Consider the following 57,671-nt stretch of genomic DNA (forward strand, 5'->3'; position numbering starts at 1 on the left):
CGCGGGAAGCGGTAGTCATCCATGGTGAGGAGCACTTCGCAGACGGGCTCAAAGACTTCAGCTGCTATGGCCATCCCATCCGAAACCCCTTGACGCGCCGCGTGGAGGGTGTGCTGGACATCTCGTCTTTCTCGGCGGACGCGAGCCCGTTGTTGCGTCCGCTACTCGAGCACGCCGTCAAGGACATCCAGCGCCGGCTACAGGAGCGCAGTCGAACCTCCGACTCGCGGATAATGGCGGCGTTCCGGGAAGCAGCGCTGCGCAGCCGCTCTGCCCTCGTTGCATTCGGGGACGACATGACGGTCTCGAATCGAACCGCCCAGGACCTTTTGACCTCGTCCGATGTCGCACACCTCCGGATTCTGGTGGAGGAGCTGCGAGGATCTGTCAGCGCGCAGACCGAGTTGCGCTTGGTCTCGGGTCAAACCGCCCGGGTGTATGCCGACGTCCTGGACCCCAGATGCTCGGCCGCCTTGTTGCGGATCGAGCCTCAGAGGAGCAAGCACGTCACCACTCCCCTGCGGTTGCCTGGCTCGCCATACAATGGGCCGACACTCGTCGCGGGACCGCCCGGCTCGGGCAGAACAACACGGGCGCGGCAGATCGCGACCAACACTCCTGTCACTGTTCTCAATGCAGCCGCAGCCCTGTTGAACGGCGATCAGGAGTGGGCACTGCAGTTCCGCCAAGCGATGTTGTCACCGGCCGGCACCGTGATCATCGACGGAATCGAGTTGCTCTCCGACGTGCTACTCGACATCCTGGTGCAACAGGTCGAACTGGACCGCGGCCCCGAGCTCGTGATGATCTCGGGGCCACGAAACCTCCTGCCAGTCCGCCCAGCCGCGGTCGCAGCCCTGGCAACCAGCTGCGAGGAGACGCTTCCGCTGTTCGCACGCCGCGACCAGATCCTGACCTTGGCCCACCAGATGCTCGCTGATATGGGGACCAATCTCTTCCTTACCCCAGCTGCGGAGGCAGCGCTGGCAAGGCACAATTGGCCGGGAAACCTGCGGGAACTGCGCGGGGCCCTGGAGCATGCCAGGGGAGGTCGGCAAGTAGGAGCGATCGCTGTAGCGGACCTGCCTGCCACCGTTACGTCAGGACGGACGGCTTCGGCACCGCAGCGCCCCTTGCATCAGGCGGAGCGGGACGTCATCTTCCACGTCCTACGCACCTGCGACGGCAACAAAGCTCAAGCCGCCAAGGAACTCGGCATCTCCCGAACGACGCTGTATGCGAAGATGCGTATGTACCGCATCAACGAGTTCTGATCTGAATTTCACCCCATGTGTGTCGTCGGCTTACGCCGTCGCTCTCCTGATCCCTGAGGACGACGTCATTCGCCACGAGCACCACGCTCTCACCGGCCGCCCTGATATGCACTGATGCACGACCGGCCCCGACCATGGGGGCAGTCTCGATTCACCTCATTGCCCCACCAGTGGATTTGAGCCCCATTGAGCCCCCAGTTCGGAACGGACATCCAACCGGCGAGTCTTGCGATGGTCGCCAAACGCAAGGCGAGCCCGCTCACGAACGATGGCCACTGAGAACTGCCGCTTGACGTACCGAAATTGACGCCCGATCCAAACCGGCAAGGCGACGCCCAGATCGCCGCCTGGATCGCCGAGCGGAGCCGGCCCGCACACAGTTGACACCGGAATGATCACAGAGGACACATAGAGGTTCTCGGCCAGCAGGCGCCGATAGAAGTCGGTGACAGTTGGTGTATGGCGCTGAACTGCCCGACGCGATCGCAATTGCGGCAGTAGGACTCATCTTGCGGAGGCGCGCGGATCAATGGGGCAAGTCGGCGCGTGCCCTGATGTCGACTCGCGCCGGCACTACGGCACTACCTCGCAGGAACCAGCTGAAAAGTGCAGCACGGAGGCATATTTCGCAGGATTGGGGTTCCTGGACGTCACTGGAATGTAATCCGGGCGGGCGCCACTTACCCAACCAGTCTGTTTGACCGAGGCGACGTCGAGACCAAGCGCTGTGTGGCGGGTTTCCGGTATAGGGCGAAGTTACCAGAATGGCGTCGGGTTGCGGTCTGTCGCGTTGCGATTCAACCGAACGCAACCAAACCCACCCTGCGTGCGCGAGGCATACCTGCCCATTGTCGGGAGCGCGTGAATACTGACCCCCACGTGGCATAGCGTGAAGTGATCAGAATTGGCGTGCCGTTTATACCCATCTCGATCAACTGCTGCAGCCGGATTGCTCGACGGTGGTCCCAGGTCCGCGCGTTGTGTGAGCGAGATCTGAATGCAAGCGCGCCATGGTTGTTTCAAGCCGACGGCGATTTCTTCTTCGGTGGTGCCGCGAAGTCCCGCACGGTTGTCCCCGTCGCCGACACTCTCGGTCGGACTGTCTCCGGGGCCGGCAAGCGGGAGTAGGTCGGTGCACTCGCCGCGCACGAGAAGCGGTCGGCAAGCATGAAGAGCAAATTAGCTCGTTAATCAATTATTTTTCTATTTATGGTGTTGGGTATCGTGTAGTAGCGGTCCCGGTTGATCGACACTGAGCGCTTGGGGGTCAGCGAAGCACTTGCGGGTGCAGCTATGCAACTGCGCCCACAGGCAACCGCTGCGACTGGATGTCGGGTCGCGTGGGGGCTAGGTTGTGTCTCGAAGTGAGTGATGGGGTGGCACCGCGCAGCGGTGCCGCCCCATCAGCATGTTTGATGAAAGTTGTTGGCCGCGTTGGCGTATAGGCGAGGTCTCCGGTAGGTGGTTTAGCGACCAAGCAAAACCGGAGACCAACCGGAGACCTCGTTGACCAGCGTAGCGGTGGCGGGGCGAGCGGACCTGACCGATGCCCAATGGGCCCGGTTAGAGCCGTTGCTGCCCTGCGGGAAGAAGGCGGGACGCCCGCCGAAGTGGACGAAACGGCAGCTCATCGACGGGATCCGGTGGCGGTGCCGGGCCGGGGTGCCGTGGCGTGACGTTCCAGCCGAATACGGGTCGTGGCAAGCGGTGTATGCGTTGTTCCGCCGCTGGCAGCGGGCCGGGTCGTGGGCCGCGATCGTCACGTCACTGCAAGTTCTGGCCGACGCGGCCGGGGTGATCGACTGGCAGGTCAGCGTCGACTCGACGACCGCCCGGGCGCACCCGCATGCCGCCGGTGCCCGCCATGACAGTGGCGGGCAGGGGTGAACCGCCGGCCGGGCCGAGTGAGTACGAGCCCGCCGATCATGGGTTGGGGCGTTCGCGTGGCGGGTGGACCAGCAAGTTGCATCTGGCGTGTGACCGGGACTGCCGGGTGCTGTCGGTGCTGGTCACCGCAGGGCAGGCCGGTGACAGTCCACAGTTCACCGCGGTGCTCGATAGCATTTCGGTGCCGAGACTCGGTGGTGGGCGGGCGCGGGCGCGACCAGATCGGGTGCTGGCCGACAAGGCGTATTCCAGTCGCGCCAACCGGGAATGGTTGCGGCGACACGGGATCAAAGCAACGATCCCGGTCCCGGCCGACCAGGCCGCGCATCGGCGCCGTCGTGGCAGTGCCGGCGGGCGGCCACCGGCGTTCGACCCGGTCCTCTACCGGGACCGCAACGCCGTCGAGCGGGGCATCAACCAGCTCAAACAGCATCGGGCAGTGGCTACCCGGTTCGACAAACTCGCTGTCCGCTACCAGGCCACGATCCATATCGCTGTCATCAATCAGTGGCTCCGACACAGTTGAGGGCGGGCCACAGGCCCGCCCTCAACACTTCGAGACAGAACCTAGGCGTCCCCTCGGCCTCGATGCGCTCGAACCGCTCGCCCATTCGAGCCGAGAGGGCGGTGGCGAGCGAGAGCGGTCGTACTATGACCATGAAGTCGTCGATCCGGCCATCTCGTCGATATGCAGGAAGTCACAGCCGGTGACGTGCTTGCCCCTCCACCTTGGCCCCGACGATCAGGGCATGATCGCGACCGTCGGCCTCGTCGATGCGCCGCGCAGAATAGCTGCGACGATGACCTTGCCAGCATAGGACTTGAAGGCACTGGGCTGGCAAACCCCCCGTTCTCGGCCAGCAATGCCTCGATCGCTGTTTCAGTCGCTAACCTCCATGGCCGTTCGACACGGAGCCAAAACCCTACCCATGTAGTCAATTATTTGTATACATTTCTAGTGAAATCAGCGCATCTTACAGTGCATGCCTAGCCTTCATCTGCAAAATAGTTGAATAGTCTCTTGAACTGGTAGATTTGGGTGATGGCGCTACGAAACGCGGTGCTGGCCGCACTGCTAGAGGGTGAGGCATCCGGCTACGACCTAGCCAAGGGCTTCGATGCATCGGTTGCCAACTTCTGGATGGCCACACCACAGCAGCTGTACAAGGAGCTCGAGCGGATGGCGGCAGAAGGCCTGATCGAGACCCGGATCGTGCAGCAGGAGCGCCGACCGAACAAACGCCTGCACTCGATCACCCCGGCTGGGCGGGCGGCGTTGCGTGAGTTCATCGCCGAACCCGCTAAGCCCACGGCGATCCGTGACGAGATGATGGTCAAGGTCCAGAGCATGGAGGCCGAGGATGCGCCGCAGGTGCGGGCGGTGGTGGCCGAGCAGCTTGAGTGGTCGACGGCGAAGCTGAACCGCCACGAACGCTTGCGCACACGTTTGCTGAACGGCCGCAGCGAGCAGGCGTTTCTCGAGGAGGCCGAGCGGGTTGGCACGTATCTGACGTTGCTGCGCGGGATCGCCTTCGAACAGGAGAACATTCGTTGGGCCGAGTTCACGCTATCGGTCATCGATCGGCGCGCATCCGCGCCCGCCTAGGTCTCACCGTGCGGCTGTCTTCGCCTGTGCGCACTCGGCGCCGCACTGGTGGGTCGCAGCGTCGTCGCCGGGGCGGCTCGGGGTGGCGGCATTGCCAGGATCCATTGGCCGGCAGGGTGTCGATGGTTGTGATGAGTGCCGTGAATAGGTGCGCGTCGCCCGCTGGACCGAACGTGCGATGCACTACGTCGATGCCGACCCGGTCGATCGGCGCCGAACCCTGGTCTATCCCACCGATCGCCTGCTCGACGCGTTTTCTCGGCGCACCTCCGGCCAGGTGGACTCCACCACACCTTGCTTGCCGTACTCGGTGACCTCGAGTCCGCTGTCCGCGCCAGCGAACTGCTGAGCGAGTTGGACGCCGAATCAACCGAAATAGCGGGCACGAGCGCGCCGAGTAGGCGCGCCTGGCCGGGCGTGACTTCCCACCGAGGTGGACCACCTACTCGGGACCCGTTGCATGGCGACCCGCCTGACGCTAGCATTCTCCATTAATCAACAAATTGACTAATGGAGTATCTGATGGTTTCACTGTATCCGCGGCTGCTGGAACCTCTCGACCTGGGCTTCACGACGCTGCGCAACCGTGTCGTGATGGGGTCGATGCACGTCGGCCTGGAAGAAGCGCCGGACGGGTTCGAGCGGATGGCGGCGTTCTACGCCGAACGCGCGCGTGGCGGCGTGGGTCTGATCGTCACCGGGGGCATTGCGCCGAACGAAGCCGGTCGCGCCGCCATCAGCGGCGCCAAGATGACCACCGTCGAGGAAGCCGCGCAGCATCGGGTGGTCACCGACGCCGTGCACGCCGCCGGCGGCAAGATCGCGATGCAGATCCTGCATGTCGGGCGCTACGCCCACCACCCCGGACTCGTTGCACCCAGCCCGATCCAGGCTCCGATCAGCGCGCATGTACCGCGCGAACTCACCGACGCCGAGGTCGAGCAAACCATCGCCGACTATGTCCGGTGCGCGTTGCTGGCCAAGCGCGCCGGCTACGACGGTGTCGAGGTGATGGGCTCGGAGGGTTACCTCATCAACGAGTTCATCGCCAGCTGCACCAACCACCGCAGCGATCGGTGGGGCGGATCCTATGAGAATCGGATGCGATTCCCGGTGGAGATCGTGCGTCGCATGCGCGAAGCGGTGGGCCAGGACTTCATCATCGTCTACCGGCTATCGATGCTGGACCTCGTCCCCGACGGCTCCACGTTCGACGAGGTCGTCACCCTCGCAAAAGAAATCGATGCCGCCGGCGCGTCCATCATCAATACCGGGATCGGATGGCACGAAGCCCGGATTCCGACCATCGCCACCTCGGTGCCTCGGGGTGCGTATGCCTGGGTCACCAAGAAGCTGATGGGCGCCGTCTCAGTGCCGCTGGTCGCCAGCAACCGCATCAACACCCCCGACAAGGCCGAGGAACTGCTCGCCGAGGGCTACGCCGACATGGTCTCTCTGGCCCGCCCATTCCTGGCCGATTCGAACTTCGTTGCCAAGACCGCCGCTGGCACGCCCGAAGCGATCAACACCTGCATCGGGTGCAATCAGGCATGCCTGGACCACACCTTTACGTTCAAGATCACCTCGTGCCTGGTCAATCCACGCGCCTGCCACGAGACCGAACTGGTACTGGGGCCGACACGTCAGGCCAAGTCTGTGGCTGTCGTCGGTGCAGGTCCGGCAGGGCTCGCGTGTGCAGTGGCAGCCGCCGAATGTGGCCACCGGGTAACGCTTTTCGACGCGGCCGAACGCATCGGCGGCCAATTGAACGTCGCCCGCGAGGTCCCCGGCAAACAGGAGTTCGACGAGACACTGCGCTACTTTCGCAACCGGCTCGACACCACCGGAGTCGAAGTCCGGCTCGGCACCAGCGTGACCGCCGACGATCTCACCGACACCTTCGACGAGATCGTGCTGGCCACCGGCACCCTCCCTCGCCTTCCTGAATTGGCCGGTGCCGATCATCCGAAGGTCCTGGGATACCTGGACGTTCTGCGCGACAAGGCCCCCGTCGGCGAGCGTGTGGCGATTCTCGGTGCCGGCGGCATCGGATTCGACGTCGCCGAATTCCTCACCGACCCAGACGATCATGCCACTGAGGACATCGCCACCTTCCTCGCCGGCTGGGGCGTGGACATCGAACAGCGGGGCCCCGGTGGACTGACCGTGCCGACACGTCGCCCATCACGCCGTACGGTGACCCTGCTGCAACGCAAGACGAGCAAAGTCGGTGCCGGGCTGGGCAAGACTACCGGTTGGATCCACCGCACCGAACTCAAACACCGAGGTGTGGCCATGATCGCCGGCGCCAGCTACGACCGCATCGACGACGAGGGACTGCACTACCGTGTCGAGGGCGAGAAGCACGTGCTCGCTGTGGACAACGTAATCCTGTGCACCGGACAGGAATCCGAGCGCGCCCTCCATGACCAGCTCGTTGCCCGGGGACTTACTCCACACCTGATCGGCGGTGCCGATGTTGCGGCCGAACTGGACGCCAAGCGCGCCATCGACCAGGGCACCCGCGTGGCCTCAACGCTGTGAAGGCTTGGGCGACAGACCGACTGATGCATCTCGACTCGAAGGAGACCGCCACGCATGCCGCCGCAAACCTCCGGTCGAGATGAATCCTGGTGAAACCGAGTCCGTCTGATCGACGGTCGTCTCGCCACGGTCACTGCGGGCCATGGCACAGCTGATCAGTACCTACGTCAAAATGCTGTTCCAGGTCCGCCGGTGCCAGGGGTGCCAGCGGTCATGGTGAGGTCGCGCATGACCGCTGAACAGCGCGGTGAGCAGATGCTGGCGGCCGCGATCGGTGCGTTTGCCGAATACGGCTACGCCGGTACGGGAACGGACGAGATCGCGCGCCGCGCTGGTATTTCTCAGGCCTACGTCATCCGGCTGTGTGGCACCAAACAGCGGCTCTTCCTTGCCGCGCTGGAGCGTGCCTACGACAGTATCGAAGAGACGCTGCGTACCGGCGCTGCCACGGGTACGACATCCCAGCAGCGGCTCGCCGCCATGGGGCAGCGGTATCATGACCTGCTCGCGCACACCGTGCTGCCCCGCATCTTTTTGCAGGGCATCGCCGCTGCCGCCGATCCGGCTATCGGCGAGGCGGTCCGACGGCGCTCCGCGGACATATACGCCCTCATCCGTGAATTGACCGGCGCCTCTGTCCTCGAATCCCGCTGTTTCATCGCGGCCGGTATCCTGTTGTCGAGTTTGTCCTGCATGGGCGTCGCGGGTCCAGATGGCGTGACGGTTGCGTGGGCGGCAGAGATCTTGGACAGTTCTTGACCGTCTCCGCCCAAGGCGGTCCGCCTGGAAGGCTCTCTGGAAACCCTTGGGGGTATAGAGTTTTCCGACGGTAGAGTGTTTTGTGCGGATGGTGGAAGTCCGGGCCGCGGCGCTGTCGCCGAGCCTGGCATTTGCCGGGTCGCCCCTTGCATGGGAGTCGTCCGGTGCCCGCCACAACGCGGAGGGGCCAGTCCTCGTGGCACGGGATTCCGACTTCGATCTGACGCATTCCGGCCCGGTCGTGGTTGTGGTGCTGGGGCATGGCCCAGTCAGACACGCGTGGGGCAGGTCGGACGGCTCCTGCATGCCGGTCTCGAGTGATCTGCTCCTGCCGTAACCACCCGTTCCACAGCCGTAACGCATCGGTGCGAATTCCTAGGACAACTATGGCCGCGCGAACCGCAGCGAACATTCCCACCGATCGAGCGCAGGCCGATCACCGGATTGCCTGTCTCCGAGAGAAGTTCGGACCTCGACTATGGTCTGGCTGGCAACCTGTGTCATCACAGTGGCCTTTCCCCTTCGGGCAGCGACACCTCAGGTCGCGCTCCACCCCACCGGCCGCGCTCGATCCATCCGGAATCGGTGTCCGATGACTTCTACCTGGCTGTGACCGTCGACGCCACGCAAGGCAGCTTGGTCGCGCGCTTAGAATTCAGCTCAGGTTATTAACGGCGATATCGAGGGTTCCTCGCCTGTCTTGCAACTGATCTCGCTCTACGCGACCGCCATTGTCCTGGACGATCCGAGTGAACTTGTATCTGACCGATGCTTGGTTGCGGCTCAACACCGAAGGGTGATCGATCATGAACCGCTGGATCCAACCCGCCGGCCTCTCTGTTGGCCTCGCCGCACTCGGCATCACACTTCTGATCAACGATTGCAGTCCCATCTGGGCGGTGTTCTACGCACTCGGCTGGGCTGCTTGACAGTGATCCTGCTATTCGTGCAGCAGCGACGAAACCAGCAGTGAGCAACCATCGAACGGCCGGCCATCACCGAATGTGCAGCGGCCGAACGACACCCGTCGATGCGAGAAGGGCGAACCCAGAGCAACGATTCGCAATCCGAAACTGAGTGCGTCGACCCGTGGCTTCGGGAGCGCAGCTCGGAATCCGACGCTGAACGTGCCCAGAAGCTCGATATCGCGGCTGGTCTGCGGGAAACTCTTGAGGGCCCTGCTAATTCAGCGGTCATCTCCACCGCCGACCCCGACCAGGCCGGAGGACCAGAGCCAATGATCGACGACGGTGAGTTCTACCAAGAGCGCGTGTTCCGGGAGCATGCCGAGGGTTCGAGATCGTGTCGAACGTGTCCTCGGCCGCCTGGCCGCCGGCCCGTCTGCTGAGGACGTTGCCGCTGGAATGGCCCAGCTCGAAAGGTTCCTGGAAGTCCAGATAGCCGAGGACGATTCAGCGTTGGTGGACCACGCGGCCTGCAAGGCGGGGTGCGGGCCCGAAGTTCTGACCTCGCGCACCACTCCGATGCAGGATCGCTCTGGTCTGGAATTGGCGCTCATGCTGCTGGCCGGATGATTCTAGCCCTCCTTGATCGCCAGGGTGGTCTCTCCTGAGGGACGGCATCCACGATCGTTAAGCGGCCAGGACGTGGCCAAAGTCGCACTCCGAGTCCAGTGGCGCGAGCAGCACATCGGAGCTCCCACGGCTGCTGGCTGGCTGCCAACGGCTGCGTGGCCGCGGTCTCTGGGCCGACCGGCCGAAGGGACTCGCGGCGACCCGCCGCGCGATGCGGAACGCAACACAATGCATTCCGGGCGGCTGGCCGATCCCGACGTTCCGATATCGATGACCTGACCGTGGCAACGACGGCCTAATCGCCAGGGCCACAGTAGGACAAGAGGCGGGTCACCCCGCGCTGTAATCTCACCTTGAACCCGGGGTGGTCGCGGGCATCACCCGCCTCCTCGAACAAGTCATTCACGGAAGGGCTGTCCATGGCAAAGAAGGTCACCGTAACTCTCGTAGACGACTACGACAACGAATCGAGGGCCGACCAGACCGTCTACTTCTCGATCGACGGAAGCGACTTCGAGATCGACCTGTCGAACGAGAACGCCGGGCGGCTGCGGGAGACCCTGCAACCGTGGACTGACAAGGCCCGCAAGGTCGGTCGTTCCAAGCGCACCAACAAAGCTCCCGCAGCTGGGCGTAACCAGCCGACCGTGGACCGTGAGGAGAGCACGGCTATCCGCCAATGGGCGCGCGCTCAGGGGTACCAGGTTTCTACGCGCGGTCGCATCCCGGCCGAGATCGTTGACGCTTACCAGCGCTCCAAGAACTAGATCAGCGATTCCCAAGCGAATAGTAGTGCCGAACTGGCAGCGTGCCTTCCGCGGATTACATCGAGAGCGCGGGTTAGAGGGTTAGAGCGTTGCGCGGGTGCGGGTGCAAAGGTCGCTGGTCGAGATGGCCCAAATTGGCCGTCGAAGTTCGACGGCCCAGATTCGCCTCTGACGCTGAGGCGACATCGGTGGTCCATGATCGTCCGGTGACCCCGCAATCCACCCTCCGCTCCCGCCGTTGACCGACCCAGATCACCATCCAGTGACTGTTCAGACCGGCTGGCCTGCACGACGTCTCGGAGCTGCTGTGCCGCAACCGCGGGGCAGCAGCCGAGAGACTGAAGCTGCCGCCGAAATGGCCTCGGCCTATCCTCGAAGGTCGTTTCTTGTTCGGCTGGAGCAGGATCGATCTCTTTTCCCGGGGTCCGTGACGACTCGCGCCGCTGATCGCCAATTCGGCGAACCGAGAAAGGGGTTCATGAGACATACCCCTCGGCTCGCTGGTCGGTAACCAGACGGCCGGCTGACACCAACTCTTGAAACGCGGTTTGCGGCGGCAGGTGTCCGCTCGGCACTGCCGGTGCAACCGCATCACCGTGTGAGCGTTGTCCGGTGTCAGTGGCGCAGCGGGAGGTTGCTCACAGTGGCCGATGAGCTGCCAAGGATCCGCTACTCGGAATATGGCGGTGGGCTCGTCCAGAAGTGGGCGCGCCGCGCCGATAGTGCGTGGAGGGGCGGGTCAGTGCCAGCGCAACGATGTAGGCGCTCATTAGGACGAGGTAGACAGCAATCAGAAGGTCCATGGCATTTCTCCGTAGGGCAGAAGTCAGAAGGTTCGGTCGCCACTGGCTTTGCTTGCAGTACCTGGTTACCTAGTGCCGTGTCGGGGAGGGTTCCTTCTGTAGTCGGCCCTGGTGGTCATGGCCCGAGAAAGAGTCCTTCGCACGGCAACCGTGGCAGCAGCAGAAAGTCTTCGATCGAGCCGGGAAGTAATTCGATTGTGCACCAATGATTTCGTCTCCAATCCTGGATCAAATTGCGTGCCGCCGCTGCGGCGGCCTTGAAGTCAAAGACCGTGCCGCCCAGCCAGATCCGCAGGTGCACATCTCCGCAGGGCGGAAACCATGACCCATCTCTCATGGCCGCGCCCGAAACCATGTCGACCTTTCAGGACTAGGCACAAGGGGAGTCAGCTCCTGGCTGTGTTGCCGAACGACTGGGTGTGGCCGGCTGGAATGTGGTGACCGGGTCGGGGGTGGCGTCGCTGTCATCGGATGGGGCTTGCGTGGGTGCAGACGTGCATAGACTGTCCGCGAAGAAAGCCCACCAGCGTGAGTCCTGCTTCTTGAGCGAGTTCTATTGCGAGGGATGTGGGAGCCGAGACCGCGGCCAGAATCGGCACCCCAGCCATTACGGCCTTCTGCGTCAATTCGAATGAAACACGGCCGCTGACTAGCATGACGTCGCCACGCAACGGCCACGCGTGCACGCATCGTGTCGATGCTGACGGTGACGCCTGCGACAGCCAATTCCCGCACCACAGGCAGGACCCGGCGTAGCTCCTCTCCCGCGGAGACGCGCGCTGCGTGCGGCCGGGTCGATTCACCACCGACATCGACGATGTCAGCCCCATCTGCGGCCAAACGAAGGCCGCGGGCGATCAGCGCCCCAACCTGAGCATTCGGAACGCCGTCAGAGAACGAATCGGGCGTGACATTCAGGATGCCCATCACCAAACTCCGGCTGGCTGCGGGCAATCCCGCGATTGCGGGGACCTCCAGACGTTCTCGACTCCGAGGCAGATCTTCTTTTAGATGCATTAGTTGTTGCACGGCTATCACCCGAGGTCACTGTGGTTACTTTCGCGCGAAGACGAAAATGTTCGAGCGAAGGCGTTTCGGCAACAGGATTCGGCATCTTCGGGCGATGCCCGTCGATCTCATTTTGCTCTACGCCGTGTTGTAGCGGTCGGCGGTCCAGACATTCTCGGTGTGGTTGACGAGCCCGGCGCCGTCGATCGTTTCGTACTGGCCACGCTATGATCGGACGCTGGATGACTCGCCCTCTCCAGACGAGAGGATTTCGCCCCCAGGGGGGTGGGCCGAATGCTCGGGAGAGATCGAGAAGGCCGGCACAGTGCAGGTTTCTCGTGCCCTGACAAGTACTTTCGGTTTTGCGACACATCTGAGGCTGTGCTCAGGCAGAGGCACTCATGCGAGGCGCTCGATGACCATTGCCATGCCTTGACCGCCGCCAACGCACATGGTTTCCAGTCCCACACTCTTGTCCATGGCCTGCAGGCCGTTGAGTAGGGTGGCGGCAATTCGAGCGCCTGTCATGCCAAACGGGTGGCCGAGAGCGATTGCGCCACCGTGCACGTTCAGCTTGTCGCCGAACGGATCGATGCCCAAGTCCTGTGCGGACGGGATGACCTGGGCGGCGAATGCCTCGTTGATTTCGACCAGATCGACGTCGTCGATCGTCATTCCGGCGCGCTCCAACGCACGCCGGGATGCTTCGACCGGGCCGAGCCCCATGATTTCGGGTGAGAGCGCGGTCACCCCAGTCGATATGATCCGCGCCAACGGTGTGATGCCGAGCGCGCGGGCTTTCACATCGGACATAATGATCAAGGCTGCGGCGCCATCGTTGAGCGGGCAGCAGTTTCCGGCAGTGACCAAGCCGTTTGGCCGAAAAGCCGGCTTGAGCCCAGATAGAGCCTCAAGCGTGACACCCGGCCGCGGGCAGTCGTCAGCGCTGACCGTCGTTCCGTCGGCCAACGTGACCGGTGTGATCTCGCGGGCGAAAAACCCGTCAGCGATTGCCTTCTCGGCGAGGTTCTGGGAACGAGCAGCGAACCGGTCCATCTCGTCGCGGCTCACCCCTCGTAACCGCGCCACATTCTCCGCGGTCTGCCCCATGGCGATGTAGACATCCGGCAGGAGACCCTTCTCGCGGGGGTCCACCCAGTAATCAGCCCCCTGCTCTGCATGGGTAATTGTCCGGGTCTGCGCTTGATCAAAGAGCGGGTTCTGGGTTTCGGGTAGGGAGTCGGAGCTTCCTCTGTCGAACCGAGAGACGGTTTCGACCCCCGCTGAGACGAATACATCGCCTTCACCAGCCTTGATGGCGTGCAGCGCCATCCGGGTGGTTTGCACCGAAGACGAGCAGTACCGGTTGATCGTCGTGCCTGGGACGGTGTCCAAACCGAGCAGGGTGGCGATCACTCGCGCCAGGTTGTTGCCCTGTTCACCGCCGGGCAGACCACAGCCCAGCAGGATGTCGTCGATGTCGACTGGATCCAGTTCCGGAACGCGGCTCAGCGCAGCACGAACGACCTGGCAGGCGAGGTCGTCGGGGCGTGCCGAGATGAGCGTCCCTTTCCGTGCGCGTCCAATAGGTGAGCGTGCCGCGGAAACGATGACTGCTTCAGGCATGTGACCTCCACATGAGGGTGTGAATGGGTGGTAATGGGTAGTCAGCGCACTTCAGCCACGATCTGGGCGTTGTCCTGCCGTTGGCGGTCGGGCGTCTGATGGGGAGCACTGGTACATGACCGGTGTTGCGCGGGGCGGTGTGGCACAGGCCTACCGGTCGTCGAGCTCGTTCGCGAGGACGAAGCCAGCGGCCTGGTCCTGAAATTCGGTCGACGAGGGCGTGGATGTGTGGTCGAGCCCTTCTACGATGATCGTGCGTGCGGACGGTATTGCCCGCGCCAGAGGATCGGCACCGTCCGCGATCCGGTCGTTGCTTCCGACTACCAGCAGAACTTCGGAGCGAATCGTGGCCAGCGCATCCCGACTGACCAGGCGCGGTGGCCTGCGGACCACAGCTGCCATAGCCAGCGGATCGTTTCCGGAGGCAAGCGCCTCCGCCACGACCGATCGCAGCGCATCGGGCGCATCCGGGCCCAAACCCTGAATCAGAGCTCGCGATACGGCCTCGCCGGCCTCCGGGCGGAACAGATTTGCGCCGACACCGCCGATCACGAGCCGCCGGAATCGACGAGGATGCTGGACAGCCAGTTGCAGAAGCAGTTTGCCGCCCAGCGAGAACCCGACGCCGTCAAGCACAATGTCTGGCGGAAGCGCCTCGTCAATCTGGTCGGTGAGGAACTCATAGTCCGCGGGGCTGTGGGACGCCGGCCGTATGCCATGGCCGGGCAGGTCGAGTTCCAGTACCTCGCGGCCTGCACCCTTCAGTACCTTCTCCAAGCGCGACCCACGCCAAGTAGTGGCGTACGACCCGCCCCAACCGTGCAGCAGCACGATTGGGGCGGGTCCGGCAAGCCTCGAGGTCATCGATTTCCTCTGCCCCGCAACATGACCGAGTCGTTGCCCGGCGCTACGAACACGGCTGTGAGTCGGCGGCTTTCGATCAGCCACCCGCCAGCGGTGAGGACGAAACGGTCTTCGACGTCGCAGATGGCCGAGGGCGAGGTCACCTCGAGGGGAGCGACGCCGTTGGCAGCGAACAGGGAGAGCACATAGGTTGCTGAGGCACGATCGGTATTCGTGGTCGCGGTGACCAAGTTCGACACCAAGTGCCGCGACAGCCGGGGTCCATTGGCCTGCCGTTTCGCGTACCCTTCGGCGATTTCGCTTCGACCACGCATCGTGAGTGCGGGCATCACGCAGACTCCGTCCTCAACGAACTGAAGTTCGCTTCCGACTCCGAGTTCTCGATCGACGTTCCACCAGCTTCGGTGTACGGCCTCGACGATGGCGGCTCTGCTATGCAGCGTCGTGTGTCCTGAATTGGTCACGGCTTCACCAAGGGAGCTTACGAGCCGATCGTCATGAAGGTCTCGGGCATGTTGTATGCCCAGCCGTTCATGATCTCCGGGAACTTTTCGGGACTGGTCTCGGCCATGTAGTACTCGTGGTCCTCGAACTCGTTCATGCCGGCGCTGAACTCGTTGCGATTACCGGTCGGGTCGAACGCGTAGGCAAAGCAGTTCGTTCCGAATCCGTGAGTGTCACGAGGGATTCCGCCCATGTGGCGGCCGGGACCGAATTCCCAGCGATTGCCTGTCTCGACCAGCCGATCGCTGAGACGGAAGTAGTGGTTGCCGTCTTCTACAGCGAACGCGATGTGGTGCAGGCGGTCCGAGGAACGCTGGGCCTGCATGTAGGCGATGTCGTGGTCGAGCTTGGTCGCACGCAACCAGGACGCCGCCCACTTGCCGGCCATCGTCAGCGCAAGAGACTGCTTGAAGCCCAGGACCATCTTCATGAAGTCCGACACCTCCCTCGGGTCAGCCTCGCCGAGTAGGTTGATGTGGTCGATGTCGGTCGGCCGGAAGCCGCCGTCTGACTTCGTGTTGGTTTTGCCCGCGACTCGGTTGCCGTATCCCACAACGAATTCCATCCGGTGTCCGCTGGGCAGGTCGAAGCCGAGAATCTCCCCGTGACCCGGGCGGTCAGGCTCCTTGTAGCGCTCGAACTCGACGCTGTTGGCCTTCAGGCGCGACACGACCTCATCGATGTCGTCGCCGTGATCGACGCCGAAGGCGAAGCTGACGACGCTCTGGCCGCCGTTGATGAGGGTGAGGTCGGCTTCTTCGCCGGAGCAGGCCAGCAATGCTCGCTCGGAGTTTCGGTCCAAGACAGTGAGGCCGAGGACGCCTTCGTACCATTCCAGGGCTTGTCCAAGGTCGTTGACCCTCACGGCGGCGTGATCGATCCGATTGATTGCCATTGCTCCTCCTCGAGCATTCTTTCTGTGTCATCCGCTGGCAATCGCCCGCGGATGGGGTCGGTGGTATTTGGTCAGCGCGCTACGAGCGTCGTCATCAGTTCGGTACCGGCCGCGCGGAGCAACGAAGCATCATTGGCCAGGAGAACGAAGTCGTAGCGGTGAGCGAGTTCACGAGCTGCCGCGGTATCGGCGCCGATCGCGGTACCGAGCGGGATTCCGAGACGTTTGGCGGTCGACTCCGCCAAGTTCACGAGTTCGTGAAACGGTGCGGAGTCCGGTGCCAGGCCGGTAGCGATCGCCAAGTCGACCGGCCCGATAAACAGCCCGCCGATGCCAGCCGTAGTTCCAATTGCGCACGCTTCATCGATCGCTGCGCGGCTTTCGAGCTGGAGGGCGACGAAGGCTTCGGTCCCAGCCGCGTGGTAGGTTTCGACGTCGGCGCCCCAAGCACCGGCTCGGACCGTCGGTCCGAAACCACGAGATCCCTGAGGTGGGAATCGAGCCGCCGAGATCACCGCTGCGGCTTCCGCCGCGCTGTCGACATGCGGCACAATCACTCCCGCGGCACCCGAATCGAGCACCCGCGAGATCGTCGAGGCCTGATGATCCGGCACCCGCACCAGCGGGGGCATGCGATGACCCCGCGCGGCTCCGATCAGCTCGTGGACGGTCTCCGGTCCCAGTGGAGCGTGCTCCATGTCGATGACGACGAAATCGAAACCCGCCAGCGCGAGCAGCTCCACGCTGACAGTAGTCGGCATCTTCACCCAGGTACCGAACAAAGTTCGATTCGACCGACGCAATAGGTCGGCGAAACTGTCATTCACCGCAGCTCCCATCGGAAGGTGGCGGATACTCTGCGGCGTTGATGACCCAGCCCGGTTGTGCGGAGAAGTCGACGCGCGGCGGGCAGAAGATATCGATGAGTTGATTGCCCGCTTGGCTCATCGACTGGCTGGTGTGAATCGACGGTGGCGGAATGATCGCCACTGACGGGCTCGCCGTGCGCACATGCTCGTCCTCGCGCCATGTCGCGAGATCGGACATCCACGGCGAACGGATATGATGGGTGTACTCACCTCGCACCGCCAACGAGCATTGCTCGAAATCGGCGTGCGCGTGAGGAGACAGTTTGGCGGGATCACGGGGCGCCAAATCGGGGTCGAAAACGTTCACCATGAATGTGCTGCACCGAAAAATCCTGGCGAAACGCCCTTCTTTGTAGGGATAGTCCGCGATCCGGTAGGCGCGCAGCCGATATCCGTCGGCAGGTTCCGGCCAAGGGATGAACGGCGTGACGTTGGCATGTGGCTCTTCGTATTCGGCATAATTTCGGCACTTCACGAGCAAGTCTGTGGATGCGGCCGAGAACAAACGCACCACATGCGTCTCCTGCTCGACCTCAACCGCGCTGTCTCCGGGTGGCACCACCACCAGCGTCGCGGCATTCACCTCAGTCCAATCGGACTTTGTGGTCACACGGGCCTTGGCCGGTTCTGTCGGGAACAGCGCAACGTATTCGTCCGGCTGGCCGTGACGGGTCAGCATGTCACCGGGCTGGGCAACGGTGTAGGCGAGCGCGAAGTTCTGACCGCGAACCCACCACGTTCGGCTACCGTGTTCGGCCACTTCGGGCTCGAGGAGCGTGAAATCGAAGTACTGGGGCGCTGCGCAAGGCTCCCCGGCGATTGCAGGCGTGGTCGTCAGGCGCGAGCGCAGGTCGTCTTTCCCATAGGGCACGTCGGTATTCCTTGATCTCAAAAGCGGATAGGTTCAGCGGGCACAGTGATGCGACCCGTCCGCAGGTGCTTGGTGCGAACCTCGGGTCACCGGCGGCGGCGATGAAGCTCCGCGGCTGTGACGGTGTTCTGCAGGAGTGAGGCGATCGTCATCGGTCCTACTCCGCCGGGCACGGGTGTCACGAAGCCGGCCACTTGTCGTGCGGCATCGAAATCGACATCTCCGCACAGGCCGTCGTCGGTACGATGAATTCCGACGTCGATGACCGCAGCGCCTGGCTTGATGTGCTGGGCTCCGACCAGTCGCGGAACTCCAGCCGCGACAACCAGGATGTCGGCCGTTCGCGTCACCGAGGCGAGATCTGTGGTGTAGCGATGACACACAGTGACCGTCGCGTCTCGCGCGAGCAATAGTTGCGCCTGAGGCCGCCCCACGAGATCCGATCGTCCGACCACTACAGCGCGCGTGCCTTTGATGTCGACCCCTACCCAGTCGAGAAGCCGAATCACACCCGACGGCGTGCATGGCTGCAGGCCGGGCCGGTTCAGTGCCAATCGACCGGCGCTGACCTCGGTCAGCCCGTCGACATCCTTGTCAGGATCGATTCGGGCGATCACGGCAGCAGTGTCGAGATGGGCGGGCAATGGCAGCTGGACCAGGATGCCGTCGACCTCGGCGTCGGAGTTGAGTTCGTCGACTACCCGCTCCAGTTCGCCCTGGGTGACGTCACTGGGTAGGTGTCGATGATGGTCACGTATCCCGGCCGCGACCGACAGCCTGCGCTTGCTCGCGACGTAGATTCCCGAGGCCGGGTCGTCGCCGACCAGGACAGTGGCGAGGCCAGGCGTTATCGCCGACGCGGCGATGCGATTGGCTACCTCTCTGCGAAGAATTCCCGCAAGTTCCTTGCCGTCGATCAATGTGGCGGTCATCGTGCGAACACCACCGTCGAGTTGCCATACCGCAAGACACGGTCCTCGCAGTGCCACTGGACCGCGCGGGTCAGCACAGCGCGCTCCACGTCGGCACCACGGCGTGTCAAACCCGCGACATCAAGTGCATGAGTTACACGCACGACGTCCTGTTCGATGATGGGGCCCTCGTCGAGGTCCTCGGTCGCGTAGTGAGCGGTCGCGCCGATGAGCTTGACACCACGGTCCTTCGCTCGCTCGTATGGGCCCGCGCCGGCGAACGCCGGGAGGAACGAGTGGTGGATGTTGATGACCGGACAGCCGATACGTTCCAGAAAATCGGCGGACAAGATCTGCATGTAGCGCGCCATTACCACGAGATCGAAATTGCCGGACAGCAATTGCAGCTGCTTCTCCTCAGCGGCGGGCTTGTCGTTCCGGTCTACCGGAATGTGCACGAAAGGCACGCCGAAGCTGCGCACATCCGCAGCCAGGTCAGGGTGATTGGAGATGACCAGCCCGATGTCGATCGGTATCTCGCCCCGGCGGGCGCGCCACAACAGGTCAAGTACGCAGTGATCGGTCTTGGAGACCATGATCGCGACTCGTTTCGGGGTTGCCGCCTCGGTGAATCGCCATTCGGCATCGTCGAACCGTTCCGCCATTGTCTGCGCGAAGCTTCTCTCGATGTCTTCGAGGTGCACCGGCAGATCGTCGCGGCGGAAGGTCATTCGAAGGAAGAACCGGCCACCTTCTGGATCAGTCGTAGCCTGGTCGGACTCGACGATGTTCGCGTCGTGGTCGGACAGGAACTGAGAGATGGCGGCGATGATGCGCGGCCGGTCCTCACACTGCAGGACAAGGCGACCGAGGTCCTTCGCGACCGCCGTGGTCGCGCCGCTGATCGTGCGGGGTGCGGGAGGCCGGCTCTCCGTTGAGCGGGCCTGGACCGTGGTTGGCATGGCTCCTCCTGCGTCCTTCGACTTCACCTCCCAGCAGGTTCTTCTGGGTGGTTGACATCACACTATGGCCGCAGGTAGCCCCAGCTCGCCCTCGAGAAAGGAGGGGGATTCGATCCCCTGGGGTGGTGCAAGCGCCGGTGGTGAAGCGAAGATCTGCGCCGTGCGCAGATGTCGCGGGCGGCCTCAGTCGGAGTATTCGGCCATCGCGTCCCGGAGGCCTTCCCGAGTAGCTACCTCGAGTTTGCGGTAGATATTGCGTCGATGCCACTCGACGGTGCTCATCGTCAAATAAAGGCTCTCGGCGATGTTGCGAGTGGATATGCCCTTCGCCATCAGCGATGCGATCCGGTGTTCGCTTGGAGTCAGCGCGTTGACTCCCTGCAGGACAGATCGGCGTGGTCGCGCCCCGCTTGCGAGTAACTCCTCATGGGCGCGTCGTTCGAGCGCGACGGCACCGCACTGATGGGCCAGGTCAAGTCCCTTCCGAAGTGGCTCCCGTGATCGCACACGCTGGCCCGAACGGCGCTGCGCGGCACCGAGTTCACACAACGTATAGGCGAGTTCGAGCGTCGATGCGCGAGGATGTTCAAGGACGTGCGCCGATTCCTCCAGCAGCGCCATGTCGGGACCTCCGTCGGCCACTATCGCCCGGATTCGCAGACAGGCACCCAAAGTGGATCGCAACCCGAACTCGCGTGACAACTCGATGTCACGATCGATCAGCGTGCGTGCGTGGCCCGTTTGGCCGAGTGCGTGGGCAGCCAGACCTGCGTGGGAGCGCCAAGGCAACAGCATATAGCCAGGATTGACGAAGGTATTCGCCTGCAACAAGGAGCCAACGAGCAGGAAGTCGTCGAGCGCTCCTCGGTAGTCACTGTGGGCAAGTCGCAATCGTCCTCGCGCCATGTAAAACCAGACATTCAGTGTGCGTGTCTCGCCGCTACGAAGCCGATCGTGAGCATCGTTGAGTACCGCCGCAGCCTCGTCGAGTTCATCGCGGTCGATCAAGCAGTACGCAAGCACGCCTTGCGGAGCGGGCACGGTCGAGTTCCAGCCCCGGCCCATGCCGACGATCGCTGCTTGGGCATCGACCATTGCGTCGCCGACTCGGCCGAGTGAGTACATGGCCAGCGATCTGGCGAGTGAGACTTCAGCGAAGATCAGGGAGTCACCGCGGGATCGGGCTTCAACGAGCAAGCGCTCACCGAGGTCGGATGCTTCCTGCCCGAAGCCGCACCACGTGAGCGCGAGCATGGCGTGGCTCATCGTCATCCCGTCGGATGTCGCGCGCCAAAGTTCAACGCCGTCGCCGAGTGCCCGCAACAGCAACTTCCCATGCTCTTGCGAGCCGGGAGAACACATCGCGCGAAAAACCCCGAGGTGCAGGACGAGAAGCCGCTCCGACAATGACAGATCGGGAGAATCGAGAAAAGATGCGGTCAGCTTCGTTACTCGCTGGTGGGCCTCGGATGCGCGGTCCACAAGGTAGGCCGCGGAAGCCATGAATCCGGCTTCGAACCGCAGTGATACCTCGGGATTGTCGGCGAAGGCGTCTGCGCCGCGCCGGAACACGGTCCGCGCCTCAGCCGAACGCCCGTAGCGGAACAGTGTCTGGCCGAGTGCATACATTGCCCGATCCCGTTCGGCGGGTTCCTCGATGAGATCGAGAGCCGCTTCCAGATGGGCCAAAGCGGTTCGTTCCCCTGCAGCGGCCTCCATCAGGCCGAGGTCTACCAATAGCCTGGCATTCTGCTGTCGGTCGGGGCGGGGTATGAGCAAAGCCCGCCGGAGGTATCCGGCTGCTGTGGCCGGCGCGCCTTTCCTCCCGGCGTCCCGCGCCGCGTCGTGCAGAGCCGAACGGGCCCAGTCCGCGTTGGTCGGGGCGCCCCGCATGAGGTGCATCGCGACGTGATCGCTCTCGCCGCCTCCGGCTCGTATCAGTTCGGCGGCACGCAGGTGCGCTTCGGCCCGCTCGTTGGTCGGATAGCGATTGTAGACCGCTGAGCGAATGATCGGGTGGTAGAAGGTGAGGTCCTGTCCGCCGGAGAAGATCTGTGCCGCCCGTAGTTTGTCGGCTGCCGCCGACGCCGATGCAAAGTCGAGCTCCGCAAGCTCGGCTGCGTTGATCAGCGGGGTGGAGGTTCCCAATATCGATACCGCGCGTGCCAACGTGACGGCGCCGCCGCCCAACCCGCCTAGCCGCAGCATGACGCTGCGCCCAACCGACTCTGGCGCCAGATCGGATATATGCCGTGTCAGATCTTGTCTTCCTTCGTCGCCCACCGCAGCAAGCGATGAGGCGACCTGTCCGAGCAGAAACGGGTTACCCCGCGTGGCCGTCCAGCTCTCGGCCACAACCTCGGCATCCTCGATGGCATATGGCAGCAAGGCCGTGAACAGCCGCTTGGCCCCATCGACGGATAATTCCGTCGGTCGCAAGTTGCGGTCGGCCTGGAGCAGTAACCGTTCGACCAACTCGGTTTCGCTAGCCGGATCGCCCGTACGAATCGCGCCGATGATGGTGATCGGTAGTTCGGCCAGCCGCTGAGCGAGGTAGAGGAGGAATCGCAGAGACAGCTCATCGGCCCATTGCAAGTCGTCGGCGATAAGGACGAGATCCGCGTGATCAGCCAGGTTCGCTACCAGCCAGTACAGACTGTGGATGAGATGAAACTCGTCGGTCAACGGCGACTCGCCGGGCGCCGCAGATGGTTCGAGCAGCGACTCGGCGAGGGCGGCGTGTCCCTGGAATAGCGAGCATCGCTCCGTCTCGGTGGCTCGGGCCACCCGAGCTTCGAGCAGGCGACGGACCAGACCGAAGGGGTATTCGCGCTCCAGCTCACCACCGTAGGTGGTGAGGACCTCGACCTCCTTTCTGGAAGCAATCCCCTGGGCCGCACCAAGAAGCCTCGACTTGCCGATACCACTCGGCCCCTCGACGATCAACAACCGCCCGTCGGTATCGCGGCCTCGATCGATCGCGGCCTCGATCGCTTCGATCTCGCTGTCCCGCTCTAGCAGCGGAACGTCATGAATGAGCTGCCCCTGGTGCCGGTGCGACGACGTCGGCTCATCCGCTTGTACGTGTCGGCCTCGTTGCCGCGTGTCTCGCATCTGAAAATAGCTCCGGTATCGGTCCGCAGAACGTCGCAGCGCCTCGGCGACACCTGCTGTCGAGTCGGTCATGACAAGGTGAACGGCGCGATGGAGGATGTGATCGACGTTACTCGCTCGTGGTCAGGGGGCGACGTATCTTCGCCCTCGGATCTATAGGTTGCACCCCTGGGATTTCAGAGCCACCCGGGTAGGTTTCGGTTCCCAGCAGCGCCCCGCCCGCATTCTGAACCCATCGGCGTAGCGGCTCCCGGACGAGCACTGGACCAGCACCCTGCGGCGGCTGCCAAGGTCGTAACTCCCCGCATCGAATCGATGACCAGGCTCTTGCCCTCCCCTGGGGATGAAACCCCCCACCCTGCGGGGGTGGAATGCAGGCCGACGCTGCTCATAACCTGCGAAAGACCGCCCAATGTGGTCGCGGTCATATTGCCCCAGGAGGATCTCCATGAACGACCCCAGGCCATATCGCGCGTTCTCCGAAACCGCCCCGCAAATCGAATTTCCCCCACAGATCAACCGGCTCGAGTTCACCGGATGGATGGACGAGCAGCTGTCGTGGAAAAAGACCTGCTACATCGGCGACTGGACATTCGTACCGCAGATCCGGGTCAAAGGCCCCGACGCACTGCAGTTGTTCAAGGATCTGTCGGTGAACAGCTTCGATAACTTCCCGCTGAACCGGGCCAAGCACTGTGTGCAGGTCAACGAGGACGGCAAGGTCATCTCCGAAGGCATCCTGTTCCGCCACGGCGAGGACGACTTCGAGTACCAATGTGGCACCCCCCAGTGGATCCGGTACAACATCGCCACAAAGGGCTACGACGTCGAGACCAGCTTCCCCTTGTCGCACAAGCTGCAGGTCTCCGGACCAGCCTCGCTCGCCCTGCTGGAGAAGCTCACCCGAACCGGACTGCGGGACGTGAAATTCATGGCGCACAAACCGGTTCCGCTCGCCGATCACGACACGACGTTCCTGCGCCAGGGTATGGCCGGGGAGATCGGCTTCGAAATCCACGGACCCATCCAGCAACATGACGAGATCTGGAACGCCGTCTACGAAGCCGGCAAGGAGTTCGGAATCCGCAGGCTCGGCCGCCGCAATCTGATGATCAACCACATGGAGGCCTCGTACCCCACCGGTTGCATCCACTTCTTCAACGCTCTCGCCGACGACAGCAAGGCGGAATTCCGAAAGTGGGTCGACGACAACCCGCTCCCGGACGGCTGGCGAGGTACCGCGATGGAGGCTTGGCCCTACAGCATCTCTACCTCCTTCACCGGCAGCTGGGACGGCGAGGACATCCGCGAGATCTACCGCAGCCCGGTCGAGATGGGCTGGGCAGCCAACATCAAGTTCGACCACGACTTCATCGGGCGCGAGGCACTCGAGGAAGAAGTCGCCAACCCACGCCGTAAGGTCGTCACCCTGGAGTTCAACAGCGACGACCTCATCGCCATGTATGCCACCCTCTTCGGTCAGGGGGACGTCATCCGCCCCTTCGAAATCCCGCACTCTCCATATGCCACCGCATGGGTCGACAAGATCTTGAACGCCGACGGCGAGACGATTGGCCACGCGACGTTCCCCGGCTACAGCCTGCATTTCCGCAAGGCGCTGGCGCTCAGCTTCATCGACGTGCAGTACGCTGAGCCGGGTACGCAGGTCACTGTGCTCTGGGGAAATCCGGGCGAACCCCAGATGAAGCTTCGCGCGACGGTCGCACCCGCCCCATACAAGAAGGACGACCGCCGCCGCGACCTGTCCGCAGAACCGGCACTCACCGTCTGAACACGCCGCGCGCAGCACTCGTTCCAGCCAGTTCGGCCTGTTCAGGCAGAACTGGCTGCCACGTGCAACTACACCGCGCGCCAACGACACCTAATCTTCTGAAGGGAATTGACCGTGCCGGAAGCGTTGTCCGACATGCCAATCTGGATTCCTGGCCCGTCGACAGTAGAACGGTCGAACATAGTCGCCTTCCAGGCATGGATGGCCAGGCGACACGATCTCGCCTTCGACGACTACCGGGCTCTTCACCAATGGTCTGTCAGCGAGCCCGATCGGTTCTGGGTCCTGTTGTGCGAGTACTTCGGCATCATCCGCTCGGGTAGCGACCATCCGGTGCTCCTCGGAGACCGGATGCCGGATATCCACTGGTTTCCCGGTCTGCACCTGAACTACGTCGACCAGGTTCTGCGCCATGCGGATGCCGACGCCGTCGCGATCGTCGACGATTCGGAACCCGGCGGCGCCGGTCCGCGCGAGGTGACCTGGCGAGAGCTACGGCGGCAGGTTGCCGCAATCGCAACGTACCTTCGAGAGTGCGGAGTCACCGAAGGCGACCGTGTGGTCGGCTATCTTCCCAACATTGCCGAGGCGGTCATCGCCTTCCTGGCCACGGCAAGTGTGGGTGCGGTGTGGTCGTCGTGCGGGCAGGACTACTCCGCGTCCGCGGCTGCCGATCGACTCGGCCAGTTGGACCCGATGGTCCTGATCACAGCCGATGGATACCGATACGCCGGTAAGGCAGCCGATCGTCGCACCTCGATTGTTGCGTTACGCGAGGCGTTGCCAACCGTGCGGGCCACCATTGTCATCGACCGACTCGGTCTGACGCTTGATGACATCACCGACACAGTCCAGTGGTCGCACGCCAGCGCGGGCGAGCACGAGTTCACACCAGTGCAGGTACCGTTCGAGCACCCCCTGTGGGTACTGTTCTCTTCCGGGACCAGCGGTCGGCCGAAAGGTATCGTTCACGGTCACGGCGGAGTTCTGCTCGAGCACCTCAAGCAGATGGCTTTCCACCTCGACCTGCGGCCGGGAGACATCTACTTCTGGTACACATCGCCGAGCTGGATGATGTGGAACTTCCAGGTCGCTGGACTACTGGTCGGCGCGACGATCGTGACATACGACGGCAGCCCCTCTCACCCAAATCCGGATATGCTCTGGTCGCTGGCGGCGCGCCACAAAGTCGCAGTCCTCGGCACCAGCCCGGCTTACCTGCAGGCCTGTGAAAAATCGGACGGCGATCCGAGGCACGATTGCGACCTCAGCTCACTGCGCACTCTGGGAGCCACCGGCTCGGTTCTGCCACCAGGCTCCTACGACTGGGTCTCGCGCAAACTGGGCAAACACGTGGCATTGGCGTCCACAACCGGCGGAACGGATGTCGTCAGCGCCTTCGCGGGATTCGTTCCGACCGAACCGGTTCGGGCCGGCGAGCTGTCGGCGCCATGCCTGGGCGTCGCGCTCGAATCTTGGAACACCGAAGGACGTTCGGTGCTCGACGAAGTCGGTGAGCTGGTCGTGACAATGCCACTGCCGTCGATGCCGCTCTACTTCTGGGACGACCCGGATGGTGCACGCTACCGCGCCGCCTACTTCGACTACTGGCCTGGCGTCTGGCGGCACGGCGACTGGATTACGGTCACCGGTCACGGATCAGTAATTGTGCACGGCCGCTCCGACGCCACCCTCAACCGTAACGGTGTACGAATGGGTAGCGCTGACATCTACCAAGCCGTCGAAAAACTCGCCGAGATCAAGGAGTCACTGGTCCTCGGCGTCGAGTACCCCGACGGCAGATATTGGATGCCGCTATTTGTCGTTCTCTCCGACGGTGTCGAACTCAACGATAAGCTCCGTGCCAAAATTCGCACCGCGGTTCGTGAAGGAGCGTCTCCCAAACACGTTCCGGACGAAGTAATCGCCGTGCCGGGAATCCCACATACCAGAACCGGTAAAAAGCTCGAGATACCACTGAAACGCCTCATGCAAGGCGCCAGCCCCGACGCTGTCGCAGATCCTCGATCGGTCGACGACGCGACGCTGCTTGAGTTGTTCGCCACAATCGCCGCCGCGCAGCCCGCTGCCCGCGACAACGCCGAGGTGGCGGCCCGTGAATGAGTTCGCGCACAACCACGTTCGGGTGGAGATCGATTCGTCCGTTGCCGTGATCACATTGGCGCGGCCAGACAAACACAACGCATTCGACCTTGCCATGGCGCAAGATCTCCACGCCGCGGTCCAGCGCGCGGCCCGCGGTGCGCAAAGCGGAGCCGTACGCGCGATCGTCCTCGCTGCCGAAGGGAAGGTTTTCTCCGTCGGCGGCGACCTCGCATACTTCTCCGGGAGCGGCGATCGCAGCGAACGAATGCGACAGGTCGCGACCGCATTGCACGACGCACTCGAACTCCTCACCACCGCATCGGTGCCGGTTGTGTCCGCCCTGCACGGCATTGCGGCAGGAGCCGGCGTGGGCCTGGTCCTGGCCGCTGACATTGTTCTTGCCGGACCACACGCGAAGCTGCGCCTGGCCTACACCGCAGGTGGTCTCTCGCCCGACTGCGGTGCTTCCTGGATCCTGCCGCGCAGAGTCGGCATGGCCCGCGCTATGGACCTCGCCCTGACCAACCGTGCTGTCGATGCCATCGAGGCGGAGAAGTGGGGTCTGGTAAGCCGACTGACGGACTCCGATGATGTCGTCAGCGAAGCACGGGCAATCGCAAGGCGACTCGCTGCTGGGCCCAGCGAAGCATTCGCCGCAACCAAACACCTGCTGTGGACAAGTCTCGACCGATCGTTCGTAGCGCATCTGAACTCAGAGGCAGAAGCGATTTCGCGACTTGTGGACAGTCCGGACGGCCGTGAGGGCATAGACGCTTTCCTGGCCAAGCGCGCTCCGACGTTCAGCTGACCTGCGGCGGAGGGGATAACCGATGCGACGTCCGTCCGAGTGGGCACGTTTCGACAATCTGCGCGCTGGGCGTGCCCAATTGTTTCCCGAGATCGCGTTCTGTCTGGTTGCGTGGCACCACGAAGACGTCGCCGCTGTCCTGGCCGAGGTCGAACGAGTGACCGCAGACGGTTGGTGGGCATACGGATTTGTTTCCTATGAGGCGGCCTCCGGGCTCGATACGAGTCTGCAGGTCCACCCGCCGAAAGCTGGTCTGCCGCTGGTGTGGTTCGGCGTCAGCTCCGCACCACTGGACGTTCCCGTTGTGGCCTCGTTCACTGACCACGATTACACCGTCGGCCGCTGGTCGTGTGACTGGACCAGGGCCACGCATCGAGATCGGGTGGCGACCGTTCGCGCCCGAATAGCCGAGGGCGAAACATATCAGTGCAACTTGACCACCCGCATCCGCGCCCAGATGCACGGCGACACAACGCAGTTCTACTCCGCCATGGCGCTCGGTCAGCGCGGCGTCTACAACGCCTACCTCGATCTCGGGCGGTACGCCATCGCGAGCGCCAGTCCTGAACTCTTCTTCGAGCTACGCCACGACCGACTCACCATGCGTCCGATGAAAGGCACAGCACCGCGAGGTCGTACAGGCACCGAAGACTCAATCATTCGCGCCCGACTTCAGGCAAGCGAAAAAGAGCGGGCCGAGAACGTCATGATTGTTGACCTGATCCGCAACGATCTAGCCCGACTTGCCGCGACGGGAACCGTCTCGGTGTCGTCGTTGTGTGCAGTCGAACGCTACGAGACAGTTCACCAGCTCACGTCAACAGTGTCGGCCCATCTCCGAGCAGACCTAGGACTGGTAGACATCTTCCGAGCCCTGTTCCCGTGCGGATCTGTCACCGGCGCCCCCAAATGCAGCACCATGCGCATGATTCGCGAACTCGAAGACACTCCCCGTGGCATCTACTGTGGCGCGATCGGCGTGGTAGCACCACCCGACAAGGAGTTCCGAGCCCGCTTCAGTGTCGCGATCCGTACCACGCTCATCGACCGGGACCACGGCACCGCCGTCTATGGCAGCGGAGGAGGGATCACCTGGAGCTCTGACCCGGACGCCGAATACGAGGAATTGCTCACCAAAGCAAAGGTGCTCTACACGCGACCTGGGGATACCCAGGTCTTCGCTAGCTTGGCCGGCGCGGAGCTACAAGCTCCAACCCACCAAGAATCGTCGGCTTTAGCTAACTCCTCCGCCCGTGCGACGAGCAACGATCGAAACCTGTGGATGACTGGGAGCGAGTACCTTCCCGGATGATCTGAAAGACAACGGGTTTCAATCCGTTCGGCGCCAACGCCGGGCGGGAAGGTACGTCCCATGCTCAAGGTAATCGACGGCGTCGCCGGGACGGCGCGGCGGGTCCGGTGTCGGGTTCGCCGATCGACGAAATCGTGCTCGAGGGCGCGGCAGATGCTGGCCGCGGCGTTGCGAGCCGAGGTCGCCGTCTATACCGACCGGTTCGCTGACCAGGTCGACGAGAACGGGCCGCGGCTGGTGGTGCGGCCACGGCTACCACGCCGAACGGCAGGTCATGACCGCCGCCGGCGCGGTCACCGTGGCCGCACCAGGAGTCGACGATGGTCGGGGGGGATCCAGAAAGCGTTGAGCGGCAACGGTTGTCCTCGGCGATCCTGCCTGCCTGGCGCCGCTGACGGCGCTCCCCGCAGCTCACCGAGGTGCTGCCACTGCTGTATCTGCACGACTATCCACCGGTGATTTCGGTCCGGCATTGGAGCAGTTCCTCGGTCCAGGGCTGGGTTGTCGGCGGCGTCGACCGCGAATCGGCCGAATCGTGGGCCGATCTGCTGCGTGATTGCCGCCGCCACGGCATGACCGCCCCAGCGCTGGCGGTCGGGGACGGCGCGCTCGGGTTCTGGCGCGCGCTGCGCGAAGTGTTCAAGCAATCTCGGGAACAGCGCTGCTGGTTTCGCAAATCGGCGAATGTTCTTGCCGCGCAGCCGAAGTCGGCGCATCCCGAGCGCGCTCGGGGCCTTGAAGGAATCTACAATGCCGAGGACATCGACCACGCCCCGATCGCCATCAAGGCGTTCGATATCGATTACGGCGCAAAATATCCCAAAGCAGATATTCGTGTCAACGTTCACGTAATTCCCGGTCCCTGTGCTCACGTAATTCCGCAGGTGGTGGGTCCTGGTTGATGTTCTACCCGATGGCCTCCTTCGGTTGTGTGTCGTTGTCACGAGGACGTTTGTTGGGTCGGTAGGACGGGCCGTTCATGAACACTTGGTGGCTGGTGTTGATCAGCCTGTCCAGCAGTGACTCGGCGACAACGGGATTCGGGAACAGCGGATACCAGTCGACCGGGGCGCGGTTCGAGGTCAGGACCATGGATCCACCGGCGGCGGCGCGTTCGGAGATCAGTTCGTAGAGGTCGTCGGCCTGGGTGGCGGTCAGCTCCCGCATGCCGAAGTCGTCCACTAATCCCGATCTCGGGATTACTCGACTTATCCCGAGCCGGTGATTATCCCGTTGTCTTGCATGGTTGACACGAGAGTTGCTGTGGCGGTGTGTGATTAGTTCTGGTCGCTGGTTCTTGGCTCGGGGTAATTCCGGGGGTCGCACTCTTTGGTTGCGGGAGCACGGTGCTTCCGTGTCGGAGAGGAGCGACGATGGGAACGACTGGGTGGATGGCTGGCGAGGGCCCGCTGGTGGAGTTCGCTGCCGGATTCGAGCAGGAGCTGCTCGCGCGTGGGCACAAGCCCGGTGCGATTGCCAAGCATCTCGGCCTGATGGGTCAGCTGAACCGATGGATGACCAGCACAGATCTGGCGGCAGGTGATCTGCGGGCGGCGGTGGTCGAGCAGTTCCTGGTCGAGGCACGGGCCAGTGGACGACGACGGGTTCCGACGATGGCGACCGCGGCCACGTTGCTGTCGTATCTGGCCGACTGGCGTGTGACCAGTGCGGTCGAGCCGGTGGCCCCGACCGCGCGGGAGGTGTTGCTGGCCGGGTATCGGCACTATTTGCTCGATGAGCGCGGCCTGACGCCATGCACCGTGTTGCGATACGAGCGGTTCGCTAAAAGGTTTCTGTCACAACGGTCTTCACCGCTCGGCGACGAGGTGGGTGATGAGGGACTGACCGGTGGGGAGGTCAACGCCTTCCTGCTGGCGGCCGGGGCGCGTCTGGTCGTGGGGTCGGCGAAACGAGAGGCCGCCGATCTGCGAGCGTTGCTGCGGTTTCTGTATCTGCGCGGCAGGATCGATGCCGATCTCGGTTCGGCGATGCCGCCGGTCGCGGCGTGGCGGGGCACCAGGCTGCCCGATGGTCCCAGCGTCGCGGAGGTCGATGCGGTGCTCGCCAGCTGCGATCGGTCGACGGTGAGCGGGCGCCGCGACTACGCGGTGCTGAGTCTGCTGGCGCGGCTGGGGCTGCGCAGCGGGGAGGTCGCTGCCCTGCAGCTCGGTGATATCGATTGGCGGCGTGGAGAACTGGTAGTGCGTGGCAAGGCACGAAGCCTGGACCGACTGCCGTTGCCGACCTCGGTGGGCGCTGCGGTCGCGGAGTATCTGCGCCACGACCGGCCACGCTGCACCTGCCCGCAAGCGATCTTGACCCTGTATGCGCCGCCACGGCCGATCCATCCCAGCACCATCCCCAAAATCGTCTACCGAGCCTGCCGCCGCGCCGGAGTGACACCGGTGGGCGGGCACCGCCTGCGTCACGGGCTGGCCACCGAAATACTGCGCCAGGGCGGGAGTTTGATCGAGATCGCACAGGTGCTTCGACACACCGATCTCGGCACGACCTCCGACTACGCCAAGATCGACCGGACCGCGCTGCGCGCGGTCGTGCAGCCATGGCCGGCAGCTCGGTCATGAGCACCGACTTCGCGAGCCACGCCGCTGACTACCTACGGTTGCGCCGCAGCCTCGGCCATGACCTGGCCGAAGCGCACCGATTGCTTCCACGCTTCGTCTCCTACCTCGATGCCATCGACGCAACCAGGATCACCACCGACGTTGCGCTGGAATGGGTTCGACGTCGCGACGTCGGCCCTGCCAGCTCGATATGGCCACGACGGATGACCATGGTGCGCGGGTTCGCCCGCTATATGTCGGGCATCGACCCGGCGACCGAGATCCCCCCATATGGGCTCGTAACTCACCGCCAGCAGTGGAAAACACCGTTCATCTACTCCGCCAACGACATCCAGGCATTGCTGCGCGCGGTGCCGGTGGTGGTGCCCACCACGCTGCGCCGAGCCACGGTCGAGACGATGATCGGGTTGCTGGCCTGCACCGGCCTGCGGGTGAGCGAGGCCATCGTGCTGGCCCGTGACGATGTCGACTGCGTCGACGGGGTGCTGACCGTCCGCGCGTCGAAATTCACCAAGAACCGTGAGGTCCTGCTGGACCCCACCGCCACCGCCGCGTTGACCGCCTACGCCGCGATCCGGGACCGACACGTGCCGATCTCGACGACAGGGAACTACTTCTGCTCCGGCAAGGGAACCCCGGTGATCTACTCCGACTTCGGATTCCTGTTTCGGCGGCTGGTGACGGTCTCGGGCGTCGGCACCGATTCGGCCATTCACCCGCGCATCCACGACCTGCGACATTCGTTCGCGGTCCACACTCTCGTGCGTTGGTATCGCAACGGAGACGACGTCGCGGCGCTGCTGCCGCGATTGTCGACCTACATGGGTCACCGCACACCTATCTACACGTATTGGTACTTGTCGGCCAACCCGGAACTGCTCGCGCTGGCCGCTGAGCGACTGCAGAACCCGACCACGGAAGGACTGCACCGATGAGCCCGATCGCGCCCACCCTGCAGTTGTTCTTCACCGAACGGCTGATCAACCAGCGCCAGGCCAGCCCGGCCACAATTACCTCCTACCGCACCACCTTTCAACTGCTGCTGCGGTTCGTCGGTGACCGCACCGGCAAAGCGCCCTCGGCGCTGGAGTTCACCGATCTCGACGCCGAGGCCATCTCGGCATTCCTGCAGCACCTGGAAACCGACCGGCACAACAGCGCCCGCAGCCGCAACGCGCGACTGGCGGCCCTGCGGTCCCTGTTCCGGTTCGCTGCGGTTCGCCACCCTGAACACGCCGAGCTGATCGGGCAAGTGCTCGCTATCCCGCAAAAACGTTGCGACAGAACCGATGTTTCGTTTCTGCAACCCCACGAGGTCGACGCGTTGCTCGCCGCACCCGACCGCTCCCGCTGGGAAGGCCGCCGCGACCACGCCCTGCTCCTGCTCGCAATCCAGACCGGGCTACGGCTGTCGGAATTGACCGGACTCACCTGCGGAGACATCCAACTCGGCCCCGGCGCGCACGCGCGCTGCCGGGGCAAAGGCCGCAAGCAGCGATGCGTCCCGCTCACCCCGGCCACCACCGCGGTCCTGCGCGTCTGGTTCCACGAACGCCACGGACACCCCGACCAGCCCGCATTCGCCACCCGCACCGGGCGACGACTCAGCGACGACGCCGTCGAAGCACGTCTCAACCTCTACAAGGACATCGCCCGCCAGCGATGTCCGTCGTTGGAAGGCAAGCGACTCTCACCCCACACCCTTCGCCACACCTGCGCGATGAATCTGCTGCACAGCGGCGTCGATTCCGCCGTCATCGCGCTCTGGCTCGGCCACACCGACCCCCGATCCACCGCCGCCTACCTCCACGCCGACATGGCGATCAAGGAACGCGCCCTGGCCCGCACCACACCACCCACCACCAAACCCGGCCGCTACCGGCCCCCGGACGACCTACTCGCCTTCCTGGAGAGCCTCTGAATATCCCGACATCCACGACAACAGCTACCGGAGAACCACTGCCACACAAGCAATCCCGCCAAATTGACCCACGACATCGGGATAATCACCGAGTCGGGATAAGTCGAGGATCAGCACGGCGGGCCGGATGAACTCGCGTAATCGTTTGTCCCAGGTCCGGTCGGCGTGGCCGCCGGCCAGAGTGGCCAGCAGCCGACTGGTTTTCATGAACCGGACCTCGGCGCCCTGGCGGATCGTCAGATGCCCGAGTCCTTGTGCCACATGGGTTTTCCCGACCCCGACTGGTCCGTAGAGCAGGACCGACTCCCCGACGGGCAGCCACCGCAGCGCCGCGAGATCGCGGATCTGGGCGGCGGGAAGTTTCGGGCTGGCGGCGAAGTCGAACTGTTCGAGGGTGAGTTGTTGTTCGAACTGGGCGCGACGGATGCGGCGGGCGATCGACTGGGACTCTCGGCGGGCGATCTCGTCGTGACAGAGGACCTGCAGAAACTCGATATGCCCGAGGTCTCCGGCGCGGGCTTGCGCGAGGCGGGATTCGAGGGTCTGCAACATGCCCGAGAGCTTCAACGTCCGCAACGCTTGTTCGAGGGCGACATCGACGATCATGCCGAAACTCCTTCTCCGCGCTCACCTTCGGCGACGCCATCGCGGGCGTCGTCGTCCCGGTCGGTGATCGTGGTGGTGGCGGTGATCGCGGCCGGACTGTTCGGGTTGGGCAGGGCCACGACGTTGCGGAACAGCCGCGAAGGGCCATGCAGGAACGCGGCGGCCCCTCCATCGCCGGTCGAGGGTGGTGGCGGATCGGCCTCCAACCCGGCGACCAGGATGCCCTTGATGGTGCGATAGGACGGGTCCCCGACGGCGATCGCTTTGGCGCAGGCCAATTCGAGCCGCGCCATGCCGTGCTTGTCGGCCAGGCCGAGCACGCCCTGGGCGGCACGCAACCGGAAAAGCGCGTTCTCCGACAGCAATTCGGTGATCACCGCGACGGTTGCCGCACCGATCTCGGCGGCCCGGTTGCGGCACCAGGTCGGTCCGCGCATGGCAAAGGCGATCTTCTCCGGCGGGTAGTGCGACAGGTCGGACTGCTTGCCGAACGGTTTGCGCACATGGGTCGCGATCAACTCGCCGCGGTCGAAGATCTGCACCATCGACTACGTCGACCGGACATCCACCTTGCGCCCGATATGCCGCCACGGCACCGAATACAACGCCTTGCCGACCTTGACATGAATGTCCGGGCCGACGGTTCCCGTCGTCCAGTCCGCGAGCACGAAGTCCTTGCCCGGCAACGGATTCAACGCCTCGGCCTCGATCGCCGCGAACACCGACAGCGGGGAAGCGCCACCCAGCGGTCGACACGACCGGCCACCGGCCACCTCCCGGCACCACTCGAGCGCCGCGGCCTGCATCTGCGCCAGCGAGGTCCATTCCCGGCCCCGCCAGAGCGAGTCACGGATATAGGGCATCGGCCGCTCCACCCGCGGCTTGTCCTTGGGCTTCCCGCGCCGCGCATGATCGACCAAAGTCCCGTAATGATGGGCCAATTCGGCATAGGACCGATTGATCTTCGGGTCATACAGATCCGGACGCGCGACCCCGGTCCGCAGATTGTCAGGCACCAACCGGGCCGGGACACCACCGAAGAACGCGAACGCCTCCACATGGGCCTGGGTCCATGCCTGCTGGTCCATCGTCAGCACCGGACGCACGAACATCATCCGCGAGGCCGCCAGCACCATCACGAACGCCCAGATCCGGCGCCTGCGCCCGCCGACTGGATCGGTCCACGAACCCAGATACCCGTAATCGATCTGGGCTTCCTCACCCGGCGGCGGATCATCCCGCAGCACCGTCACCCGCCCGCGCTGGTCTTCCTCCGGAAGATTCGCTTCCACATACCTTTTCAGCGACGACACCGACGCCGTCAGGCCCTGCTCGTCACGCAGCCGCTGCCAGATCGTCTGCTTGCTCACCCCGGCCTTCAACATCGAAACGATGTAATCGCGATGCTGCTCGATCTCCGGCCACGTCGACTGCCGCAACCTCGTATCAGCCAACTGCGGCAACCACTCCCGCACCAGCTCGCCCCACTCCGCCGGCGACCGCGCCGGACCACCCGGGGACAACCCGGCCGCCACGGCCGGGTCCACATACTTCCTCACCGTCTTGCGGTCCAGACCCAGGCTGGACGCGATCTGGCTCTGCGAACGACCCGCATGCCAATGGATCAAGATCTCGACGATATCGACCACGTCGAACGTTCTCCTCGCCAATCCCGGCTCCCATCACCAACAGATGGGAGCAGCCAACTCCTGCGAGGACCTCACCGCCGCGCTCGTCTTCCCGGTGGGGAATTACGTGAACGACACCCTGGGGAATTACGTGGCTCTGGCGCGAACTCCGTGATGGCGCTGTTCGGCGTGTTGCCGCTGGATCCGGGCTGGGGTGGGTGAGGGTGTGAAGCGTGGTTTGGTGATGCGGCTCGAATGTTGTTGCCGCACTTGGATGATCTGGTCATCGTCGACGTTCGGCGGGATCGGAATGCCGTGACGATCGAAGCCGCCGTTGCGGCGGGATCGGGGACTTGCCCGCAGTGCGGAAGTGACTCGGCACGGGTGCATTCGCGGTATCGACGGCAGCTGGCGGATGTGTCGATCGCGGGCAGCGCGGTGGTGCTGCGCCTTCGGGTTCGTCGGTTCTTCTGTCCGAATAGTGGTTGTGCAGCAAAGACTTTCGCTGAGCAGGTTGCTGGTTTGACGGTGAAGTGGGCGCGCCGGACGAGCCAACTGGCGGCGACGCTGACCAGGATCGGGTTGGCGTTGGCCGGTCGGGCCGGTGCCCGCCTGGCCGGCAAGTTGGGGATCGCGACGAGCCGGGACACGCTGTTGCGGCTGGTGCGGGCGTTGCCGGACCCGCCGATCGCCCAGGTGCAGATACTCGGGGTCGACGATTTTTCGTTCCGCCGCGGACATACCTACGGAACGGTCGTGGTGGATATGCAGTCGCATCGTCCGATCGAGGTGCTCGCCGACCGCACCGCCGCGACGCTGGCGCAGTGGCTGCGCGGGCATGCCGGTGTCGAAGTGGTGTGCCGTGATCGCGCTTCGGCTTACGCCGAGGCGGTCAAGACCGCCGCACCGCACGCGATCCAGGTCGCCGACCGCTGGCATCTGTGGCACAACCTCGCCGAGGCGGTGGACAAGACCGTGGTGGCCGAACGAGCCGCCCTGCGTGCCACCATGGAGCAGATGCCGGAAAAACCTGCCGCGCAGTCTATTCCGTTGCCATCGGTCGCGCCGGCCGAGGGGCGATTGACGACACGAACACGGGAACGATATGCCGCTGTCCGCGCTCGTATCGAGCGTGGGGACGGTATCTCGGCGATCAGTCGTGAACTGCGGCTGGATCGGAAAACGGTGCGGCGCTTCGCCCGTGCGGACACCGCCGATCAGCTACTGGGCGCCGAGCGGGTCCGCGACAGCCTGCTCGACCCGTTCAGAGCCCACCTGCACGACCGGTTGAACACCGGTTGCCGCGACGCCGCGACGCTTGCGGCCGAGATCCGGGCGCTCGGGTATCGCGGCAGCGTCCGCACCGTCCGCCGCTATGTGCAGCCGTTGCGTGAACACCTGCCGCTGCCCGCCCCGATTCCGGCGCCGCCGACCGTGCGCCAGGTCGCGCGGTGGATGACGTGTCGCCCGGACCGGCTCACCGACGGCGATCGCGTGCAGCTGAAGCAGGTTCTGGAATGCAGTGAGGTGCTGCGGGTGACGCATCGGCAGGTGCGCGAGTTCGCCGACATCATGACCACCCGCACCGGCAACCAGCGCATCCAGTCCTGGATCACCAGAGTCACCCGCACCGGCGCGCCCGCGCTGCGAACGTTCGCTCGCGGGCTGCGCAGCGACATCGACGCTGTCACCAACGGGTTGACCCTGCCGCACAGTTCCGGTGCTGTCGAGGGCAGCGTGACGCGAATCAAGCACCTCAAGAGAAGTATGTACGGGCGTGCCAAATTCGACCTGCTGCGCATCCGGATCCTGCACCCCAACTGATTCCACCGGCCGGGCGGGGCTGGCAGGATGGGCCGGGTGGCGAACATACGACGGCGCACACCCGAACCCGAACCGGGCCCGATGCGGATCCAGCACACCCCGGGCATGGCCGATGAGATGATGCGTGAGCTCGCGCCATTTCTGGCCGAGGAGGGCATCGATATCGACAATATCGACGTCCCGGACCTGGAGACGTTGAACGCCGCGTTCGCCCGTGCGGTCGAGCGCCTCAACATGATCCAATCCACCCCGGTCGGTGCCGCCCGCGACAACACCCTCGCCACCCTGCGCGGGGTCGTCGTCGCCCTGATCAACGGCGACGATGCGGCCGCCACCGAGCTGCTCGACGCGATCCCACCCACCGCCACCAGCTCGGACGACGCCACCGTCTCCGGCAGCATCGGCGTCGGCACCGGCCTGCTCGACGACTGGCTCTGCGGCCGCAACCCCGACACACCGAAAGGACTGGCCGCCGCCGTCCGCCTGCCCCGCGGGCACTGGATTGGCGAACGCGCCGCCACCGACCTGCTCGCCCTGGCCCGAAAACACCGCGCCTTCGCCAAACACGACGCCGTCATCGCCAGCCAAGGCGGCCTGCACGTCCTCTACGGCACCGCACTCGCCCTCACCGGCACCATCACCACCTGGGCAAAACTCACCCACAGCCCCGCCACCGAACTCGCCGACACCCACATCGCCTGAGCACCAAGGCATTTCACGGAGTTCGCGCCAGAGCCAATTACGTGAACGAAAACCGGCTCAACCTGGGAAATTCCGTGAACGCCAACAGATATTCGACGATGCCGACATGTTACTGGAATTCTACCAATATCCGGCCGACCACTGGATCCATCTGCGTACCGCGAACCCGATCGAGTCGACATTCGCTTCGGTCCGGTTGCGGACCAAGGTCCCCAAGGGGCCGGGCTCGCGGCCGGAATCGCCATGGCCTACAAGCTGATCGAGGCCGCCCAGGCCCACTCGCACAAGGTCAACGCCCCCGAGGTTGTCGCGCTCGTCCGCAACGGGGCGCTGTTCCTCAAGGGCAAGCTGCTCGAACGGCCCGTGACATCATTCCGCCGCCGTCAACTGACGCGGCCGACACCGACCGGACGGAGGTCGCCTGAAACATACCTAATCCACAGGTTTTGACAATTTCTCCCCTGCGACCGATCTCTGACAGTGGACGGCCGACCTGCATGAGCACAGTACTGCCGCCAACCTGACGTTGCCACTATAAAACCCAAGAGGCCGCAAGCCGCGACGCCACCAACCTTCGCACCCGCCGCAGTCTTCCCCGCAGGGAAGACCATCGACGACTTGGACGAAGCGGCCTCCTCGATCCCGCGCGAGGGCGCACTGAAAGGCCTGGAACGGATTCGGAACAGGGAGAACCTCCGTATGCGCGGGGCGTCGGGCACCGGCAAGAGCCACTTATGCGAAGTGCTGGGCCAGGCCACAGTTGAGGCCAGGCTCACAGTCACTTTATTCACCGTCGAGGGCGCGCTGGACCGCCACCACCGCGTTGACGATTCGGTCGCTCGTGCGATCACCCGGATGGTCCGGACTGATCTCATGGCCACGTGCGGGTGGCCACAGTGCGATCCGAAATGCGGTCAGGCGGTGAGTTCTGCTGGTTCTGGGTCCTCCCTTTCGTCGTCGGCGGTGAATGTTGCGGCACTGCGTAGGGGTGAAGGCAACGGCCGACTTCGAGCCGAATCTACTGGGGATCGCAGGGGTCAACCATCCTGTCCGATCAATATCGCGACAGCGAGCACCGACACTCCGCCGACCACGTCACACCAGACCGCAAGCAACCAGACGCCGAACGCCGCAGCGCTGGCACCGACCGCGGCGCGACAAACCTGGCCTGCGGTCCAGGTTCGTGGAATTCGAACGTTCGCTGCTTCCAGAGCATCCATATTTGCCTCCATCAACTCGTAAAGTACTCGTGATCCATCAGTGTCGCGTTTTGTAAAACTCAGGCACGGTTAGCGGCTCCCAAGAGGTACATCGCGCGTTCCATCGCTTTCGAATCGTGTGATCAGGAATTGGGCCAAGGTGAGGAGCAAATCCTTCGCGGAGTCGCGGCGCCGTACGTCACACAGCAGAATCGGGACGACAGCGTCGAGGTCGAGCGCTGCGCGTACTTCTTCCGCGCTGTAAATCGGGCCGCCGTCGAAGCAATTGACGCCGACAACGAAAGGGAGTGCGCGGCGTTCGAAGTAGTCGACGGCAGCGAAGGAGATGTCGAGGCGCCGCGGGTCCGCGAGGATGACTGCGCCGAGTGCTCCGCGCGAGAGCTCGTCCCACAGGAACCAGAAGCGGTCCTGGCCTGGGGTACCGAACAGATACACGACCAGCTCCTGGTTGATGGTGATGCGCCCGAAGTCCAACGCGACGGTTGTCGTGGTCTTGCGGTCGATACCGGTGAGGTCGTCGACGGCGGAGCCGGCGTCGGTGAGCAGTTCTTCTGTGCGCAATGGGGGGACCTCGCTGATGGATGAAACCATCGTTGTCTTCCCGACACCGAATCCCCCCGCGATGAGGATCTTCACCGATCTCGGCGGCAGCGGTGTATCGGTTGTCGAGTCAGAGTTGTCGAATGCCATTCAGTACCGCCTGCAGTAGATCCGGGTCGTGGGAAGCATCGGTCTGTGGCGCGGCCGGTGGGCGATAGGTGAGATACCCATCGTCGATCAGATCACAGATCAGAATTTTGGTGACAATCAGCGGAAGGTGCAGTTGCGCTGCGACTTCGGCGACCGACAACGCTCGCGCGCACATGCGCACGATGCTGGCGTGCTCCGGCTCCATCCGGGTGACACCGCCATCGTGGCGCACCGTCATGATGAGCGTGATCATGTCGAGGTCGTAGCGCACTCCTGCGCTGCGGCCGCCCGAGACGGCGTACGGGCGGATCAGCGGTCCGGCGTCGTCTTCGAACCAGGACTCGCGGGCGGGGGTCATGGTCGTGAATCGATGCGGCTGCGCTCGCCGTGCCGCGCCGTTGCTGACAGGTAGGTACCTACGCGTTGGATGGTTTGATTCATCTCGTAGGCAACCATTCCCATGTTCGCGGATTCGTCCGCCCATAGCGCCAGACAGGCGTTGGGCCCGCCCGAGGTCACGAACATCACCGCCTCATCGAGTTCGATGACCGCTTGGCGAACACCGCCGCCGGAGAACCGGCCGCCGGCGCTGCGGGCCAAGCCGTGCAAGGCCGAGGACATGGCGCAGAAAAGTTCGGCATCGGCTTGTGCCATCGTGCTGCAGCGTGCGATCAGCAGCCCGTCGGTCGACAGCAGCACCGCGTTGCGCACCCCCGGCAGACGTTGCACGAGTTCGTCGAGAAGCCAGTCGAGGTCAGCGGAAGCGGGCGTTGTCATGATGGTCTGTCCTCATCGTCGGTGGCGGTGTCAGGGTGGATGTGGCGGCCTTGCCGGGTGCCGTTGGCGATTGCCGACATCAGATCTCGTGCCTGCTCCGCTGAGCGGGTCCCAGCTGTGTTCCCCTTGGGCACCTCGATCACGCTGGGAGACTCGGCCAGTTGCGGGGCAAGGCTTTCCTGGCGGCGGCGCCGTGGCAGCGGAGGTCGATCGTCGGGCACTACCTGCGGTCGACCACCGAACGTGGGCTGAATCGGTGGCTGTGTCTCCGCGGGTTCTTCCCACACGTCGAAGATCGGCGTCTCGGCACCGACCGGAATCTCTGCAGGAGGCGTTGGAAAGTCGCGGTAAGACTTCGCAGTCGAGATCATCTCGCCCCCTTCCTCAACAGCCGAGACCCGATTTGCCGGTGTGTGAACAGCCGAGGTGGTCATGCTGGAATTGGCATCGTTCAGCGACGCTGATCGAGCCTCATCGGCGAACCCTTGCCCAGGTTCGCCGACCAGAAGCTTCGCCGGTATGAGGACTACCGCTTTGATCCCGCCATAATCGGACTCGGCCAAGCGCACCTTGATCCCATTCCGAGACGCGAGCACTGACACCACGATCAGTCCCAGGCGCGAGTCGCTCGACAATTGCATCAGGCCGAAGTCCGGGCTGTTGCTGAGCAGCGCATTGATACGAACTAGTTCACCTTCAGGCATTCCGAGCCCCTGGTCGATGATCTCGACCACCGCTCCTTTGCCGACCAGGTTTCCGGATGCCTCGACTCGAGAGGCCGGCGGCGAGAAGGAAGTGGCGTTGTCGATCAGTTCAGCGAGCAGGTGGATGACGTCGGCCACCACACTTCCGTTGATTCGCACTTCCGGTAGCCGGGTGGCTTGCACGCGTGAGTAGTCCTGCGTCTCGGAGATAGCGGCGCGCACGATGTCGCGCAGTGGGACCGGATTGCGCCATTGCCGACCGGGGCGCTCACCGCCCAGAATGATGAGGTTCTCCGCGTTCCGTCGTTCGCGGGTCGCCAGGTGATCGAGCTGGAACAACAGGCTCATCAGCGCGGGGTCTTCTTCACGGGCCTCGGCAGCGTCCAGAACTTCGAGTTGCCGGTGGGCCATCAACTGGCTGCGGTGCGCCAAGTTGAGAAAGACCGCGTTGACCGCCTCCCTGGTCTTGGCTTCGGTCACCGCAGCCGAAACCGCTGTCCGCCGCGCAGTGTCGAACGCGTTTGCTACCTGCCCGATTTCATCGTGACCGAATTCCAGTGTGGGCAGCGCCGAACCTACATCGACACGTTCACCGGAACGGATGCGCGCCATAATCGCCGGTAGTTGCTCATCGGCCAGCGCGAGAGTCTCCAGACGCAGCCGCTTGAGCCGCCGAGTGAGACGGTTCGCGAGCCACAGAGTGACCAGAAAGGCCGCAATCGTGACCAGCAATGCGATTCCACCGCCGAGGATCGCGGTATGTGTGGTGTCATCGGCGATGTCGGCCGCCCGCCGCTGCACCTGCTCGTAGTACATGCGCCACAGCGTCCGTAGCCCGTCGACAGCTTCCTCCGAATGCTGTTGTAAGACAGTCTGATCCATCGCCGACTGGGACTCTCGATCACTTCGGGACGTCGGAAGGTTCTTGGTCGAATCCTCCTCGCGCGGTGCGCCACGATTGATCAGGGCGTCTTCGAAGACGGTCAACTGCTGCCACGCCGGGTCTGCGGTGAGTTTTGAGATCTGCTCACGCAGCCGCGGGTCGTCGCCGTGGCCGAGTGTGTCGATCTCCGCGTGGTACGCCCCTACCCGGCTGACGAACTCGCGCAAGGAACGACTGTCGAGTCCTTCATCGGTCGCCACAGCGGCGGCCAGCGCATGCGCCGCCGACATGGCATCGGCCGCGCGGAACAACGCCGCAGTGTTTGCGGTGGCCACAGCGCTGCCGATGTCCGGGGCGTGTCGCACCATGATGTCGATGGCGGCCGCCCCGATACCTGTTAGCCGACTATAGGTCTGATACACCTCGTCTACGTTGGAATTGCCGGCGTCGACCCGGGCACGCAATTCGCTCAATTGACGGACTTCGCTGCCGAACCCGGCACCGAACCCTTCGAAAGTACCGGGAATAACTAAGCTCAGTGCCGCTACCGCTTCGACCAGCGACCGACCGGCAGTGTCCACCCGCTCGCGCTGGGTTCTCAACGCCGTTTCATTGAAAGGCCGGTGAGCGATTCGGAGCATCGTCTGCCGACGCTCTTGCAGGATCGCATCGTTGAAGTCGACAGCGTGCGGAGCCGACTGCAGGATCACGTCAGCCCATTGCCGATCTTGACGGGCCTGACCGATCAGATGGCTCATGACACCGGTAACAGCAGCGGCGAGTACGACACTGGGAATCAGCGCGATCGCAAGAATGCGGGCACGGACACTGCCGAATCGGATCGACCCGATCCTGCGAGGTCGGCCACTAGGTTCGCCGCCATTCGGCGAATCGGCCCACCGGGAACGAGCCTTCATCGGGCATACCCTTCAGCCCGGTGGTCGGGAACCAGGCGACCGGCGGCCACCAGCTCCTGAAACGCGGCCTGTTTGCGGTTGCAGGTATCGACTCGGCACCGCCGATGCGCCTGCATCACCGTGTGCGCTTGATCCAGGGTCAGCGGTGCGGCGGGGGGTTCATCGCAGTGGCCGATGAGCCGCCACGGATCGGCGGCTCGATCGGTGCCGCCCGGCACGTCCGGATCCGGAGATAGTTCGCCGCGCGGATACCGTGCGTCGGGGCGCGTCACGGCCAGTCCAGCGATGTAGACACCGATGAGCATGAGATAAACAGTGATCAAAAGATCCATGGCAGTTCCGTAGGGCGGAGGTCAGGGTGTGAAGTCGCCGCTAGCCGGTCCGCCAGCAGTAACCGGTTACGCAGTGGTGCCGGCCGCGCGGGTCTCGGTGATAGGCCAAGGGTCATCGCCGTCACCGGACCCGGGTGGCGTGGGTGTAGACGTTCATGGTGTGGCCGCGCAGGAAACCAATCAGGGTGAGTCCGGTCTCTTCGGCAAGTTCGATCGCCAGGGAAGTGGGTGCCGAGACCGCAGCGAGAATCGGGATGCCCGCCATGACGGCCTTTTGTGCCAGTTCGAAGGAGACGCGGCCGCTGACAAGCATGATGGTGCCGCGCAGCGGGACTCGGTGGTGTTCGGCGCTCCAGCCGATGAGTTTGTCGGTGGCGTTGTGTCTGCCGACGTCTTCTCGGAGGGCGAGCAGTTCACCGGTGGTGGTGAACAGCCCCGCGGCGTGCAAACCACCGGTGGTCGAGAAGACCTTTTGTGCAGCCGCCAGTGTGTCAGGCAGCGCTGACAATGTGTGGCGCGCGACCGAGGCGGTGTCGGTGGCAGGCGAGTGCCGGGTGCGTTGCCGGATAGCGTCGAGGGCAGCTTTGCCGCAGATCCCACATGAGGAAGTGGTGTAGAAGTTGCGTTCGACCGTGACTTGTGGCGGCGCGACGTGGGCTGCCAACTCGACGCTGAGCACGTTGTAGGTATTGCGGCCCTCAGTATCGCGACTGTCGCAGTAACGGATCGCGGCGATGTCGTTGCGGTCGGTGATAAGGCCCTCGGTGAGCAGAAACCCTTGCGCAAGTTCGATATCGGCACCGGGTGTACGCATGGTGACCGCCATCGGCTTGCCGTTGATCCGGATCTCCAGGGGTTCTTCAACGACGACGGTGTCAGGTCTGACGATCTCGTGGCCCCCGCTGTGGCGGCTGATCCGGACGCGTGTGGTGACCCTGCCCATCACGAAATTCCTTCGGTAGTGCGCGAAACCACACGGATGGTCACGGCTTTGGAGACCGGTGTATTCGATTGAGCCGCCACATGGTCCAGTGGCACTAGCGGATTCGTTTCCGGGTAGTAAGCGGCGGCATTCCCGCTCGGAGTCGGATAGGGCACGATCCGGAAATCCTGCACACGCCGCTCTTCGACAGCCCCGTCAGGCAGGGGCCATTCGGACACGAGGTCGACACGCTCGCCGGCCGACAACCGCATCGAGTCCAGGTCCTTCGGGTTGATCAACAGAACCCGGCGACCGCCCTTGATACCGCGGTAGCGGTCGTCGAGGCCGTAGATGGTGGTGTTGTACTGGTCGTGCGACCGCAGCGTCTGCAGGATCAGCCGCCCGGGCGGTACCGGAAGCCAGGTGAGCGGATTGACCGTGAAATTGGCTTTACCGGAGGTGGTTTCGAAACGTCGTTCGTCGCGCGGTGGGTGTGGCAGGACGAACCCGTCGGGTTGGCGAACCTTCTTGTTGAAGTGTTCGAACCCGGCCACGACGTGGGCAATGGCGTCACGGATGCGGTCGTAGTCGTCGGCGAACTCTCCCCACGGCACGGGATGATCAGGCCCGAAGAGTGCCTGCGCGAGACCACACACAATCGCTATCTCACTGCGCAACTGCTTGCTGGGCGGGGTGAGTGCGCCACGAGAGAGGTGCACCACCGACATCGAATCCTCAACGGTGACCTTCTGTTTGCCCGCGGCTTGGATGTCCCTGTCGGTGCGCGCGAGTGCGGGCAGGATCAATGCCGTGGCACCGTGCACGAGGTGGCTGCGGTTCAGTTTCGTCGACACTTGCACCGTCAGCACGCAATTGCGCAGCGCGGCCTCGGTGACCGCGGTGTCCGGGGTGGCGGCAACGAAATTGCCGCCCATCCCCATGAACACACTCGCATGCCCGTCACGCATCGCCCGGATCGACTCGACCACATCGAATCCATGTCTGCGCGGGCTATCAATACCGAATTCGGTGTCGAGGGCGGCCAGGAACGATTCGGGCATCTTCTCCCAGACACCCATGGTGCGGTCCCCCTGGACGTTGGAGTGACCACGCACCGGGCACACGCCAGCGCCCGGCTTCCCGATCATGCCCTGCAGCAACAGCAGATTGACCGCGTCCTTGATGGTGGCGACACCGTGGACGTGCTGGGTCAGCCCCATCGCCCAGCAGATCACAGTTCGACGGGAGGTGATCAGCGCCTGCGCGGCGTTTCGGATTTGGTCGATGCTCAGTCCCGTGGCCTCGACCGCGGTGTCCAGGTCGACCGCGCGGGCGTGGGCGGCGTAGTCGTCGAAGCCGTCAGTGCACGCGGCGATGAATTCGTGATCCAACACTGTGCCTGGCTGTGCGTCGTCGGCCTCGACCAACAGCCGACTAAGAGCTTGGAACAGCGCCTGATCGCCGCCCAGGCGGACCTGCAAGAACTCATCAGCGATCGGCACACCCGCGCCCACCACACCGTGAACCTTCTGCGGGTCCTTGAAACGCAGCAACCCTGCTTCGGGCAGTGGGTTGATCGCGATAACCTTGGCGCCGTTGGCTTTCGCTTTCTCGAGAGTCGACAGCATTCGCGGGTGATTGGTCCCCGGATTCTGGCCGACAACCAAAATGAGTTCAGCCTGTTCGATATCGGTCACCGACACCGAACCCTTACCAATACCGATCGAGTCCATCAGCGCCGCACCGGAGGATTCGTGACACATGTTCGAGCAGTCCGGCAAGTTGTTCGTGCCGAACGACCGAACCAGCAACTGATAGACGAAGGCCGCCTCGTTGCTGGTGCGCCCGGAGGTATAGAACACCGCCTCATCCGGGGAACGCAGCGCACGCAGGTGTTCGGCGATCAAGCTGAACGCCTCATCCCATCCCAGTGGCGCGTAATGAGTACTACCGGGTCGCAACACCATCGGATGAGTCAGTCGCCCCTGCTGACCGAGCCAATACTCCGTCCGGCCCAGCAATTCCTTCACCGAATGCTGCGCGAAGAACTCTGGTGTTACGACCCGGGTCGTCGCCTCCTCCGCCACCGCCTTCGCGCCGTTCTCGCAGAACTCCGCATGCTTGCGGTGTCCCGGAGTCTCGGGCCACGCGCAACCTGGGCAGTCGAACCCGTTGCGCTGGTTCAATTTCGATAGAGTGCGAACCGTCCGCACAGCGCCCATCTGCTCGATACCGCGCCGCAACGAAACCAAAACCGCCGGAATACCAGCTGCATAGGACTTCTCGGGGCTGATGATGACGTTGTTCTCATCGAACTCGTAGCGATCGGTATGCGACACTGGACTCCTACTACTTTCTCTGCTGATTCGTGGCGATCTCGAGGCGACCGCCACGAACGAAACACTCAGTTCGCCGTGGTCGTTGTGACGGATGATTGGTCGCTGTGTTCCGGCGTGTGACTTGAGTGCGGTCGACGGCGCATGACGCCGATGACCAGCAAAGCCAGACCGAGGATCGCCATCACAACGGGAACGGCGATGGCCGCAATGGTAAGAAGCCGGGACGTCGATGCCGCGGTGTCCGCGGCCTGGGCGATCGAGTCATGGGTGAGCTTGGTGTCCAGCGCCATCACCGGCATGATCGCCACCGGCTTGCCGGCGATGTCTACGTTGGCGATGATCGTCATCGCCAGAGTGCCGTTCACTGGGGTGCCCAGGGCCTTATCTGCGGCCAGCCCGAACTTGGAGGTAACCGTGTACTTCAGCGGCACCGGGTCGGGCAGCGCTTCCGCGGCAGCACCGAGTTTGGCCTGCAGGTCCGCAGGCAGCAGCGGCGCCATACCGGCGAGTTGGGCTTTCGGCAGAGTCGGTGGCAAGGCCGCCAGAATCGCCTTGTCTTGGAGGTTGCCGGCCGACTCCACGAGGTAGTCGAGAACCTCACGGCCCGCTACGGTCGAGTTACCTGTGTATTTCATGGGTACCGTGGTGCCGGTCGCGAAATCGTAGAGCTGGTAGCCGGTGTCAGGGTTCGGGGATATCGGTAACCCGATGGTGAGGCCTCGATGGGCTTCGACTTCGATGCCGGTCGGCGCGGCGGCGGCGTCCATGGTCTTGCGGTCGATGGCGTAGGTGTGGTTGGTGGGCAGCGAAATTCCGCCCGGGGCATTCACCGTGAAATCGTCGTGCACGATCGCAGTGTCGCCGTGTGTGCCGCTAACGTAAGTGTGGCGATCGAGGGTGACTGGCACGTTCGAATTGACGGCATGTGCTGCGTCACCCGCTTGCAGCGCGGCCGCGTCGAGAAGAGTGCCGGTACCTTCGTAGTGATTGGTGACGTCGAGGTCACTCGGCAATTTCGACACCGAAGGGACGACGTAGAACCGCATGACCGCAGCGGCCACCACTAGTAGTACGCCCAATGGGAGCATGATCTTGGCTGATCGGCGTATCGACATAGAAATTTCCTCCTCGTTGAGGGATTAGGGCTACCGTGCAGGGGAATTGTGACTGTAGGTTCGAATTTTCGCGCCATGGTCGGCCCAGGCGTCGGCCACCGCGATCGCTTCTCGTGTTGAGCGCACGTCGTGGACGCGCACACAGTACGCACCTGCCGAGGCGACCAGCGTCGATACTGCGCAAGTGAGTGAATCGCGTTGGCGTGCTGGAGGTTCGGTGCCGACCGCCTCGCCCATGAGCTTGCCGAGGAACGCTTTCCTGGAGGCACCGATCAAAATCGGTCGCCCTAATCGCTGCAACTCGTCCAGTGCACCGAGAATCGCCCAATTGTGTTCGGCGGTCTTTGCGAAGCCGATTCCCGGGTCAAGGATTATGCGATGCTCTGATACGCCCGCGCCGACGAGCGATTCGAGGCGAACTGCGAGCTCGCCGACCACATCCGCAACCACATCCTGGTAGGTCGCGTGTCGGTGCATCTGTGCGCTGTGCCCCCGCCAGTGCATGGCGACATAGGCGACGTTCGCGTCGGCCACAACATGTGCCATCGATGGATCGGCGAGGCCGCCGCTTACATCGTTCACAAGGAACGCACCGGCCTCGATCGCAGCAGACGCCACCCGTGCTCGCATCGTGTCAACGCTGACAACGACTCCTGCGTCCGCCAAACGCCGAACGACGGGAATGACACGCCGCAGTTCCTCCTCGACGTCAACCCGCGTTGCGCCTGGGCGCGTCGATTCCCCCCCAACGTCAACGATGTCGGCACCCTCCGATGCCAGACGCAGTCCGCGCTCGACGAGTACGTCTGTCACGAGGTGGGCGGTACCGTCCGAGAAAGAGTCCGGTGTGACGTTAAGTATCCCCATCACCAGACAGCGGCCCGGCGTCGGAAGCCGAGGTACTTCGCGGACGGCCCGCACGTCCAAGCGCTCTGATGACTGTTTTCGAGACATTGTCTGAGGCACAGATATCACCCGAATCGGTACGTCGGCACCACACGAACAGAAATTCGATGGGTGACAACTGATCTATTTGAGGACTCAAAGTAGCGCGCGATGGGTGCTGTGCGGACAGTACACATAAAAGTCCACCCGGGTGGCCCGAAAACCCCATGGGGAGCCAACTTTCGTACCGCGACGTTTCCTCGCAGTTGCGATGACCGGACAAATTGTTCTTCGTCAATAGGTTTCGTTGGGCTGTTGCCCGTGCCAGCCGCCAGTAGAAGGGCACTACTTCGGAGCCGGTTTGCCAAAAAAATGAACCATAGTGTCTGCCAGTGAGGGACCGACCCGATCGAGGGGCCCCTCCACTAGCAACGTGCGCGCGGTATCCGCGCCTACCGGTTGTCGGGCCGGTCCGCCAAAACGAAAGCGGCTGCCTGATCCTGGAATTCGGCCGATGATGGTGCCGACGTGTGGTCGAGTCCATCGATGACGACGGTGTGTGCAGCTGGTAGCACACGTGCCAGAGAATCGACGTCGTCCACGATCCGGTCGGTTACTGCCGACCACCAACAAAACTTCCGCCCACAGCTTGGCCAGAGCTTCGCGGCTGACCGGGCGGGACGGCCTTCTTATCACAGCCACCATACCCAGCGGATCGTTTCCGGAGGCAAGCGCTTCCGCCACGACCGATCGCAGTGCCTGGGGCGAATCTGGGCTCAGGCCCTCCAGCAGAGCTTTCGACACAGCCTCTCCGGCCCCCGGGCGAGACAGGTTTGCCCCGACTCCGCCGATGGCGAGCCGCCGGAATCTGCTCGGTTGCTGGGTCGCGAGTTGCAGAAGCAGGTTGCCATCCAAGAAAAACCGACGCCGTCGAGCACAGTCTCCAGCGAGCTGGTGGACAAGGAACTCGTAGTCCGCTGGATGGCGAGACACCGCCTGCTAGCCATGCCCGGGTACGTCGAGCTCCAGTATTCCGCGGCCCGCACTGCGCAGGCTCTTCTCCAGGTGTGACCCACGCCATGTCGTGGCGTAGGACCCGCCCGATAGGGTGACACCGGAGCCAACCGGATTCGCGCAGCAAACTTTGGGTCATGAATCGATAAGGTCGCCCATCGAAACCGACCTGCAGCACATTTCGACAAATACGTCGGTCCCGCATCTGCGAGATGGATCAACGACAGATTACGCCACCAATTAACTCCAGGCGTGCTCCAGTACCATCAAATCTATATCGCCGTATCTTTCCCCGCGAATCGGAATAGTCATCGGCGTTGCTCGAAGATCGTGGTCATCTCGCCGATTCCTTCGATCCGGCTGCGAACACGGTCGCCCGCGACGAGAAAACGGGGCGGGTTACTGCCGCTTCCCGTTCCGGCGGGTGTCCCCGTGAAAATGAGATCACCGGGAAGCAGGGTGACAATATTCGAGAGATATTCGATGAGAAAGGGGATCGAGAATACCAAGTCGTCGGTGTTTCCGTCCTGCATCAGGTCGTCGTTTACCCAGCACCGCAAACCGAGATCGTGAGGATCACCGATCTCGTCCCGAGTAACAACTATTGGCCCGGTCGGGGCGAACTTCGGGAAGGACTTGCCGAGACCGAACTGCGGGTAAGTGTCTGGACGGGTCTGCACATCCCGATCCGATATGTCCTGGCCAACCGTGAATCCGGCGATCGCATCCCAGGCGTCGATGGCACGGATACGGTGGCCGCCGGCTCCGACGACAACGACCAGTTCGACCTCCCAGTCGACCCGGGGTCCGCTCAGTTCGACGCGTTCGTTCGGGCCGGCCACTGCGCTCGGAAACTTGGGGAACACCATCGGCACCTCGGGTATCGGCCATCCAACGTCCAGCGCCTGCTGTCGATAATTGGTTCCGACGCCGAAGACCTGCCGGGGTGCAGGACTGGGCGGACCAACCCCACTCGACGGAAACGGCGATTCGAAGTCTTCATCGGCCAATCCAGCAGACCATTCGAGTAGTTCGGACCACCGACCATAGGCCGCACCAGGATCGGCAGGGAGCCGACCGCCGCTGACCTTACCCACATCGGCCACCCAATCCCCTCGGACAATATGGAGACGCCCAGCTATATTCGCGATGCGCATTATTTCCTTTCGTCTCGGCGAACATCGTTGGACGCCAACGGTACAAACAGCTTCATTAAAACGGCCTAGGGAATTACTGTTGCGTTCCGCGCGCAACGAATCAGAAGGAACCGTCGAACCGTCCGCTGGCAGCAAACGACTCGGCCGCGTTGCCGATAGTTGCGTCTAGGTCGCGTCCACCTCTTTGAACCAGCCGCCGCGCCACTTCTCGCGCCGTGGCGCGCTGCTCCTCATCGAGGTAGTCAACCGGTGAGAGACCATCTATGCGCGCCAAAAGGAGAGCCGGAAGCAGAAGAGCGGCACGTTCAAGCGTCACATCGGCTGGTTCCCAAGTCACCCGATCGGCGTACGCATGCACTAAGGCGTAGGCGCTATCCAGCAGCGATCGCTTCTGGTCGTCATGTGCGGCCACCAGGGTCTTGATCACCAGATGATTGACGACGAATGCCAGATCGAACGCGGGATCGCCATACCAGGCACATTCGGCATCGAGGAGCACGGGACCACGCGGGCCGATCAGTATGTTCTTGGGACTGACGTCGCCGTGCACAACAGCCAAATGCGTTTCTGTTGTCCTGTCAATGATGTCGTCGAAACGTGACCCCAGATCTTGGTGGCGCCTGGCGGTGGAAACCAGGTATGGCTCGATTCGTAGCGCATGGAAGTTGTCGTCTGCGTCGAATCGGTGCGCAAGATCCTGGCTGTTGGCGCTTGCGGAATGCAGTGTTCCAACGAGGTCGCCGACGGCCGCAGCTTCCCTCGGGTCTATCAGCCCAGCAAACAAGCGCCCTTTCCATACCGGATGGTCTTCAGGCGCAAGAAAACTCATCGCGAACATTCCCCGGTCGGCGTCGTGGGCGAGCGGCTCGGGGACATGCCCGCGTACCACGTCAGCGGCGTACTCCAGCCAGTTCCACTCCACAGTGTTGCGTGTTACCGGAGCCAACCATGTGCCCGCGACCTTCAGTTGCCGAAGGGCTCCTTTGACGCACACTGTGGTGTGCTCAAGGTCGACTTTCCACAATAACGACGACACTCCGCCCGTGAGCGGTGTCCATGTCGCATGCTCTCCGGGGGCCGCGAGCCCTTGCTCTACGAGGAAATGCCGCGCGGACTCAATTGTCGCCTCTGCCGCGGCCGCGTCGGACCTCATCGAGGCACCGCTGGAGTGCTGTAGCGGGGATAGGCCCGCATTCCAGCGAAAGGCAGCGACGCATTCTCCGAGATGCGAAGCAGCTGATTGTATTTCGACAGTCGATCCGAACACCGCAGCGAACCGATCTTGATCTGGCCGGCGTCTGTCCCGACCGCAAGGTCACTGATGAACGAGTCCTCCGTCTCCCCCGATCGAGCGGAGATCACCGGGACGTAGCCCGCGGACCGAGCTGCGTCGATCACGCCCAGGGTTCCGCTGAGAGTTCCGTTCTGATTCACCTTCACCAAAACTCCGTTTGCGGCGCCGAGGCCGATCCCGCGGGACAGTCTCTCGCGATTGGTCGTGAAGAAGTCGTCACCGATCAAGTTGGTACGGTCGCCGAGCCGACGCGTCAGCTGTCGCCATCCGTCCCAATCCTCCTCGTCGAGTGCATCTTCGATCGATGCGACTGGAAAGTCGTCGACCCACGAAGTGAAGATCTCGATCATCTCGGACGAATCCGCGTGGCGTCCTTCCCGAGCCAACTCATAGAGACCCGTTTCAGCATCCCAAAGGGAATGTGCGGCAACGTCGATCGCTATCACCACGTCCACACCGGGTATCAGTCCAGCCGTTTCTATTGATTCGATCATCAATTCCAATGCAGCACGCCCGTTTTGCAGGCCGGGGCTCAGTCCTCCTTCGTCGGCAAGCAAGGTTGTCAGCCCGCGGGCCTCCATCACGCGCGTAGCCGCGGAACGAACTCGCTCGATCATGACCAGCGCGTCCTGCATGGTGGACGCCGAGGCCGGCACTGCCAGGAAGTCTTGCACGTCCATACCGCGACCCGCGTGCAGACCACCGCTGAGAATATTGATCATTGGCATCGGCAGACTGAGCGAGGACAGGCCAGCGAGCTCTGAAATCCATTGATACAGCGGAATGTGCTGGCTGTGCGCCGCAGCTCGACACACAGCGAGTGATACGCCGAGGACCGCGTTCGCACCAAGGCTCTTCAACTGCGGTGTGCCGTCCAGTGCAATAAGGAGATCGTCGATCGCCTGCTGATCGCGCGCGTCGCTTCCGGCTATGCGCGGCGCAATAATATTGTTGACGTTGTCGACAGCTCGCCGAACTCCGAGGCCGGCGTATTCTGCACCACCGTCGCGGAGTTCCCATGCTTCGCTGGTGCCCGTGGAGGCGCCAGAGGGAACAGCCGCACGACCGAGTATCCCCTGGTCTGTCGTAATATCGACCTCGACTGTCGGACGACCGCGAGAATCCAGGACCTGGCGGGCACGGACATATGCAATTCGGCTCATCGAATCTCTTTCTCGATTCATGTGATCAGGATGGGTCGTTGCACGGGTACCGAGGGGGCTGACCAGCCAGTATCCGTACGACCTCTTCGGCAGCTTTGGTGCGAAGCTCTGCAACGGACTCGTCGGAGGAGAACGCGATGTGGGGGGTGATCACAGCGTTGGAATGTTGGAGCAAGGCAGGATGCACGAAAGGTTCGTCTTCGAGCACATCGAGTGCGACGCTTCCGATCTCCCCACTTTGGAGCGCGTCGATTAAGGCGTTGGTATCGATCAGCCCGCCTCGGCTCACATTTACAAGCAGGGCATCATCGCGCATTTCCGAAAGCTCGTCGCGACCGATCAAGTGACGGGTCTCAGAGGTGAGCGGAACGTGCAAAATGACGACGTCGGAGGTGCGAAGCAACTCGTCAAGGTCGACCCGGACAACCCGGCCGTCGGAGCGGGCTCTTGGTGCGTTGACCTGAATGCGACACCCGAATGCGGACAGCTTCCGCGCCGTAGCCTTCCCGATTCGGCCGTATCCGATGATTCCTACGGTCTTCGATCGTAGGCGCCCCAGACGTGCGGCAGCCGGATTCCATGTGCCGCAATGAACATCACGGTCGAAGGCCGAAATCTGCCGCGTCCAATCCAGTACAAGAGCGACGGCGTGGTCGGATACTTCCTCCACGCAGTAGTCCGGAACGTTGGTGACGTACGCGCCGCGTGCAGTCGCGGATTGGACGTCGATATTGTCGAGACCGACGCCCATCCTCGCCACCGCCCGTAACGCGGACGGTATGCGGATCGCAGCTGCCGATACGGGTGCCCAGCACGTCATGATCGCTATCGGGTCGTGGCGCATGACCAGCTGCTCGATTTCTTCCGCAGAAGCGGGATCCGCTGGTCCTGCAGCGAATCGGAGTCCTGCGCCTTCGATAATCTTGCGTTCGATCGAATCGTCCGGCCAGGCGCGATCGGTGAGCAGCACAACCCCTGGGTCGCTATCCATGCGTTCTTCCTCTCTGCAGATCGTGAGGTTGATCCGCTACGGGTCGGCGGCGAAATTTCATGCGCCGGACAGGAACTCGACTGCAGCGGTGCGGAACTCGACCGAGTAGGTGGTCCCGACGTGATCGATTCCTGGGATTACGAGCAGCTGCGCGTCGGGGAGCGCCTCCACGAGCGGCTCTGCCGACCCGGCCACGCCATCACATGCGCCGACCACCACGAGCACCGGGATATCGATCTGCCGAGCTTGCGCAACCGTCAACGGCGTCGAAGGACGCCGCATGCACGCGGCGAGAGCATCCAGATCGTTACCTGAAGCAAAGGCGATCGCCGCCAAATCCCTCACACGCGCGGGGACAGCAGCGGTCAAACCGATCTGAAGACAGTCCGCGACTGTCCCCACTGCCTCCGGGCGAAAGACATTTTCGCCGACGCCGGCCAGCACGATACGGCGAAATCGCTCGGGGCGTTGAGCCGCGAGAGCAAGAGCGATCTTCGCCCCCATCGAATAGGCTATGACGTCAACGACGTCGTACTCCTCGAACGCCATCGCGGTGTCCTGCACGATATTGGCGTAGTCCTCGGGATCATGAGGCGTATCGGCTGCGCCGTGCCCGAGTAGATCGATCGCGAGGGGCTCGAAACCCGCGTCTCGGAGACAACCCTCCCAGCGGAGGGGCCCCCAACTTGTCCGGACCGACCCGGCCCAGCCGTGCAGGAGGACGACCGGGACCTGCTTCACCTCCGTAGAATTGATCATCGGGGTTGAGCTCCTTCCGTGCGCCGTTGCCGCACCCGAGTTCCTTCCGCCAGGACGCGGGTGCGTCCTGGCGGAAGCCGAAATTCAGACGGTGGACCGTCTTACATGATCCGAGTCAGGTGGTCATCGGACGGAAGCGGCGTAGACGGTGCGGCGTACGGCGTCCCCGTTGTGAGGAACTCCGCGGACATCGGCTGTCCGATCCACACCAAAGCGTCATCGGCTTGCGAGAGGTTCCAGATCACCGGATCAGGGTTCGACGGATCGACGTCGAGGACCTGGTAGCCACCGGTGTAGAGCTCGATGCGGTTACCGCCGGGCTCCCGGACGTAATAGAACCAGTTCTCGCCACCCCCGTGCTTACCCAGCCCTGCCTCAGCCTTGACTCCGCGCTCAGCGAGCACCTCTGCGGCGCTGATCACGTCATGCATGCCGTCGTACCAGAATGCGATGTGATGCAGGCGCCCCTCGGTGCTGAACGGGTCCGCCGAGATCGCGATCTCGTGCAGATCGACGGTCGAGGAGACGGTGCAGATCGGCTCGAATCCGTCGGGTCCGCGCACGACGAGGGTGTTCTTCATCCCCAGCTCATCCTGCAGCCACTGCCGGGTCTCGGCGACATTCGGGACCAGGATGTTCGCGTGGTGCAGTCGGCGGGGAGTGGCACCGCTCTCGCCGGGGTACGGCGAAGGGCGGTCCATGATCCGCGAGTGCTTCACCGGTCGCTCGATCTTGTCGAAGCGTTCGACCAGCTCCCATTCCTGACCGCCCTTGGCGATGAAGCGAATTGACGCACCCTGGCCGAGTACCTCGCCGGCCTTGACGTGCTCGACGTCGATTCCCTTGGCGGTGAGTCGATCAGCGAAACCCTGCAGGTGCGATGGGTGCTCGACGCGGAACCCGAGGCGGACCAGGCCAGGCTCGGGTGCCTGGCTCAGGATCACCGAGTGGTGAGCCCACTCGCCCCAGGCCCGCAGGTAGACGTTCTGCTGGTCGCGATCGGTCTCGTAGAGACCCATCGCATTGACGAAGAAGTCGACCGAGGCTTCCAGGTCTGGCGTATTGAGGTGGACGTGGCTGAAATGAGCGAGACGCGGCGGGCCCACCACGGGTGCCTCGGATTGCTTTGTCATGAACTTCTCCTTGTAACTGGCCGACTGCATCGTCGGATGAACTGGGTGTAACTCAGGCGCGATACGCGTGCGCCTCGGCCTTTGCGATCGACTCACGCATGCTGTCCCGACCGTGCGGCTCGACCACGACCACCGGGTTGATCAGCTTTCCGATTCGCACGGAACCGACTTCGATGGTGCTGCCCTGGCCATCCTCACCGCGCAGGTCGGCCCGACGCAGCGGCCAGTCCGGATGCTGCGGGATCGATGCACACGAGACGACATCGCCGGGCTCGAGCGTGATCCAGGCGGAAATATTGGCAACCACCTCGTTGATCAGGTAGCGCTGGTCGGACATCGCCCCTTGCTGAACCACGATGCCGTTGAAACGGGTGGTGATCGGGTCGTTGACCGGGTCGTCATGAGCCCACGTGGGAACGATGTGCGGCCCCATCGGAGCGAAAGTGTCCATCCCCTTGTAACGAGCCATCGGCCGGAAGGTGAACCGTTCCTTACGACCACCGACCATCGGAACGCCGAGGTGGGCTACTTCCATCAGGCTCAGGCCAGCAGCGGTAACATCGTTGAGCATGGTGTAGCCGAAGATGTAATCCTCGATGTCGGCCACATCGACGAGCTTGGCGCGCTTGCCGATTACCGCGCAGAATTCCGCTTCGGGCTGGACCACCCCGATGCCATCCGGGATCTCGATCGTGGCGCCGGGTCCGATCACAGCGGAATTCGCTTTGATGAAGTACAGCGAGCGAGGCCAGGGCTGATCGTGTTCGGGCTCGTAGTCGATCTGTGGGTTGTTGCCCAGCGAGCAGAGAATCTTGCCCGGCTTCGGGATGGGAGCCAGCCAGTTCAGCTCGCTGTCATCGAGCGCCACGGTGGAAAGATCTTCCAACGGGCCGTCGACCACCAGCGCTCGCAACACATCGTCAGCCTGGCTGCCGCCCTCCAAGAACTCGATCATGCTCGCGAATGGTGTGTGCCCAGCATTCTCGAACAGGCGGGACAGGTCGACCGCTTTGCCCGGCAGACGATCGGTCAATACGAACACGCGGGGGCTGTCTGCACCACGCGGCACTGCGGTTCCGAGCCTTACAGGTGCCAACCCGGACTCGACGGGCGAACTCGAAGCGTCTGTCATATTCTCTCCTTTTGAGAAACTGATTGGGAATTGACCGGTTATCTGAGGGATAACCGGGGTCAGACGGTGAGAGTCGACAGCTCGCGCCGCCGCTCGTCAGCCTTGTACGGGGCGCGGGCAACTGTGGCTCTGATTTCGGTCTGCGGTTCGCCCGGGTTCCC

Annotated in this window: 45 protein-coding genes and 7 pseudogenes (2 of these 52 only partly in view); 20 read left to right on the forward strand and 32 right to left on the reverse strand. The window is 63.4% G+C overall.

Going from position 1 to position 57,671, the window contains the following annotated elements; all coding sequences use genetic code 11:
• From ABZV44_RS27540 to ABZV44_RS27575, 8 genes are all read left to right on the forward strand, one after another.
• A protein-coding gene (locus ABZV44_RS27540) for a helix-turn-helix domain-containing protein (protein ID WP_354842076.1) crosses the window boundary here: on the forward strand, positions 1-1,274 show its 3' portion. The gene continues 349 nt to the left of window position 1, outside the view; only the last 1,274 of its 1,623 coding nucleotides appear in the window; its start codon lies beyond the left edge, outside the window; the stop codon is at positions 1,272-1,274.
• A 1,506-nt stretch (positions 1,275-2,780) separates the two neighbouring features.
• Positions 2,781-3,687 (forward strand): IS5 family transposase gene (locus tag ABZV44_RS27545; protein WP_354842079.1). Its coding sequence is split into 2 segments (ribosomal slippage): positions 2,781-3,137 and positions 3,139-3,687, totalling 906 coding nucleotides; the frame shifts between segments, so codons are not numbered across the junction.
• 516 nt (positions 3,688-4,203) lie between these two features.
• Complete coding sequence (locus tag ABZV44_RS27550) at positions 4,204-4,767, forward strand: PadR family transcriptional regulator (protein WP_354842082.1); 564 nt, start codon at positions 4,204-4,206, stop codon at positions 4,765-4,767.
• A gap of 522 nt (positions 4,768-5,289) precedes the next feature.
• Positions 5,290-7,311 carry an NADPH-dependent 2,4-dienoyl-CoA reductase gene (locus ABZV44_RS27555; RefSeq protein WP_354842085.1) on the forward strand — a complete coding sequence of 674 codons (2,022 nt, stop codon included), beginning with the start codon at positions 5,290-5,292 and terminating at the stop codon, positions 7,309-7,311.
• Between the two features lie 228 nt (positions 7,312-7,539).
• The gene (locus tag ABZV44_RS27560) at positions 7,540-8,070 is read left to right on the forward strand and encodes a TetR/AcrR family transcriptional regulator (RefSeq protein WP_354842087.1); all 531 of its coding nucleotides are present in this window, start codon (positions 7,540-7,542) and stop codon (positions 8,068-8,070) included.
• A gap of 806 nt (positions 8,071-8,876) precedes the next feature.
• Positions 8,877-8,999: a hypothetical protein gene (locus ABZV44_RS27565; RefSeq protein ID WP_354842090.1), complete on the forward strand. Its 123-nt coding sequence runs from the start codon at positions 8,877-8,879 to the stop codon at positions 8,997-8,999.
• Between the two features lie 435 nt (positions 9,000-9,434).
• Positions 9,435-9,605, forward strand: coding sequence for a hypothetical protein (locus ABZV44_RS27570; RefSeq protein WP_354842093.1), 171 nt, complete (start codon positions 9,435-9,437; stop codon positions 9,603-9,605).
• A 419-nt stretch (positions 9,606-10,024) separates the two neighbouring features.
• On the forward strand, positions 10,025-10,372 hold the full coding sequence (locus ABZV44_RS27575; RefSeq protein WP_354842096.1) for an Lsr2 family protein: 348 nt from the start codon (positions 10,025-10,027) through the stop codon (positions 10,370-10,372).
• Between the two features lie 1,267 nt (positions 10,373-11,639).
• Here the strand turns inward: ABZV44_RS27575 and ABZV44_RS27580 are convergent.
• From ABZV44_RS27580 to ABZV44_RS27630, 11 genes and pseudogenes are all read right to left on the reverse strand, one after another.
• Positions 11,640-11,849, reverse strand: a pseudogene (locus tag ABZV44_RS27580) (formate dehydrogenase accessory sulfurtransferase FdhD); the annotation flags it as partial.
• Between the two features lie 58 nt (positions 11,850-11,907).
• A pseudogene (locus ABZV44_RS27585) lies at positions 11,908-12,192 on the reverse strand (dihydropteroate synthase); the annotation flags it as partial.
• A gap of 390 nt (positions 12,193-12,582) precedes the next feature.
• On the reverse strand, positions 12,583-13,809 hold the full coding sequence (locus ABZV44_RS27590) for an acetyl-CoA C-acetyltransferase (RefSeq protein ID WP_354842099.1): 1,227 nt from the start codon (positions 13,807-13,809) through the stop codon (positions 12,583-12,585).
• 150 nt (positions 13,810-13,959) lie between these two features.
• Entirely contained in the window at positions 13,960-14,673 is a 714-nt protein-coding gene (locus ABZV44_RS27595; protein WP_354842102.1) for an alpha/beta fold hydrolase, read from the reverse strand.
• A complete protein-coding gene (locus tag ABZV44_RS27600) occupies positions 14,670-15,137 on the reverse strand; it encodes a nuclear transport factor 2 family protein (RefSeq protein WP_354842104.1) in 468 nt (155 codons plus the stop codon). Before ABZV44_RS27600 ends, ABZV44_RS27595 begins: the two co-directional genes overlap by 4 nt.
• A 17-nt stretch (positions 15,138-15,154) precedes the next feature.
• Positions 15,155-16,072: a VOC family protein gene (locus ABZV44_RS27605; protein ID WP_354842107.1), complete on the reverse strand. Its 918-nt coding sequence runs from the start codon at positions 16,070-16,072 to the stop codon at positions 15,155-15,157.
• 71 nt (positions 16,073-16,143) lie between these two features.
• Positions 16,144-16,899, reverse strand: coding sequence for an aldolase/citrate lyase family protein (locus ABZV44_RS27610; protein WP_354842110.1), 756 nt, complete (start codon positions 16,897-16,899; stop codon positions 16,144-16,146).
• Positions 16,892-17,812, reverse strand: a complete 921-nt coding sequence (locus tag ABZV44_RS27615) for a hypothetical protein (protein WP_354842112.1) — start codon at positions 17,810-17,812, stop codon at positions 16,892-16,894. Before ABZV44_RS27615 ends, ABZV44_RS27610 begins: the two co-directional genes overlap by 8 nt.
• A gap of 86 nt (positions 17,813-17,898) precedes the next feature.
• On the reverse strand, positions 17,899-18,744 hold the full coding sequence (gene folD / locus ABZV44_RS27620; RefSeq protein WP_354842115.1) for a bifunctional methylenetetrahydrofolate dehydrogenase/methenyltetrahydrofolate cyclohydrolase FolD: 846 nt from the start codon (positions 18,742-18,744) through the stop codon (positions 17,899-17,901).
• Complete coding sequence (gene purU / locus ABZV44_RS27625; RefSeq protein WP_354842118.1) at positions 18,741-19,685, reverse strand: formyltetrahydrofolate deformylase; 945 nt, start codon at positions 19,683-19,685, stop codon at positions 18,741-18,743. Before purU ends, folD begins: the two co-directional genes overlap by 4 nt.
• A 183-nt stretch (positions 19,686-19,868) precedes the next feature.
• Positions 19,869-22,871, reverse strand: coding sequence for an AAA family ATPase (locus ABZV44_RS27630; RefSeq protein ID WP_354842121.1), 3,003 nt, complete (start codon positions 22,869-22,871; stop codon positions 19,869-19,871).
• Positions 22,872-23,340: 469 nt separating this feature from the next.
• Here ABZV44_RS27630 and ABZV44_RS27635 point away from each other — a divergent pair, with 469 nt between their 5' ends.
• From ABZV44_RS27635 to ABZV44_RS27655, 5 genes and pseudogenes are all read left to right on the forward strand, one after another.
• Positions 23,341-24,591 (forward strand): hypothetical protein, encoded by a 1,251-nt coding sequence (locus ABZV44_RS27635; RefSeq protein WP_354842124.1) that lies wholly within the window; start codon positions 23,341-23,343, stop codon positions 24,589-24,591.
• A 135-nt stretch (positions 24,592-24,726) separates the two neighbouring features.
• Entirely contained in the window at positions 24,727-26,715 is a 1,989-nt protein-coding gene (locus tag ABZV44_RS27640) for an acetoacetate--CoA ligase (protein ID WP_354842248.1), read from the forward strand.
• Positions 26,708-27,505, forward strand: coding sequence for an enoyl-CoA hydratase-related protein (locus ABZV44_RS27645; protein WP_354842126.1), 798 nt, complete (start codon positions 26,708-26,710; stop codon positions 27,503-27,505). Before ABZV44_RS27640 ends, ABZV44_RS27645 begins: the two co-directional genes overlap by 8 nt.
• Before the next feature lie 22 nt (positions 27,506-27,527).
• Positions 27,528-28,817: an aminodeoxychorismate synthase component I gene (gene pabB, locus ABZV44_RS27650; RefSeq protein WP_354842129.1), complete on the forward strand. Its 1,290-nt coding sequence runs from the start codon at positions 27,528-27,530 to the stop codon at positions 28,815-28,817.
• A gap of 107 nt (positions 28,818-28,924) precedes the next feature.
• Positions 28,925-29,644 (forward strand): annotated as a pseudogene (locus ABZV44_RS27655) (transposase); the annotation flags it as partial.
• A 79-nt stretch (positions 29,645-29,723) separates the two neighbouring features.
• Here the strand turns inward: ABZV44_RS27655 and ABZV44_RS27660 are convergent.
• Positions 29,724-30,002, reverse strand: a pseudogene (locus ABZV44_RS27660) (ATP-binding protein); the annotation flags it as partial.
• A gap of 188 nt (positions 30,003-30,190) precedes the next feature.
• On the opposite strand from ABZV44_RS27660, the gene ABZV44_RS27665 reads away from it, so the two are divergent.
• From ABZV44_RS27665 to ABZV44_RS27675, 3 genes are read left to right on the forward strand one after another with little or no spacing between them, the layout of a single operon-like run.
• Complete coding sequence (locus tag ABZV44_RS27665) at positions 30,191-31,402, forward strand: tyrosine-type recombinase/integrase (protein WP_354842132.1); 1,212 nt, start codon at positions 30,191-30,193, stop codon at positions 31,400-31,402.
• Positions 31,399-32,337: a tyrosine-type recombinase/integrase gene (locus ABZV44_RS27670; protein WP_354842135.1), complete on the forward strand. Its 939-nt coding sequence runs from the start codon at positions 31,399-31,401 to the stop codon at positions 32,335-32,337. The genes ABZV44_RS27665 and ABZV44_RS27670 overlap by 4 nt, the downstream gene beginning before the upstream one ends.
• Positions 32,334-33,323 (forward strand): tyrosine-type recombinase/integrase, encoded by a 990-nt coding sequence (locus tag ABZV44_RS27675; RefSeq protein ID WP_354842138.1) that lies wholly within the window; start codon positions 32,334-32,336, stop codon positions 33,321-33,323. Before ABZV44_RS27670 ends, ABZV44_RS27675 begins: the two co-directional genes overlap by 4 nt.
• A gap of 24 nt (positions 33,324-33,347) precedes the next feature.
• Here the strand turns inward: ABZV44_RS27675 and ABZV44_RS27680 are convergent, their stop codons facing one another.
• Both ABZV44_RS27680 and istA read right to left on the reverse strand, forming a co-directional pair.
• The gene (locus ABZV44_RS27680; protein ID WP_354842141.1) at positions 33,348-33,929 is read right to left on the reverse strand and encodes an ATP-binding protein; all 582 of its coding nucleotides are present in this window, start codon (positions 33,927-33,929) and stop codon (positions 33,348-33,350) included.
• 134 nt (positions 33,930-34,063) lie between these two features.
• Positions 34,064-35,578, reverse strand: a pseudogene (gene istA / locus ABZV44_RS27685) (IS21 family transposase); the annotation flags it as partial.
• 234 nt (positions 35,579-35,812) lie between these two features.
• On the opposite strand from istA, the gene ABZV44_RS27690 reads away from it, so the two are divergent.
• The 4 genes and pseudogenes from ABZV44_RS27690 to ABZV44_RS27705 form a co-directional block, all read left to right on the forward strand.
• Positions 35,813-37,381 (forward strand): ISL3 family transposase, encoded by a 1,569-nt coding sequence (locus ABZV44_RS27690; RefSeq protein WP_354842144.1) that lies wholly within the window; start codon positions 35,813-35,815, stop codon positions 37,379-37,381.
• A gap of 36 nt (positions 37,382-37,417) precedes the next feature.
• The gene (locus ABZV44_RS27695) at positions 37,418-38,083 is read left to right on the forward strand and encodes a hypothetical protein (protein ID WP_354842147.1); all 666 of its coding nucleotides are present in this window, start codon (positions 37,418-37,420) and stop codon (positions 38,081-38,083) included.
• A gap of 85 nt (positions 38,084-38,168) precedes the next feature.
• Positions 38,169-38,533: pseudogene (locus ABZV44_RS27700) on the forward strand (IS256 family transposase); the annotation flags it as partial.
• A gap of 84 nt (positions 38,534-38,617) precedes the next feature.
• Positions 38,618-38,947 (forward strand): annotated as a pseudogene (locus tag ABZV44_RS27705) (ATP-binding protein); the annotation flags it as partial.
• Positions 38,948-39,120: 173 nt separating this feature from the next.
• On the opposite strand, the gene ABZV44_RS27710 reads toward ABZV44_RS27705, so the two are convergent.
• The 18 genes from ABZV44_RS27710 to ABZV44_RS27795 all read right to left on the reverse strand — a co-directional run.
• On the reverse strand, positions 39,121-39,303 hold the full coding sequence (locus ABZV44_RS27710; RefSeq protein ID WP_354842150.1) for a hypothetical protein: 183 nt from the start codon (positions 39,301-39,303) through the stop codon (positions 39,121-39,123).
• A gap of 69 nt (positions 39,304-39,372) precedes the next feature.
• Positions 39,373-39,993 carry an ATP/GTP-binding protein gene (locus ABZV44_RS27715; protein ID WP_354842153.1) on the reverse strand — a complete coding sequence of 207 codons (621 nt, stop codon included), beginning with the start codon at positions 39,991-39,993 and terminating at the stop codon, positions 39,373-39,375.
• Positions 39,974-40,351 carry a DUF742 domain-containing protein gene (locus tag ABZV44_RS27720; RefSeq protein ID WP_354842156.1) on the reverse strand — a complete coding sequence of 126 codons (378 nt, stop codon included), beginning with the start codon at positions 40,349-40,351 and terminating at the stop codon, positions 39,974-39,976. The genes ABZV44_RS27715 and ABZV44_RS27720 overlap by 20 nt, the downstream gene beginning before the upstream one ends.
• Positions 40,348-40,770, reverse strand: coding sequence for a roadblock/LC7 domain-containing protein (locus ABZV44_RS27725; protein WP_354842158.1), 423 nt, complete (start codon positions 40,768-40,770; stop codon positions 40,348-40,350). Before ABZV44_RS27725 ends, ABZV44_RS27720 begins: the two co-directional genes overlap by 4 nt.
• On the reverse strand, positions 40,767-43,274 hold the full coding sequence (locus tag ABZV44_RS27730; protein WP_354842161.1) for a nitrate- and nitrite sensing domain-containing protein: 2,508 nt from the start codon (positions 43,272-43,274) through the stop codon (positions 40,767-40,769). The genes ABZV44_RS27725 and ABZV44_RS27730 overlap by 4 nt, the downstream gene beginning before the upstream one ends.
• Positions 43,271-43,606, reverse strand: a complete 336-nt coding sequence (locus ABZV44_RS27735) for a hypothetical protein (protein ID WP_354842164.1) — start codon at positions 43,604-43,606, stop codon at positions 43,271-43,273. The genes ABZV44_RS27730 and ABZV44_RS27735 overlap by 4 nt, the downstream gene beginning before the upstream one ends.
• A 121-nt stretch (positions 43,607-43,727) precedes the next feature.
• Positions 43,728-44,549: a formate dehydrogenase accessory sulfurtransferase FdhD gene (gene fdhD / locus ABZV44_RS27740; protein WP_354842167.1), complete on the reverse strand. Its 822-nt coding sequence runs from the start codon at positions 44,547-44,549 to the stop codon at positions 43,728-43,730.
• Positions 44,549-46,867: an FdhF/YdeP family oxidoreductase gene (locus tag ABZV44_RS27745; protein ID WP_354842169.1), complete on the reverse strand. Its 2,319-nt coding sequence runs from the start codon at positions 46,865-46,867 to the stop codon at positions 44,549-44,551. Before ABZV44_RS27745 ends, fdhD begins: the two co-directional genes overlap by 1 nt.
• Positions 46,868-46,932: 65 nt before the next feature.
• The gene (locus ABZV44_RS27750; RefSeq protein ID WP_354842172.1) at positions 46,933-47,982 is read right to left on the reverse strand and encodes a porin PorA family protein; all 1,050 of its coding nucleotides are present in this window, start codon (positions 47,980-47,982) and stop codon (positions 46,933-46,935) included.
• A 30-nt stretch (positions 47,983-48,012) separates the two neighbouring features.
• Entirely contained in the window at positions 48,013-48,849 is an 837-nt protein-coding gene (folP, locus tag ABZV44_RS27755) for a dihydropteroate synthase (RefSeq protein ID WP_354842175.1), read from the reverse strand.
• 1,340 nt (positions 48,850-50,189) lie between these two features.
• The gene (locus ABZV44_RS27760; protein ID WP_354842178.1) at positions 50,190-50,987 is read right to left on the reverse strand and encodes a fumarylacetoacetate hydrolase family protein; all 798 of its coding nucleotides are present in this window, start codon (positions 50,985-50,987) and stop codon (positions 50,190-50,192) included.
• 151 nt (positions 50,988-51,138) lie between these two features.
• Positions 51,139-52,191 (reverse strand): aminoglycoside phosphotransferase family protein, encoded by a 1,053-nt coding sequence (locus ABZV44_RS27765; RefSeq protein WP_354842181.1) that lies wholly within the window; start codon positions 52,189-52,191, stop codon positions 51,139-51,141.
• Positions 52,188-53,516, reverse strand: coding sequence for a phosphopyruvate hydratase (gene eno / locus ABZV44_RS27770; RefSeq protein ID WP_354842183.1), 1,329 nt, complete (start codon positions 53,514-53,516; stop codon positions 52,188-52,190). The genes ABZV44_RS27765 and eno overlap by 4 nt, the downstream gene beginning before the upstream one ends.
• 4 nt (positions 53,517-53,520) lie before the next feature.
• Entirely contained in the window at positions 53,521-54,486 is a 966-nt protein-coding gene (locus ABZV44_RS27775) for a C-terminal binding protein (protein ID WP_354842186.1), read from the reverse strand.
• A gap of 57 nt (positions 54,487-54,543) precedes the next feature.
• Positions 54,544-55,245 carry an alpha/beta fold hydrolase gene (locus ABZV44_RS27780; protein WP_354842189.1) on the reverse strand — a complete coding sequence of 234 codons (702 nt, stop codon included), beginning with the start codon at positions 55,243-55,245 and terminating at the stop codon, positions 54,544-54,546.
• A 101-nt stretch (positions 55,246-55,346) separates the two neighbouring features.
• Positions 55,347-56,378 (reverse strand): VOC family protein, encoded by a 1,032-nt coding sequence (locus ABZV44_RS27785; RefSeq protein WP_354842192.1) that lies wholly within the window; start codon positions 56,376-56,378, stop codon positions 55,347-55,349.
• A 52-nt stretch (positions 56,379-56,430) separates the two neighbouring features.
• Complete coding sequence (locus ABZV44_RS27790; RefSeq protein WP_354842195.1) at positions 56,431-57,420, reverse strand: fumarylacetoacetate hydrolase family protein; 990 nt, start codon at positions 57,418-57,420, stop codon at positions 56,431-56,433.
• Between the two features lie 149 nt (positions 57,421-57,569).
• On the reverse strand, positions 57,570-57,671 hold the final stretch of the coding sequence (locus tag ABZV44_RS27795) for a hypothetical protein (RefSeq protein ID WP_354842197.1). It continues 1,227 nt past the right edge of the window; only the last 102 of its 1,329 coding nucleotides appear in the window; the start codon falls outside the window, past its right edge — the gene reads right to left on this strand; the stop codon is at positions 57,570-57,572.

The organism is Nocardia sp. NPDC004860, assembly GCF_040609015.1.
GTDB lineage: Bacteria > Actinomycetota > Actinomycetes > Mycobacteriales > Mycobacteriaceae > Nocardia.

What these genes read in the sequence shown, in the direction of transcription:
- ABZV44_RS27550 (WP_354842082.1), top strand. Translation starts at nt 4,204, where the DNA reads ATGGCGCTACGAAACGCGGTGCTGGCCGCACTGCTAGAGGGTGAGGCA.
- ABZV44_RS27555 (WP_354842085.1), top strand. Translation starts at nt 5,290, where the DNA reads ATGGTTTCACTGTATCCGCGGCTGCTGGAACCTCTCGACCTGGGCTTC.
- ABZV44_RS27560 (WP_354842087.1), top strand. Translation starts at nt 7,540, where the DNA reads ATGACCGCTGAACAGCGCGGTGAGCAGATGCTGGCGGCCGCGATCGGT.
- ABZV44_RS27565 (WP_354842090.1), top strand. Translation starts at nt 8,877, where the DNA reads ATGAACCGCTGGATCCAACCCGCCGGCCTCTCTGTTGGCCTCGCCGCA.
- ABZV44_RS27570 (WP_354842093.1), top strand. Translation starts at nt 9,435, where the DNA reads ATGGCCCAGCTCGAAAGGTTCCTGGAAGTCCAGATAGCCGAGGACGAT.
- ABZV44_RS27575 (WP_354842096.1), top strand. Translation starts at nt 10,025, where the DNA reads ATGGCAAAGAAGGTCACCGTAACTCTCGTAGACGACTACGACAACGAA.
- ABZV44_RS27590 (WP_354842099.1), bottom strand. Translation starts at nt 13,809, where the DNA reads ATGCCTGAAGCAGTCATCGTTTCCGCGGCACGCTCACCTATTGGACGC.
- ABZV44_RS27595 (WP_354842102.1), bottom strand. Translation starts at nt 14,673, where the DNA reads ATGACCTCGAGGCTTGCCGGACCCGCCCCAATCGTGCTGCTGCACGGT.
- ABZV44_RS27605 (WP_354842107.1), bottom strand. Translation starts at nt 16,072, where the DNA reads ATGGCAATCAATCGGATCGATCACGCCGCCGTGAGGGTCAACGACCTT.
- folD (WP_354842115.1), bottom strand. Translation starts at nt 18,744, where the DNA reads ATGACCGCCACATTGATCGACGGCAAGGAACTTGCGGGAATTCTTCGC.
- purU (WP_354842118.1), bottom strand. Translation starts at nt 19,685, where the DNA reads ATGCCAACCACGGTCCAGGCCCGCTCAACGGAGAGCCGGCCTCCCGCA.
- ABZV44_RS27630 (WP_354842121.1), bottom strand. Translation starts at nt 22,871, where the DNA reads ATGACCGACTCGACAGCAGGTGTCGCCGAGGCGCTGCGACGTTCTGCG.
- ABZV44_RS27635 (WP_354842124.1), top strand. Translation starts at nt 23,341, where the DNA reads ATGGACGAGCAGCTGTCGTGGAAAAAGACCTGCTACATCGGCGACTGG.
- ABZV44_RS27640 (WP_354842248.1), top strand. Translation starts at nt 24,727, where the DNA reads ATGCCAATCTGGATTCCTGGCCCGTCGACAGTAGAACGGTCGAACATA.
- pabB (WP_354842129.1), top strand. Translation starts at nt 27,528, where the DNA reads ATGCGACGTCCGTCCGAGTGGGCACGTTTCGACAATCTGCGCGCTGGG.
- ABZV44_RS27665 (WP_354842132.1), top strand. Translation starts at nt 30,191, where the DNA reads ATGGGAACGACTGGGTGGATGGCTGGCGAGGGCCCGCTGGTGGAGTTC.
- ABZV44_RS27670 (WP_354842135.1), top strand. Translation starts at nt 31,399, where the DNA reads ATGAGCACCGACTTCGCGAGCCACGCCGCTGACTACCTACGGTTGCGC.
- ABZV44_RS27675 (WP_354842138.1), top strand. Translation starts at nt 32,334, where the DNA reads ATGAGCCCGATCGCGCCCACCCTGCAGTTGTTCTTCACCGAACGGCTG.
- ABZV44_RS27680 (WP_354842141.1), bottom strand. Translation starts at nt 33,929, where the DNA reads ATGATCGTCGATGTCGCCCTCGAACAAGCGTTGCGGACGTTGAAGCTC.
- ABZV44_RS27690 (WP_354842144.1), top strand. Translation starts at nt 35,813, where the DNA reads ATGTTGTTGCCGCACTTGGATGATCTGGTCATCGTCGACGTTCGGCGG.
- ABZV44_RS27710 (WP_354842150.1), bottom strand. Translation starts at nt 39,303, where the DNA reads ATGGATGCTCTGGAAGCAGCGAACGTTCGAATTCCACGAACCTGGACC.
- ABZV44_RS27715 (WP_354842153.1), bottom strand. Translation starts at nt 39,993, where the DNA reads ATGGCATTCGACAACTCTGACTCGACAACCGATACACCGCTGCCGCCG.
- ABZV44_RS27720 (WP_354842156.1), bottom strand. Translation starts at nt 40,351, where the DNA reads ATGACCCCCGCCCGCGAGTCCTGGTTCGAAGACGACGCCGGACCGCTG.
- ABZV44_RS27725 (WP_354842158.1), bottom strand. Translation starts at nt 40,770, where the DNA reads ATGACAACGCCCGCTTCCGCTGACCTCGACTGGCTTCTCGACGAACTC.
- ABZV44_RS27730 (WP_354842161.1), bottom strand. Translation starts at nt 43,274, where the DNA reads ATGAAGGCTCGTTCCCGGTGGGCCGATTCGCCGAATGGCGGCGAACCT.
- ABZV44_RS27735 (WP_354842164.1), bottom strand. Translation starts at nt 43,606, where the DNA reads ATGGATCTTTTGATCACTGTTTATCTCATGCTCATCGGTGTCTACATC.
- fdhD (WP_354842167.1), bottom strand. Translation starts at nt 44,549, where the DNA reads ATGGGCAGGGTCACCACACGCGTCCGGATCAGCCGCCACAGCGGGGGC.
- ABZV44_RS27750 (WP_354842172.1), bottom strand. Translation starts at nt 47,982, where the DNA reads ATGTCGATACGCCGATCAGCCAAGATCATGCTCCCATTGGGCGTACTA.
- folP (WP_354842175.1), bottom strand. Translation starts at nt 48,849, where the DNA reads ATGGGGATACTTAACGTCACACCGGACTCTTTCTCGGACGGTACCGCC.
- ABZV44_RS27765 (WP_354842181.1), bottom strand. Translation starts at nt 52,191, where the DNA reads ATGAGGTCCGACGCGGCCGCGGCAGAGGCGACAATTGAGTCCGCGCGG.
- eno (WP_354842183.1), bottom strand. Translation starts at nt 53,516, where the DNA reads ATGAATCGAGAAAGAGATTCGATGAGCCGAATTGCATATGTCCGTGCC.
- ABZV44_RS27775 (WP_354842186.1), bottom strand. Translation starts at nt 54,486, where the DNA reads ATGGATAGCGACCCAGGGGTTGTGCTGCTCACCGATCGCGCCTGGCCG.
- ABZV44_RS27780 (WP_354842189.1), bottom strand. Translation starts at nt 55,245, where the DNA reads ATGATCAATTCTACGGAGGTGAAGCAGGTCCCGGTCGTCCTCCTGCAC.
- ABZV44_RS27785 (WP_354842192.1), bottom strand. Translation starts at nt 56,378, where the DNA reads ATGACAAAGCAATCCGAGGCACCCGTGGTGGGCCCGCCGCGTCTCGCT.